Origin of the sequence: Bradyrhizobium sp. WSM1417 (assembly GCF_000515415.1) — a bacterium.
Lineage (GTDB): Bacteria > Pseudomonadota > Alphaproteobacteria > Rhizobiales > Xanthobacteraceae > Bradyrhizobium.
Window position 1 is genome coordinate 1003101 of record NZ_KI911783.1, and the last position, 57115, is coordinate 1060215.

Here is a 57115-nt window from a genome sequence, read left to right on the forward strand (position 1 = left end):
CGCCGCGGCATCACTGGCCGCTATATCGGGCTCAATCCAGCCGGCACGTTGATGCTAGTGGCGCTGCTGGTCTCGCTGGCGGTCTCGACGATATCAGGCGCGATGTCGGTGACCGTGACATTTTTCGGCGTCTGGTGGGTCGAGGACACCCACCACTATTCATCCGACGCGGTCATCGTCCTGGTCGTGCTGCACGTCTTGGGCGTGCTGATGATGGGACGTCTGCAGCGCGAGAACCTGATCAGCGCGATGATCACCGGACGCAAGCGCATCCGGCATCATTCCTGAGCAGGCGCGCAGGCACCTGTCACTGCAGCGGCGGATCGCCGCTGGTGCGCTTCTTCGCGAGATCCATCTCGGTCACCGCGATCAAAATTTCGGCGCGGGTCTTCAGGTCGGGCGCTTCCAGCATCGCTTGCTTCTCGGCCACGCCATAGGGCGACATCATCGCCAGCGCGTTGACGAGCGCTTCGTTGGGGGCGGTCTCGACGCCCTCCCAGTCGACCTTGAGGTTGTTGGCCTTCAAAAAATCCGCCAGCACCGTCAGCAGTGCCTCGCGATCGACCTCGTCCTCGCCCATGCGCGGCGTGAAGTCGTCGACGAAGGCAAAGAAATCCACCTTGCACTGCCGGTAGGCGGTGAGCACTTCGAGCTCCTCGAGCACCTTGAAGCGCGAGACACCCGTGAGCTCGAGGATGTAGCGGCCGTCACCGGATTCGGCCAGCTGGGTGATGCGGCCGACACAGCCGACGCTGAACAGCGAAGGCTTGTCGGAGTTCTTGGCCGAATGCGCGATGTCGGGCTGGATCATGCCGATCAGGCGATGGCCGTCGCGGAAGGCATCGTCGATCATCGCGAGGTAGCGCGGCTCGAAGATGTTGAGCGGCATCTGCCCGCGCGGCAGCAGCAGCGCGCCCGGCAACGGAAACACCGGAAGGATCTCCGGAAGGTCGGCGGGCCCGCGATATTCGATGTTGATCGGCATCTGCCCGGTCCCCCTGGCTTTGCCAGCTCGTCTAGGAAAATAGAATGATCGACAAGCGCTTGCGTCCCTCGACTGTTGCCTCGTCCGTGCCGCCCCAGGCCTCGAAGAACTGCACCAGCTGCTTGCGGGCGCCGTCGTCGTTCCATTTGCGGTCCCGCTTGACGATCGCGAGCAGCTGCTCGGTGGCCGCTGCCCGGTTGCCTTGCGCGTTGAGCGCGATCGCGAGGTCGAATCGGGCTTGATGATCGAGGGGGTTTGCGGCGACTTTCTGTTCCAGCTCGGCGACGGGCCCGAGCTGCTCCGCCTGCTCGGCCAGATCGATCGCGGTCTGCACGGCTTTCACAGCCGGGTCGTTGCGCTTGGATTCCGGCACCATGGCGAGCGTCTGCTTGGCCTGCTCCATCGCACCGGAGACGGCGTAGCATTTCGCGAGCCCGGCGAGGGCGGCGATGTTGGTCGATTCGAGCTGCAGCACTTCGGCGTAGATCTGGGCGGCCGCGGCGGCATCGCCCTCGGCGAGCACGGCCTCGGCCTCCTGGAGGATTTCCGCGATATTCGGCTCACCCGGCGCGGTCACGCCCTTGGTCAGCTTCTCGATGAAGGCGTTGAGCTGGCTCTCCGGGACCGCGCCCATGAAGCCGTCGGCCGGCTGGCCGTTGACGAAGGCGATCACCGCCGGAATCGACTGGATGCCCATCTGGCCCGGGATCGCCGGGTGCTGGTCGATGTTCATTTTGACCAGCTTGACCTTGCCCTTGGCGGCCTTGACCGCTTTTTCCAGCAAAGGCGTGAGCTGTTTGCAGGGGCCGCACCACTCCGCCCAGAAGTCGATCAGCACCGGCTGGCGCTTCGATTCCTCGATGACGTCCTTCACGAAGGTCTGGGTGGTCGTGTCCTTGATCAGATCGGCGGCAGCCGGGCCCGCTGCTCCGTTACCCTGGTCGATGATCGTCACGGGATCCCCTCGTCTGATGTCTGGAATTGGCGGGTCTTTAGCACGTCGCCAATTCATATGCTTCGCTGTTGGCCCTAAATTGGGCCGGGACGGCCGAATTTCAATCCATGCGGGCCGATTCGCCGGTTCCGGGGCCGTTTTGGGTCATTTGGCCGCGTTCGGGTCGATATCGGGCCTCCGATCGCGAATCTATGCCGCCGGTAGCTGTTGCATTCCCCTCCCGCTTTTGGCATACGACAGCCGTTGCCGGCGCAGTCATGCGACCGACACAGGATGCGGGTGTAGCTCAGTGGTAGAGCACGACCTTGCCAAGGTCGGGGTCGAGGGTTCGAGCCCCTTCGCCCGCTCCAACTTTCCAAAGCATTCATAGTGACTTAGGCACCCCCAACTGGGGTAATCTGCGGCGAATTTTCTGGCGCGGGTAAAGCCAGGGTAAGGCTCGGGGTCATAGGCGCGCCGCTATAGGTTCGGCGCGCGCACCTTCTGCGAGCCCGGTGGCAATCAAACGGGACGACTCTGTAAGTTGCTATATGTTGACGTATGCCCAAAATCGAGCGTACGCCGCTCCGGTCAATGTAGGCGGCTAAGATTGTCGCAGCCGTCCGAATCACGATCTCGGAGCCGCGGCCGCGGGCTGATAGCGTGAGCTTATACGATGCCTGTCACGAGGACCTTAAATCCACTTCCTTTCAACGACCTTGATCCCCGCCGCTTCGAAGACCTTGTACGCCAGCTTGTCTACGATTTCCGTCCGTGGTTGCGCCTAGAAGCGACGGGGCGTGCAGGCGGAGACGATGGCTTTGACGTTCGCGGAATTGAGGCGGGCGATATTGTCGTCGAAGCTCCGGACGGAGCCGACGACGGTAACGAAGATGGCCATTCCACTGCGGAGCCCGTTAACGAGCGAACGTGGCTAGTCCAGTGCAAACGCGAAAAAGAAATCGGGCCCACCAAGCTTAGTAAGTATCTCGATGAGATCGACGTCGAGGAGCGCAAGAAGCTGTACGGCATAATATTCGTCGCGTCGGCCGACTTCTCGAAGGCGTCTCGTGATGTGATGGCCACCTGGGTTCGGGAAAATGGTCTTCTTGAATTTCAAATTTGGAGCGGCAGCGATATCGAAACTATGCTGATGCAACCGAAGAACGACCACCTACTCTTTGCATTCTTCGGAATCTCGCTTCAGGTGCGTAAGCGGTCGGTCGCTTCAGCGCTTCGGTCGAGTATTGCGATGAAGCGCAAAGTGCTGAAGGTCTTCGAGAAGCACCAATATGGCGAATTTCTGATTCGAGACCCTGACGCATCAGGCTTTCCCCATGCCACCAAAGGGAAGCGACTCAAATGGATCATTCGAAAACATCGTGGATGCGACTATAGGGGGATAGGCTTTCAATTAAGAGAGTTCACTGCCTACGCTAACGAGGCGGGCGAATGGGACGTCGCTAACGCACACGACGAGGCCATTCCTCGTTACGACAATCCTTGGTTGGAATACGAGCCGCGCACGTTGTCGAGTGAGGATCGCGCCGAGCTTTTTCGCTGGACCTCCGAAATGGATGCCGCCGTCCGAGCAGAACTTTCCGTGATCGCTTACATACCGTTCGATCAAGTGATAGCCGTAGACGAGATGGGCGACAATTATTTGGAGACCAGCAGGGATCGGCCCACTTTTTACATCCCGATTACAGACGAGGGCGTCATCAACCTTCACAATGAAGAAGACATAAGCTTCAGATTTCTGCAGAGCCGCACGGAAATAGAGTTTGACGAGGCTAAGCGTGTAAAGTTCTTCCCCGACAAATTTCGCCGGATGAGGCTCGACTAGCGACCCGCACATCAAGTCGTTGTTACCTTTGCGAGGCTCGTTCCGCGAAGCCTCGCAAAGATAGCGTCCGGCTGCCACTCGGCTCGCTCGGACACAGCTTGCATCTCTGGAATACGCTGAAGTGGAGTGAGCCTTTGAAGGGCATAGAGCATTTGAACAAGCTCATCATAAACCGTACGAAACGGAGCCAAGTTAGCGAGCCACATGTCATTCGAAGGAGCAGATTCCTGCGATCGCTTTTGACACATGCAGACAAATATCAGACCCAGGATCGCTTCGCCCGAGTGAGCATTGGCCGACCATTCAAGGTGATTGAAGCCTTGTCCAACTTCATCGATGTTTAGAGACCCGTCAGGTTTCTTCTTCGTCTTGAGCTCCAACAGTATAGATTGCTTCGTGAATTCATTTCTCCACAAGACGTCAAGCGTGCTTCCATTGTCCTGTTCCTGCTCGGGGCGAGACGCTATGAACCCCAAAGCGTCCCCGAGCGCGCGCATGGCTTCTTCATGTTGCGGGACAGACGCTGTGTTATCAAAGAGCGAAGCGACCGATCTTTCAACCTTTGCAATCTGATCGTTCTGATGACGGATGTCGTTTGCAAATATCTCTAAAAGCTTAGAGTGGAGCCTATTTGCGGGAACTACACGGGCTGAAACAGAGCCGGTCGTCGCCGGAAAGGGTAGAGCCAAAATGCTATGAATACGCGATCGTGCTTGCGAATATTGCTTCGCCGCTGACTCGATGTCGCCTTGCAGTTCGAACGTGTGGCCCAGCTGTATATTGTACCAGCCTGAAAGGCGCCGATCTGCCACGACCACCCGATCGACAATACCCGCGAGAGCATCGCGCGCGGACGATGCATTTCCATCCCACATATGCGCAGCGAAGTCTGCTTCTGCCATTGCCGCTTCGGTTAGAAGACTATCATTTTCGGCGGCCAGCGCTTTCTGCTCCGCGCTGATATCCAGGCCAGATACCGAATCTTGGTAATATCTAAGCCAGCCTGCGTCCCGTCCTACCACTTGATCGATAAGGCCGGGAAATTGTTGCAAGTCGTGAATTTTGAACTGTTCCACTAGCGACTTGCCTAGCAGCAACTGCTTTCGAAGCAACTCAGGCAGCAGCGCGACATTGCGAGGGGTTGAAAGCCAGTCAACCAACCGCTGATCTGCGGCGAAAATGGTCGAGTAATCATTTCGACCGCGGTTGGTTCGCCCAAACATTTGCGTGATGCGGTTAGCGAGCTTCGCTGCGTATGAGTTTCGCATCTCCAGGGTATCATAAAGATAACTCTCGATTAGAGAGAAGCCTGTCGGCAAACCGTCAGCCAGCATGACTCGGCAAGTGTTATGTGGAAGGTCAATGCCGTCAACTCTTCCGACCAGAATGAATACACTTGGGACTGAACTCCGCCGAAACTGATCGAGCTTGATGCTGAACTCTGAAACAGAGGGAGGAGTCGCCAATGACCTATACTTGGTCGCCGCAGGATATGACGGCGTAGAAATCAAAAGCTTGTTTCGGGCAGACAAACAATGAGCCAAGTCATTATCGTTGACACCCTTGACCCCATTACTAGTGAGCTTGCTTCTCTCCGTCAGAATGATGAGCCGCTCGCCCATCCCAGCATCGCTTTCGGGTTCGATTTTATTGGCAGGGCGTCGTCCGAACGCCCTGCAGAAATCGACCTCGCTCGTGAGCGTTGCAGATAAATAGATCCTTCTGATTTCAGGATCAGCAAGATATGAAAGACGCTTCGAAGGCAGGAATGCCGGACAAATTTCAATTGAACCCTGAGAAAACAATACCGAGCAGGTATTAAGATGGTCCGCGAGGTGTCCGAGAGGAAATCGGATTTCGGAGATCTGCGCCTCGGCTTCCTGAAGTAACGCCAATAGCGTCGAGTCTCTCGTCAATGCAACTACCGCTCCCGGTGGGAGAAGCGCGACTCTGTATGCGGAGTCACCCTTCAGTATTCCTTGAAAATAGTCCCTCCTCTGAACAGCCTCGAAGTGAGGCGTGGAGAGAGAGACAATCCGATCAAAAATGGCCGGGAGGGCACTGCGTTCGATCCGAATGGTAAAACTGTCCCGGATGATCTTTTCGGCTACATGAGCATCGTCAAATATGATCGCTGCCGGACGATGATCCCTCGCGAATACCGTTCTGCTATTGAACAGGGCTTGATAATTCGTAAGGCAGAAGCCCGCCCCGGTAGAGTAGCTGTCGTTGGAAAATTTTCCGGCCACTCGGGTAGAATGAACGAATCCCAGCTTAGTAGCTACTTCGCGTGAGGTCTGCGCCACAAGGTCATTAGTTGCACAGACATACAGGACCTTTGAAACGCCTTCGTGGATCAGACTCTGAGCGATCAGCAGACCAACGATCGATTTGCCTGCACCGGTATGGAGAGAGATGAGCGTATCCCGCTTCTCTCGCCCGGAATGCCACATCTCCAACGCTTTGGATTGGCCTTGCCAAAGGTCATTCGGTGTTTCGGCGAGCGCCGGTGCGCTGCGGAAAATCTCGATTGGGTTGGTAGGACGCTTTGGCGCGGCCGGTCGATTTAGGCTATTGAAGTCGAACGTGGCCATATCCGGTTGCTCTTTCGAAAAGTAGCGGGTCGGAGCCCGTTGCCTGCGTTACTTCTAGTTGTCTTGACTCGCTCTGACAAGCGAGAGGGGATGCAAGCATCGCATTCCGCCCGGATTTGTTTGTGAGAATCTTACCAGCCCGTTCTCGCGCTTAGCGGCACATTAGGCAAACGCCTGCTTGCACACCCTTACCGAAGTCGTTCACCAGTTTCGCGTTTCATGGACTTCTCAATACGGGCTGAAGAAAATTCGGAGGGTTCAGTATCACTCCAACCGAATCCGCAGCGGGTCACTTGAACATGCTTTGCGCTGCGCGGATGCTTCTAACCCGGCAGAAGCTGGTCTTGAGCTTGGAGCGGAGCGCGTTTGTGCCCCTATGCTAAATCAATTGTTGGATCGAGTTGGGCGGCCGCAGGCCTAGTACCCATAACTCGCCCAGGTCACGGACTTCATCGGGATTGCCATCGTGCCAACTGGTCGGAGACCCTTGACTGATCATGAGTCTCGCCCGCGACGACAACGTGCATACTAGCAATCGTAACCTATTTGAATGGAGCATCGGGCGAGATCGGCTATCCCGCGGCGGCAGTGAGCTTAAGCGTTTTCAGTTCTATTAGATTTGCGCGCCGCCGTCGCACATTCATTCAACAGTTCATGTAACTCAGCGTCGATGATCGGCCATTCTTTGCTTAAGTCAACAGTGGCAATCAACACGGGGATGCCCAGCAATCGATAACGCAATCGAAGCGATCGACCGACGTCGGGATAGATCAGCATGCCTGAAAGCCCCATCCCAAGCTGCCGAGCGCGTTCGTGTTGGAGATAGGTAATCAACTGGTATAAATGCTGCGATCGTACTCGTTCACCATAGGGGCTTTGCAACAAAGCATTCTTATAGAACTTGGCGTCCACTATAATGGTATGGTCTATCTGCCGCAGAGTTATGTCCGTAATCATGCGAGGCAAAAACGCGAGATCATTTGCAGTTACTTCGCTTACGTTCCATGCCGGCGATTCTGCTCGTACGCGATACTCACTGCGATGCATCTTAAAGAAATTACGCAGAAATTCTTCAAAAACCGCAGACATTCGCATTTCGTCGTCATCAACAGTTTGGAATCGCGTCTTCGCGCCGCGCTCATCCGGCATGAGAGATCTGAAGACAAATTCACACAGCCTTATCAAAAAGCCGTATTCGCGGCTATTGCGCGAAAGAGACGTGCGACGAAAATGGCTAGCCGACAGAGATATTTCTTCGACATCATGGAACAGTCGTGCCAATGCGTGAAGATCGTGCCTATTACAAACCTCCACATCTCGACAAGCAGCGAGACTATTTAGCGTGGCTTTCAAAATCTGATTGTGAAGAACATCGTGAGAAAGTTCATCAATGTCACAGACGGCCGCGCCTCGAAGCTGCGTTGCTTCCTTGATCATACGGTCCATGCGCAGGCGTCCGCGAAGGCCCTGTAACTCCCATGTGTATACGTTGTATCCACGATCGAGACCGCGTCTAAAAAGACTTCGCGTTCCGACAACCAATAATCTCGCGAATAGATTCGGTAGATCTGGACTGTTGTCGAATCCGACCTCTGTGGCTGAGCCGCCGGGAAATCGACCCCAAGCATAGAGGAATAAATAATAAAGATTTCGGATCGGGATCGTCATGGAGCACTTTGAAGGAGCTTTTCGCGCCAACTGTCGGCTTTGTCCGGGTCGTCGAACCAATACTCTTCCAACAACGGGTGCACCTCCGTCTCGATAACTCGCCTATACCATGTTGAGTCGTACTCGAAATCCTGAGGAGGAACAAAGAAGCTGTGTCCGATACGATAGCCGGGCCCAAGATTGGATCGGTCTTCGCCAATAGCTTGGTTTAGTGCCGTCATTCGCGTCACGATCAATTCGACGAGTAGCTCCGGAACGCCTCGGTCAACGAGAAACTGTTTGAATCGCTTGCTTCCAAACATAGGCTCGAGCCAGACGAACGAAAATCGACGGCGGAGCGCGTAATCCACCATTGATAGCGACCGATCGGCAGTGTTCATCATACCCAGCATGTAGACATTTTCTGGAACAAAGAACCTGGGTTGATCAGGTTGAGCGTAGGTTAAGCTCGTGGCCCATGCAGGACCTCTCTTATCAAACTCGACGAGAAGCATAAGCTCGCCCAAAATCTTGGAAAGGTTTCCGCGATTGATTTCGTCAATGATGAAAACGTGTTTTCGACTGGGCGACAGTCGCGCCTTCTCGCAGAATCGATGGAAGACGCCATCACGCAATGCAAATCCTCCCTTTCCATCTGGACGATAGCCCTGGACAAAGTCCTCATAACTATATGATTGATGAAACTGAACCGTTTCAATGCGCCCCGAATCTTTCTGTCCGATCAGCAGATGAGCGAGTCGCTTTGCAACAAAGCTTTTACCCACTCCCGGGGCACCCTGTAAGATAAGGTTCTTCTTTCCGGTCCAAATTGCTAGAAGCCTTTCGAGCATTGGCTGCTCGAGAAAAAGCTCAGAGATCGCGTCCTCCAAGCTATAGGATTCTATCATTGAAATGGCGGGGGTTGGGGGCTCTCCTGAAGCGGCCTTCTCACCAGTGGGCTCGTCTACTGCACGGTCATAGGCGTTAAGTACAGCCTCAAGCAGCTCATTTAGTCTCTCATCACTTGGAAATGCGTCGGTCGGCAATTCTACATGAGCGATCGTTCCGGCTTCATAATTCTTCGCAAGCCAACCGCCACCGCCAAGATCAATTTCATTATTTAGTAAGAATCCTGCGTCCGCGAGCTCCGGGATGAGCGTTCTTGTTTTTCCGGCGACATCAAGCATTTGCTTCTGTGCCTCGCGTTGCCCTAACTCCCGGACTAAGGTTGTTGTACCTTGATTGAGAGTAAGAAAAATACGATCCAACTTGGTTGTAATCAGAAAAACAACGTAGATGCCCTCCTGAGTCGATCTCGTAATCTTTGTATTCAACAGCGCGATCCAAGGGACCGTCGCCCAGTTGCCCTGACCTACGCTGATATTGACCAACAAGTTTGGACGGCTCTGAACTGCCGGAAACTGCTCGAGACGGCTTTTCACTTCAGACATTGCGTTCCAAAGTGGCTCTGTTTTCTGGAATGGTCCATTTTGCGCAGAAATCAGCTCGCGCAGAAACGTACGGAGCAAATCGCTCAGAGTTAACAACCCAGCTTTAGGTACTTGCGAAATCATGATTCGAGTTTCATGAGGCGCGGCCGCGCTGGGTGGAGCATCGGCTATCATCCGCTCCATAAGCGGACGAAAAAGGAGAGCCAAATCTCGGACGCCCTCCGCTAAATCAACAGAATCAACTTCCTCCGCTAGGACGTAACGTGTAATTGCGCCACCAGCATTTCGAATGCCGTCATCGGACCGCAGGAACGAAAGCCATTCATCGAGGGATTGAAACTCAGAGTGGTTTGGCTCCAGGCGTTGCTTCCGCCGCAAATTCCATTTGCCCGATTTTGACAATCGATTTCCCAGATCCTTAGCTTCTGGGGAGCCGGGTATGGGTAACTGTTCAAGGACTAGACTAGCTACCTCCCTCGTCCGACGCTTGATATCCTGGTTCGAGAAATCATCTGGATGAGTCAGGGGTGCAAATCCCCACTCAACCCCTCTGGTAGAAACGATCATGAACAGTTGTGGATTCCCGAGGAATTTCTCATCGTTAGCTTTACGATAGACCCCAAACCAGAGGTCCTTCGGTTTTCTTCCTCGGATACCTGAAACCGGATGAAAGCCTGAAGTTAGCTTCAATGCATAATCGCGCTCGCCCCCGAGCTCTTTGAGCGCTATTTCGCCCAGTCTACGAAGTGCGTCGTGAACTCTCTTGTGCGCTGTACGCTCGTCGGTAGTGAAATCAGTGTATTTTTCGCGAGACCGGCTCTGCCGAAACAGCTCAATGTCGCGCCCGGAAATCTTAGCCTCCTGCCATCGCTCAACAATGGGCGACCGGTAGAAGTGAAAGCCCTCTCCTTCTTGATCGGCTAGTTGGCCACGAATTTCCAACAGATCGGCGTCAATATTATCGGTGGGGCCTCCTCTAAGGCGATCGTAGAAGGCTTCGCGAATCCGCCGTTTATCCTTTCTCGACGAAATGTTTTCGAATCTGTCGGGAAACACGATGTAAAGCCAAGCTTCCTGCATTGGCTGGTAGGCTCCATGGGATGATTCCACACTGCGAACGTCGGCCGCGAAGCGCCAAGGATCGGCAAGCAAAGCAGATCGATCCGCTTCCGGCAGTGCTTGCCAATGTATTAGAAATTCATCTAACCATGCCAAATGGAATGGTCGATGCTGGTTGAAGCTTTGGTCACCCGCAAGTCCATTCTTCACACCAACGACTGCCCATTCTGGAATCAGTGGCGGATTCGCGCTCCAACTGAGTACCGCTTCTACGTTTTCGAGTTTCTTTTCGGGGCCGGAGAGGCTTGTAAAGAATTGTTGGGTATATAGAAGCTCTGCGGCTAGCTGAAAAATGTCGTCACTAGCATCCTCGAGCTGCTTTTTGAATTTCTCTAGAAAAGATCCGTCACCCTCGTCAAATCGGTCCACGAACATATTGTGAAATTGCTGAAGGTTTGCGAGCGACCATAGCTTCCTACCGGGCGAGAACAGGCTATCGAATCGAACCAAGGCAGTGTCCCGGACACGTTGCATCGCATTGAACGTTTCCTCAGGTAAGCCCGCGAGTTTAGCCATTTCATCCCCGCCCCAAACTGTAAACTATTGCCGGGCAAGCATAGACCTAAAATTGCACTCTTGGTCTACTAGCAATTGGATGTTTGTCCCAAAATTGAGTGGTCTAGCTAGTCGCGAACGGGTCCGGTACTGTGACAGTAAGCCAGATAGCGGGAGTTGATTGATGGCGACCGGCCGAAAGATACCTGGGGATCGATTGGTGCTAGGCATGCTTTCCGTTCTTCGGACATTGGTGCTTGAGCTCGATCGGAAGGGCGTTTTAGATGCAAACGAATTTGTGCAGACTGTACAAGAGACCGCGATCGCACATCGAGAAGCGGGAGACCCAAACGATCTCGCTGACGCCATTCATGCCATCAGTATGCAGTTGCACGATTCAATCGGGAAGGACACACCGGGCACCAATTGAAAGGCGAGGGATGCTGCAGAAGCAATGACGCTGTTGCCTGTTTACCCGTCGCGTTCAGCTACTTGAACATAAATACGAGACGTAAGCGATCCAGATGCCCAAACCCGAAATCGGCCCACCTTGTATGGAGTGACTACGGGCGACGGAGTTCTCGCTCGGTTCGATTCGTTCGTTGTCCGTCGTGGTAGATCAAGCCAACGCTTTAGCGCTGGATGCGCCCTGATATGGATCGAGCAGATGTCATGGTCGGCACCTGCTTCGACATTGAAGTTTACACGACGCGATCCTCTGGCCCCTCGTAACCTTGAGCGGGGGCCGAACCGAGCCAAGCACGCTGAACCAACTCAACCGACACAAAGAGGGGCTCGGGTAAAAGACTCCTACTAGTGTGGTGAGATTTCTAGGTTTTCGAGCGGATGGTCAGTTAATGATGGCGCGGCAGGGGCCGGGCAAAGCAGACTTTCTAGCTTCATGAATACTTAATCGAGAAATTCACGATGTGGGTGCAATATGTCGAAAGGACCAGATGAGCGCCAAGCCGCGGAAGATTACCGGCGGCAGCGACAAGCCGCCAATGCGGCGAGACAGGGAGGAGGACGGACCGCCGAGGCGACTATGCAATGGCTTCGGGACAATCGGCCCACACTCCTAGAGATATGCAAACGTAGCGGAGTGGCAGACGATAAACTTGAGTCTATGGCTGACGAGTTTATACGTGCGCTAGCAGAGCGTCCGCCCGGCTCGGCCCTTGACGACCCTGGCGCAACTCGCATCCTGCAAGGGATAATTGACAGGATCGAAGCCGCATGCGGAAAAATTGCTTTTCCGCTCAGAGGCGGAGTGGTGTTCGGCAATTCCGTTGGTGCCGGGTTGATAGCGAGGCAGTTGCCCGTCTTGGCGACTGACGTAAGCATTATCGAAACAACGCTGCCGTTTCTGATTTTCTGCGACTTGGTAAGTAAGGTTATTGTTCATTCGCTTCCCGAGCCGCGATGCGATAAAGGCGGCTCCCACTTCGAATTTAACGCTGCGGAAGTCAGAACGCGCCTGCAATCCGAGAGATGGATCCTTAGCCAATGGGTGAGCATCTTGGTGAGATATGCAGTTTTCGGTACTCCTCCGAAAGACTTGGGGGTCGCTCCTCAAGCAGCGCGCCAATACTTGCGCGGTAAGCTTCTTGACGCGATGGAAGTGTTCGCGATTGCTCACGAATACGGCCATCATTCTCTTAGCCACGGGCTTACAACTTCGATGGGCGAGGAATGTGATCTTTTGGCGGATGAACATGAAGCTGATATGTTTGCGAGAGGCATGTCACTTGTAATCGGACAGAGCGAGGGGGAGTTTTTCCTGTTTTCAGGAGCGGGCGGCGCACTGATTCTGGGGGCGATCGAACTCGTCAGTCGCACGCGAGCTGTTTTATCCACCGGTACAGACGATCTCCCCCTTAGCCGAACGCATCCATCAGTGACGGACCGCATTAAGCTAATGGATCGTCAGGACTTAGAGCATCTGCCAAACGAAACAGCTGAGGAATACATCGGCATCAGGCAAGCGTTCTCAGACGTCCTTAAGGCTGTTTGGGCCGAGGCAAAGCCGGCGGTGCAATCGTTTCACACAGAGGGGTTGCGACCGATTGACAACGTGAAAAGTCCGACTGATTGGCTTCCTTTTATTTCCGAATGAGCAACGGGGCGCTGGAACGAATCTCGGCAGTTACGCTTGAATCGGCCGTATGCGTAAGAGTCCACCAATCGGCGTAAAAGCCCATTTTCCGGGCTTTGTCGAACCCGCGTTAGCGTCCCAGATGGCTCGGGTACCGCGCGGAGATAGATGGATTCACGAAATCAAATTCGACGGCTACCGCGTTCAACTGCACATCGCCAACTCGGACGCCAAGGCCTTCACGCGTCGTGGTCATGACTGGACGCACCGTTTCCGCAAGATTGCGCATGACGCTTTCCAGGTCAAAGCTGAAACCGCGATAATCGACGGCGAGGTCGTCGCTCCTGCCGAGGATGGCACGACCGACTTCTCTGTTCTTCAAAATGAACTGAAAGGCCGGTCCACCAAGATCGTGGTGGTGGCGTTCGATCTTCTGTACCTTAATGGTCGCGATTTACGCAGGGCGCCGCTCTTCGAGCGAAAATCCCTGTTGCGCAAGATCATCAGCGGCACAGCGATTCAGTTCAGCGATAGCTTTGAACTCGACGGCCAGGATATGTTCAAGCACGCCTGCAAGACTGGCCTGGAAGGTGTGGTTTCGAAGGTGCGTGACGGTCGATATGAAAGCGGCCGTGGCAATGGATGGGTGAAGGTTACGTGCGCCCAGCGCGAAACGTTGGCTATTGCAGGCTACGCTTTAGACGGTACCAAATGGGATGGCATGTACATCGGTCGGCGCAAGGGCGCTGACTTCTTGTACGCCGGTAAAGTCGATCACGGATTTTCCCCTGAAGATGCCAAAGAACTACAGCGAAGACTAAAGCCGCTGGTACGAAGAACGCAACCTTACACGAAGCGCATTGCGCATCGCGGCATCTGGGTTGAACCCGAGTTACTGGCAGAAATCGAATACCGTGCAAAGAGTACCGAAGGGAAATTGCGGCATCCGTTCTTCAAGGGTTTGAGGGAGGATATGGGATGAACGACGCGCTCGACCAATGGACAAGCGGGCGGAAAAGCCTCCGGGTGACCGACGCACGATCCCAGCTTATGTTTACTACTCCATGATGAGACTTTCACCGGAGGATCAGTTCGATCGTGAGAAGGTCAACGCTGCGGCGCAACAACGACAGGAGTGGGTTTGGATTTACGAGGACGGTCACAAGCATATCGGCAATGCGGATTGGATAAAGGTCTTTGCCACCGAGGAGGCCGCAAGCGCATGGTTTGCCGAGAACGATCCTGAAGGTGTCGTATGGTCGTATCCGATTGAAACGGAGACTTAGCCATGGCAAGTGTCTGGCTATATGTCAGCGTCGCGAACGAATGCGTAAAAGTGTTCGCTTCCTGCGATTCTGCCGTCGAGTGGCTTCGCGATAACGATCCAGAAGGCGCGGCAGTGGAATATCCAATTGAAGAGGAGCACGCGCCCTCAATCGTACCGAAGCGATCAGATATTCAAACGTTGATATCGGCGTTCTTGAAAGCCCGTTCGCTGTTGAGCAACTATTTGATTCCCGGGGTCCCGCGCAATGCAGAGTCCACAGTCGAAAAGCTGATGGACGCACTCACGAACGACGAAGTGGTGGCCGCAATCAGCCGGATCGAAGGACGGCAACGCTTCGGCATAGTTGAGGTTGAGTAACGCGGGCAAAGCTCAACCATTATTGCTTTCGTTACTGACGTATAGTCGATTAGTCTTGCGCGATCACGGCAAAGAGCGCTCAGGCCGGACAAACAATCGATCTAGTTGACGCACGCGACGTTATTCGAGCGAGGTGAGCACCGAGAAGCACCAGCTGAAAGCGATTTTAGCGAGCTAGAACTTGGTACATTAACGTTCAGCCAACGTTCCAAGTTTGACCAAGTGCGGTCTGTTATTGGGATGCATCTATGGCCGCGACGGCCACCGATCATTCGCAGGTTGAATGAGGCCGGCAGAACGGCGACTTCCGGGCCAAAGTACCAGGTCGGCGACAGAACGAGAGCATTCTCCCCATTTACATCCCGAGCAAAGTCTTGAGGCCCATGAGTCGTATTGCTCACTTGCTTCAATTCGCCAGTTCGGGTTGGTCGGTAGATGTTGTCCGGCTTCGGGGATTTACCAGGCTTCTTCCCTTCGAAGCGCTTGTCGGTCCAATAGTCTTCCAAGGAGACGACCTCCGTCACTAGTCCTGCCCAGCGGACCGAGTGAGGTTCGTCGGGATTCAGTTTGCTGCTGTTGAAGGCAAGAACTAGATCGCCTCGCTCGGCCGCCTTTCTAATGCGCGGCTTACACACTGTAAGGGTCGTCAGCCCATGCTCAAAATTAGGGGCGGCCCCGGCATCAACAGTGATAACGTAGGTCCAGACCTTCAAGGCTGCCCTCCGAACAAAGATAATAGCCAATCTCGCGCATCAGGTCGGATGCCCGCGTCGGACACAAATTCTTGTCCTCGTGCGGCGACCGTCACTCGACCGTTGCCAAGCCATCTACTCGGTGGGTTGTAGGTCATGCCTACTCCGCCAGACTGTGGATCAAGCCAAGGCGGAACGGACCACGTGGAGGGCGTCGCTCCTTCTTCTGTCAAAAATATTGGTCGGCGGAACACCCCATATCCCGGGATATCGCCCTCGCCGATCGTTAGGGTCTCCCGTGCCAGATAGATTGCGTTCTTGTTGTTCCATCCCGGGCGAACATGTGGATGTCTGGCCAACCATGGATGCTGAGCGAGCGCGTGGGATCCATCGCAGCCCAAATCGATCACCGTATCGATCTGTAGCCAACCGAATATTGCGTGACGCTTTGGACCTGCGTAGCGCCAACCCTTTGTGGCTTGCACGCATTCTCGAAAAAGGCCCCAGAAAAGGAAGACGTCGCCTGGACCAACGTCGTTGTTTCGCAGGTGCGACAGAGAGCTAGAAACTTGGCCTAGCGCTCCTCGCCAGCCGTGCGGTCTTTGAGTATTGAGCGCCTCTCGATCGATGTCAGGATCGAGATGACATGGTTGTGTTGGGTCAAGCCTGCCTTTCGTTAAATCGAACGCGATCGTCGATGTCGTCAGGTCGCCGTAACGAGTGGCCGTTGGCATCCTAGTTGGTATCGGCAAGCTGATTGGTCGTCCGTTGATTAGCGGACTGCAGCAACGACCGGCAGCGCTGTCAACGCCTTTCCTACTAAAGATGATCTTCATTCGCTGGCCATTAACGGCAATCAAAGTGGGGGTTGTTCAAGCGAGGTAAGCGCGCCGCTGACTGTGCCTGCATGAGCGCACAAGATGATGACGAGCCCCTGAATACAGATGGACATTTGCTGCCTCATTGATGTTCGAGCAACGGAGTAACAATGACTCGTTTCAGCTGGATTAGTATATCTGGTGTACAATGCCTTGAATCGGATTGACAAAAATCCATCCCATTTGATGAAATACTTCGTAGGCCGACAAGGCACCTTGGCCTTCGCCGTTCGCGACCGCGCCTATGACTGGTTCTGGTGCGCTAAGCGTTCCTTCAGCGTCTGCCGACTACGCCGGCCCGTATATGCTCAGGGTCACCAGCGACAGCGCCTCCGCCGCGAGGTCGGCGGCGATGTTGAAGGTGTTGGAGGCGACGAGCTTGCGACGAGCGCCAGCACCGCCCAGCGCGGCGCGATCTGCATGACGTTGGCGGCCAGCCCGTTGCCGGTGCTATTTGTGGAGGCCAGGTGAGGCTCCTCGGCGCGCCCACCAAGCCGGAAATCGATACGCCAAGATGACAGCCGTTTTCATCGGGAAGAGCGCAGAAATAAGGCGGAAGCCGATCCCAACTCGCTGAAGCTGTCAACGCGCGTAGTCGGCGAACAGCGTTACCGTCCTGCTAAGCGCCCCTTGTGAAGCGCTCAACGGCTTTTAGACCACGAGCGCCCGAATTGGCATCGTCCACTTGTGATGAAAGACCTTCAGAGGTGTTACGGATCTGCAGCCATAAGAAAGAATTCTGCCAATTGCATTTCGCAGACATTTTTTTCAACTCCCAATATCTCACGGGTCGTGCCCCCCGTGTCTTCCCTCGTAAGGTTTCTGCGTCCGGAAGGAACCGGGAAAAAACATTCTAGCCGCGCTCGGAATGCCGCGACCCAAGCAAGCAAAAAGTTGTTTTGATTATTGTGCTGCCCTGCACGCGACCCGTGATGGCGGTCGAAGTGTGCTTGGCCTGCTTTTCAGTAGAGCGTTAGCGCCATGGGCTGAAACCGAATTGCTTTCAGCGAAAAAGGTGTTAGCGCAATGCCTTCACACTCTATGCTGTGCAATGGGCTGCAGGGGGGGACAGGGCCATCAGCCCGCAAAAAAAGTCGAGCACATGTAACGAAACGCCGCCTAGCCGGGGCCGTGTGCATCAGGGCAATATAGTCACGCTCAATCTTGTCCAAAATCCTAAGCTGATTCCCACTGTCCCGCTCTTAGGAGCGGGGACAGCTGGGGAATTGGGAATCGGCTCCTGAATCCCAAGGGATTCCCATGTGGGAATCGCGCAAACGCTATAACGGAAGATAATTCGTGTGATTCTCGCAGCCGGGATTCCCAACTGGGACTCGAGCCCAATTGGGGGGGGGCGATTCCCACGCCTAATCACTTTCGCCTTTGGCACATTCGACAATCGCATTTCTATTCGCTGCCGCTGGAGTACAGTTATGCAACCGAAAGAAAGGTGGAAGAATGAATCAAGGAGAGTTTTGGGGCACCATCCCGCAATGGTTTGCAGCGCTCATTGCTTTAGGCGCTGCGATAATCGCTTTTCACTCAATTAGTGTTCAGCGGCAGCTAGCTCGCAAGCGCGCAACAATCGATTTCTTTCTTAAGGCCTCGATGGATAAAGAGTGCCTGGATACGTACGATGTTTTCAAAGTTCAGGTTCGGCAATTCAAACCCAAGGGCTTCGATTTTGAGAAGTACATCACAACTGAGGAATACAAAAAGGTTCGTGTTTGGCTGAACATATGTGAACTCATTGCAGTCGGGATCAATCGTCGAGTTTTCGACGACCGCGTGGCATTCGACTGCTGGGGCGATTTGTTGCCATGGTGCTATGATGAAGCTGAGCCCCTCATTTCGTGGTTCAGAGAAACCGAGGGTAGCGAGTTGTCGTATATCGACCTGGATACATTGAGTGGACGATGGCAAAAGCAAACAATCCGAGAGGCGTACGCAACCAAAGCAAAGAAGCGCAAGGTGGACCGAATCGATACGCCGCCCGCACCTTGAGAACTGCCTGTAGCGGCAACCGCCCCGGTCTATAGCTCGCTGCCCTCGTGCCGTCTCCCTTCTAGGGAAGCGAGAGACGTGCACGGTTGATGGGAAAAACCGGTCCGCGGTTGATGTACGGTCCTTGGGCCGTCGGACTAAGTGTCTAGTTTTGTAGAACAACCGCGCACGAACCGTGCAGCATGACCGTGCGCCGCACCGTGCACGGTGCAAGGCTGCACGGTGAAACGCACGGTTCGTCGGGGGGTGAATCGAATGAATTGGCCTGAGCGCGAAACCTTCCCACGTCGATATATGGAAGGATCGTCTATTGCTGAGGAGAGCCGCATTACGCTGGGCATCCTGTCGGACGTTCAGGCCTCTGCGCAGGTGCTTGCAGAAATGCGTCGGAGGGAAGCAGAAGATGACGCGAGATTTGTGACCCCGGCGACTGGTTTCGTTTGGGATTGCCCTGAGCTTCGAGAGCTTATCGGTGAATTGAACAAACTCGGGCTTCTCTGGGAAGAAGGAGGCGAAAAGTCCGGCGGTCTGGTGCCGATATATGTGGTCAAAAAAGTCACCCCTATTGTCAGGGGATATGTCGAACATATCCGTGTCGTTCCACTACGGCACGATCCCTCGCTAGTTCTCTATCTGAAAATCTCGGGGCTTTCAGACGTCCTGGACCGAGACTATGACGGGGTCGTAGGTTGGCACTACCACTATTGCGATAGAGACGGCAGACGGTCAGACACATTGCTGTCTTTTGATACTCGACAACCATTGAAGCAGGAAAATGGAAGAATCCTGCCACTCAGACTCAACTCGCCCCTGTTCTGGGAGCGCCACTCCGAGGGAAAAGCGAAGTTCAATGCGCGCGCTGAACGGTGGGGGCAAGATAAGCGCTTAAGCGTTTTCGCCGCTGCGCAGCCCGATCTCGACAAATTCAAACCGAAAGACTTCAGACGGCCTGCGAACGACGCTCTCCCTGTGTGGCCCCAGAACGCCGTTCTCAGTTTGCCGTTCGTCAAGTCACGCTGAAAGCCTGTACTCTGGCCGTCTATGGTCTCCCGACTTAACGATCTCACCGCCTTCAACCAGCTTGCTCAATAGCCGCGTGACGACGCTGGGGTGATGATCTCGCCTAGCCCACGGCGTTTGCGGTCTAGGTTCAGCGCGTCAAACAGTGCCGCCGTCTCCACTATCACGGTATGATTGAACGCCCTTATTACTGCTCGTCGAGCGCTTCGCGGCGATCATTCGAGACCAATTGCCGAAGACTGATTTCGGTTATCACCAGGTAGACTTCCAACACCGGTCCGATTCCGAGTGTGGCTCCCCCGTTCCCGCAGATCGCTCTCGTATGTCTTTCGCGGCTCTTTGGTGTCGATGCGACCGGTCCTGTCGCACCGTACGTCCCGCCCCGGAACCCACGTTCATGTTGAAGGATGTTGCCGGCATAACGATTGGTCGCCATCCCTCGCGAAGGGGATGGATAGTTGCCGATAAGGCGCTCTTTGATGTTGGTGGAATTTGAAATTAGAATGCTGGATTGTGCCAGCTTCGCGCCTTGTGAGTCATCATGTCTCCGTTCTGTGCGAACGGGCTGCAGCGTTGACCTGCAGACAGAGATATTTAGAAAAAGCCGGCGTGTATGGCCTGTCGAGTTTGGACCGATTTAGCATTCCTATTTTCTTGGAAGCAGACAGCTCGATTGAGCCTTGCTCAACTCCACTCGTTTTCGGGGAGCGATCCTGCAGGTGGTTTCAACTGTTCCAAGCCTGCCTCGATGACTTCGATGTCACTCAGAACCAAGTCTATCGAACTAGCGGCATTGATTCCTGACACGGCTTGCAGTTGGTTCAGCGTCCTGCGCCGGTGCGTCAACAGCTCGGCAAGAGCACGGATATCTCTTAATTCAACGTAGCCCGAAACGATTGATTTGATTGCTTGCGACATCTGCATCCCTCGATGGGGCTGACGCCCGCTTACTTCACCAGTGTCTCACCACGTCGAGCCCGTTTCGATGCTCGCCCGCGGTTGATGAAATGCACCCCAACGAACTCGCCGTTCACCCACGAAAGCTCGCAATGACGATAGGCTAAGCCAGTAGGTGACAGCAGAAGGAAGAACTCCTTCTGACCGATATCGGTCACCGCTCCGTCAATCACCAGTTTGGCGCTCGTTTCCGCCACGTCATGTATCTTGCAGGGCCGCTGCCAAGTACCATCGATCGCCATCAATCGGGCTTCGATCGGTCGTTCAAAGACGACGCGCTTGTCCTGCTCCTGAGTTCCACTCATAGACCACCCGCTTGGCTTCCGAGCAGCGGCGCAGGTTAAAGATAAAATGTTGATGACTGGTGAAGTCGCCGCCGACCGCCTCTCACACGTCATTTCGGGAAACCGACAACTTTTCTTGCGCCGTCGGGCGAAACGGTGGTTCATAGGATGCTGGTAGCCGACATTAGGAGCCAGCCTCCATGACCGACGACACGTCTTCAGAACTGTCGAAGATTGCCAAACTCAATGGCGAGTTCAGGAGGAACTATGGAGCGCTGCTCGGTGCGTTCCTGGGTCTGCGCTCAATCAGCGCCCCTCGTGGTCGTCCTGGGTTTCGGACCAGGCTGATTTCCATCGCCTGCACGGCGGCGATGCCTTGGCTCGGCAAGCTTCCGGGCTAACCGTTCTTGCAAATGGACCGCCCTGGGCCTCCAGAGAGATAAATGAAAATGGCCGTGCAACTTCGATCTATGTGGGAACTGCCACCTTTTCCCGGCGTTGGTCGGCCGATCGATGCGGCAAAGCAAAGCCTTTTATGCAGAACTTCGCCAATGCGGCTTTTTCGCCGGACGTGATAGCGGCGATGACCTCCGCCCTTGAGGCCGCCGTCGCGAGCCTGCCCGAGCCGGTGCATTCGTCTCACGTCAACCTTCTTGCAGAGTCAATCCTGCGTACAGCAGGAGCAGGGGAACGCGACCCCGCGGCCTTGCAGAGGCTGGCGCTCATAGAGCTACAACTGGTGCGCAGAGATTAGCTTGATCAGGGCCTGACGCTCGGCGTGCCTCTGGAAAGGGCCGAGGAAATCAAGGATGTCCACTTTGCGACCGCGGAGCCGCCGGATCTCTACCTGGGGGCTCACCGATGCAGGTGGAAGCGGCGAGCGAGGCACCGTTCGACGAGCTGCTGAGGAGTTTCAGGGCCCTGTTTGATACACAATGCCGCCGGCCAAGATATTCGGCTACGCGACATTGTGCTTTTGGCAATGGTCACTTTGAAGGCGGACCGACTGAGGCTGGTGAGGACGCTTATGCCATCACTTGGGCAGAAAGCTTGAAGTGATCGGCTTGAAGGCTTCCTGCGCAAACGTCCTGTAGAGCTCGCCGATCTTGGTCGCTTCGGCGAAGAACGTCTCTTGTGCAGACTTGGCGTATTCGGCTGTCAACTCCGTGAACTTGTCGGGCGACTTCACAGCTGCAAGCTTTTCGAAATACGCCTTGCTGGCCTCGAACGACGACTTTGCGAAATCGCTCTGGGCGGTTGTAATGGCGGTAAGATGTTGCTGAATGCTGGAGAAATCGGTCATGTTAAATTGCCCTTTGATCCATCAGTCCCGGAGGAGATCTCCGATCCATTTGATCTCGACGCCTTATGACGGTTTGCCTGCCTAAAACGCAAGCATATCTTGTGCGCTGCAGCAATGAGGTTTCGGGTAGTTCTGCGGGCAGGTGGACCATCCTTCTTGGGGGTGCTGAAGTTTGCACGGACTATTCGGCCCGCAAGATTGCCTGCGTACCGCTGTGAGCACCCACGAATGCTGCCGTGGGGCTCACGGTTGGGCGGTATGAACTAACGACCGTTGGCAAGGCAGCTTTGCGAGCACAATCCCAAATCAGAAATTGAGAAGGATGAGATGCGAAACGCACTCGTCACCTCGGTGAGGCTCACCTGAGCCGGGCCAACACCGTGATACTTGCGGATAGGATTGCGAACGACATGAGAAGGGCGAGCAAGAGCCACCAAACGTAAGCGCCACCTCTAAGCCAGTTATCGAGCACGAGCGAAAGAAGCATTCCGAGGCTTATCGACATCAGAATTAAACCGGCGAATAGAAAACGCATCGGTAATTCCTCCCTTCGTCTAGCTAGCGAAGCCAACAAGCTGGTGAGAGGGCGACATGCCGACCTGGCGCTATCGCCCTCGTGGTGAGCGGTGCGCCTATTCGTGACCGTAGTAGCGTCGATTGCACTGGTGGCGGCCTTGCTCAAAGCTAGCCTCCCGGTACACGGCGCCTCGCACGATGCTACTGACGTCGGCAAGCATCCGTGCCTGCTTAATACATTCGACGTAAGGTTTGTTCGAAAGCCAGTCCAGTCCTAGGCCGCCAGCGTTGGCCGTTTGCGCAGAGCTAGCAAAGAGGCTCATTGCGAAAATTCCGGCAGCGGTGAAAAGCGAGGTGCGAGAGGTTTTCATGGCAGACAATCCTTCAAGAGGGTTAGGCGTAGAATAGGTCTACCCGGCTGCACATCTGGGGGATGTGCGCTCCGTCACTATCACTGGGGGCGGCTTAGCTTCGTGGCTTCGAAAGCACTTCAAGCGGACGGCGAATAGGAGAGTGTTTGAGATCAAGGGGACATTGCACTGCAGCGTTTCCGCTCGAGTTGCAGCCGAGCTCGCTCGGCCCGAACGAAGGCGCTTTACACTTCCGAGCGCCGGTATAGGATTTTGGCAGTTGTCGGCAGCGAACTCGCACGCTCTGCTTAGGGGATCAGTATGCTTCCGTTCACTCGTACGCTGGGCGCGTTGGCCCTCGTTGGCTCGATAGTTGCGCTTCATCCAGTTCTTGCCCAAGAGGCGACAGTCAGTCCTGAAGAGGCCGGTTTCAGCAAGCCTGGGCTCGAACGCTTGGACGCTTACATAAAAGGCGAAATCGAAGGAAAGAAGATTCCCGGCGCTGTCGTGATAATTCAGCGCAACGGAAAGACAGCCTATTTTGGTACCTTCGGAGTGCGGGACCCTGCCTCGAATGAAAGGATGACGGCCAACACCATCTTCCGCATCTATTCGATGTCGAAGCCGATCACGACCGTCGCAGCAATGATGCTTGTTGAAGAGGGGAAGCTTCAGCTGGAGGACCCGCTTTCGAAGTACATTCCCGCATTCGCCAACGTGAAGGTCGGGGTCGAGAAGAAAGGCGAGGAAGGCGTCGCCGGGCTCGATCTCGTCGCCCCAAAGAAGCCAATAACCATTCAAGACCTGATGCGGCACACGTCTGGTCTCACCTATGGTTTCTTTGGCGAAGGAGCGGTTAAGAAGGCGTATGTGGAGTCTCAGCTTACGGCTGGAGACTTCGACAATGCAGAGTTTGCCGAGCGGTTAGCAAAGCTGCCCCTTGCCTATCAGCCGGGTACGACGTGGGACTACAGCCAGTCTACCGACATCCTCGGCCGGGTGATCGAAGTAACTTCCGGTAAGTCGCTGTACGAGTTCGAGAAGGAGCGCATCCTCGATCCGCTGGGCATGAAAGACACAGCTTTTTACGTGCCTGATCCTTCGAAGGCGTCACTCGTCGCCGAGCCATTTCCAAACGATAGGACTATCGGAGCTGGAGCGACTATGAGCGACCCACGTGTCGTTCGGAAGTGGGAATCCGGCGGTGGAGGAATGGTCTCGACGATCACCGACTACGCCCGATTTACTCAGATGATCCTCAATGGAGGAGCGTTGGATGGCCGCCGCTACCTTAGTCCTAAGACGGTGGCTTACATGGGCTCCAATCACATTGGACCCGCTGCTGGCGTACAGCCGGGTCCGTACTATCTACCTGGGCCGGGATTTGGATTCGGGCTCGGGTTTGCAGTTCGAACCGAGCCGGGTGTCAGCTTTACCGAGGGCAGCGTTGGCGAAATGACGTGGTCCGGGGCCGGCGGCACCACGTTCTGGATTGATCCGAAGGAAAACATGTTTGTGGTATTCATGGCGCAGACGGTCACCCACCGGACAAGAATCAGAACAGCGCTGAAGAACATCGTGTATGGAGCATTTGAAAAATAGAACTCCTTCTAGTTTCACCCGCGCGTCCGACAGCGGGCGCCCGTCCGCCGTAAGCGCTAACGGTTAGGCGCTACAATACCAGTATTGGTATTCCCCAAATCCTGCACTGCCTTGTTCATCGTAGGATCTGTGACGTAGCCGCTAGCGGGGGAAGACGAGCCGTTATTCTCATTCCGATCGGGAGTGCCCAGCCGATTTCCCGCGGTTTGGTGGTTAAGAGCGTTGCTCGTGTTCGGTCCAGGCGAACCACCCGTACCGTTCACGGTGCCACTGCTCGACATAGAGCCGGCCGCTGTGCTGCCCGAGCCTGTTCCTCCTCCCGAAGCCCCACCTGAACCACCTCCGCCAGCTTGCGCCAGAACAGAGGTGCTGGTCAAAACGAAGGCCGCCAGAAAGAGAAATCTGGAAGATCGCATTGTGGACTCCTATGCTGCAAGGGAGCAAACGCCTCAGTTCGATCGCGTTCCAAATAGAACGCGCCGCTTAAGCAGATTACTTGAACGGGATTAGCCACGGGTCCGGTCGTGCAACCAGCGCAGGCGCCATGCGCTCCCGCCGAGTAGCTAGGTAGAGCCGAATGCTCGTCGTATAGCTGCACTGTTGATCCGCAACTGGGAGAAGACCAATGCCTCTGATGCGTCATCTCATTGTTGAAGGTTCAAGCTCCAGCGTCGATAACGGCGGAGCCAGGACGATATCGTATCATACCCTCTACCTCCCAAACGCTATCCATGAGACTAGTCAGCAGTGCTTTGCGACGGACGGTGCTCTCCTTGCTGATATGCTCCGCCGACAGGCTTCAGTGATCGCCGCTTTCAAAGATGTCCCGAACATCCTGTTCGTTCAAGCGGGACAAAACGATCTTCGTTCGACCGAGGCTTCAGCGTGGCTTGCCGCGTTTACTGACTACTTGGCTAGATTCCAGGATGCAATTAAGTCTTCAGGGAAGATCGTCCAGCTCGGAATCAGCACTCACAATCCGCGCAACGAAAGTCTCTTTAATGCAAATCGGGCCGTCGCCGATGGGGCTCTGCGCCGCTTCCCCAGTGAAGGAAAGTGCGACTTCGTCGTAGATTGGGCAGCCGATCCCACCTGGGGCCCTGACTCCGCTGCCGCAAACGCAGCGTTATACCCTGACGGCACTCATCCTTCGCAGGGTGGACAAAGCAATATGGAGGCAAATTACTTTCGCCCTGCGGTTAATTCCCTCTTTGCCCATCTAACCTAATTGGTGTCGGGACTTTGTCTGTGGATCCGGCAATGCAAATCGAGAATGATGGGCGATCCAGCATCTCTGTTACACTTCGCTAGTTCTGCAGACCCTATTCACCGGCATAGAGACCGTATTTCATCCGGACGAGAACACGGGCTAAACTCGGCTTACGACGCGGAGGACCCATTCGCCGCGATACTATTTCGACTTCCACGACGATGACAACGACGCCCTTTCGGCGGATGATCTTCTGAACTTCATGAGGAGTCGGCTTGCGGAGACTGACGGAACGTCGAAGTGTCCGTTCCTGTTTGGTGAAGTGTTCATTGAGCGCCGCCAGCGTTGCCTTTGAAACAAATTGCGTGATCGCGATAGAATTCGCCCCGACTATCTGGGACCTAGCCGGCGCCAGCCGAATGAACAGGTGGAGGCGAATCCCCCGTTCGATATCAAGACACCCAAACTTCGCTAAGATTCGGAGTGCACCAGGCGCAGCCTTGGTAGGATTGCCCCATGCTCAAATGGATTATTGCAGTTGTGATGGTCATTGCCGGTCTGATTACGCTGGACCGCCACTATTCGTACGGCGTTTACACAGATCGAGCGCGAGCGATGTTACGTGAAATGCAGCATTTTTTCAGGTGGTAGTTTCTCGCTACGATGCGCTAGGTCTCGGCATCGATAGCTCATATGCCTGGGCTCGCTTCGCTGCCAACGTTCGATAGGATTGAGCGAGCGCAACAATTGGTCCTTGAAGGTAGAATCGGATTCGTCGGCAGCCAAGCGTTCAAATTTAACCGCAGATATTCGACCAGTAGTTTCATACGGCGTCAGTCGTGCTTTGGGGCAAGCAGTTTGCTAGTTGCGGTTAGCGGAGGTTAATCATCCAAACCCCTCTTCCGCGTCGTCCACGTCCAGCGTTTCAGCATGTTTGAGGCCCTGCTTTGTTGGCTTCAGGGTGCCTTTCTCCAGCCAGCTGTTCATTACACAAAGGGCGACGGTGCGGGATAACCGCGACCGCTTCCACTTGCCGTTCTCTAGCGCCTTCTGTGTCGCTGGTGTTTCCGTGACGATGCGAATCAAGAGTTCCTCTTCGTCGGTCAGTTCGCCGCCGAAGTCCTTGGCTGCGGAAGGCACTTCGATCTTGGACAGGTACGGCGACACCACGTCCGGCAACGTCACTTCGCTGTCGTCGTTCGGGTCGTCCCAGTCATAAGTGACGCCGCCGACTTCGACCACGGCGGGGACTAGTTCGAAGGCGTCCGGCTTTTCAGGCACCTTGCCATCACGAAGGAACATGACTTGCCACACGCGCGTTTTTTTATCCTTGCCGATGAAGAACCGGACCCGGCCGTCAATGGCGGCGGCGAGCGCGGACGAACCTTGCGAGCGTTCCGTATTCGAGTGGCCGGGATGATGCAGCAACAGCATGGTTGCGCGCAGCCGAGTCCGCACGAAATCGATTCCCTTGACGAAACGACTCATGTCCTGCGAACCATTGGGGTCCCCTTCCATGTTGCGGAAGAGCGTATCGATAACCATCATTGACCAACGGCCGGGGTTCGCCTCTACCAACGCTTTGGCGTCCTTCTCGCGGTTCATGTAAACTGGGATAGGGACCATGCGGAAGTTTTGGTCGATGGCCGCGCGCAGTTCTGCGGCGCGCTCCGCGTTGTTGCCCGCCTGCCCCTTAATCCACGCAAGGACTCGATTTGCGAACAGGCGGCGGTTGCCTTCGGCGATGATGTAGAGGACACGGCCCGGCGCGACTGCCCGCCCGAAGCAATCGTTGTCCGTCGCCACGCACAGCGCCAAATGCAAGGCCCAAAACGTCTTGCCTGCCTTCTCGCGTCCGAAGATTTCGAAGAACGACCCTTTCGGAATAATGCCTTCAAGTGTCCACTTCGGCGGCTTCGTCGCGAGAATGGCAGCGAGCGAAACGCCCGCGTAAGGATTCGCCTTCGTCGTTTTCTTCGGCTTCAGCCTCACGACTGTTTTGGCATCGTCATCGTCGAGCAGGTCCAAGTCGTCGGCAAAATCATCCTTCCTGCCTTCCGCAATGTAAGCTTGCGCCTTGGCGTATTCGTCACGAATACGCTTGCGCACCGCAGCCCTGCTGCCGTGCTTCTCATGCAACGCATCGACAAGGTCGCCGTTCGCCCGCTCATCGAAGAGTCCGACAATCTGTTCTTGCGTGATGCCAGCGGCGGCCATCAGGTTGATTGCCTTCATGCGCCAACCGGAATTCGAGTCGTCGTCGGGCGCGTCGCAGTTCTCCGACCGGCCGTCGCGGATGATTTCCTTCAACGTGTCGCTAATCGGCAGGTCGTCAAGTGCCACGTCGGGCACATCGCCGAGCCCCGGCGCGTCATGGACTTCGGCGACCTGCCCCTTCGGCAGTTCGTCGGGCGTGTAGCGCCGCGCCGCGTCGCCTTCCAAGCCACCCGCGACAGTCGTCTTGCGGCCCTTGGCGCGCTTCTTCTCATTGGGAATGTTAGTCGTGTGTGGCGCGCGGTACAGATGGTCAATCGACTGACACGAATCAAAGCCTTCCGTCTGGCCGCCGAGCGCTCGCGCGAGTCCGATGTTGATCGCCCTTGCCTGTTCAAGGTCCGTGATGGGCTTGGCATGCCGCCACAAAGCGACTACGCCGCCGCCCGACGAATAGACGAACGTCGGTTCGGGCACGTCGCCCGACGCTAGCCGTTCGCGGAGTCGCTCTTGTGCTGCGGCCGGGTCTTCGCCGTTCTTCGGATCGCAATCGACGTAGGCATATTCGACGGCGGCGATATCCGATTCCTTTGACCGCTTGTCAGCGTGGGCGCGCGGCGGGTTCGGTTCAAGGTACAAGTTCTCTTTGCCGTCGCGCGCAGCAATCCAGCGGCGTAGCGAATCGCGATCTTCCGGCAACTTGAAGCACTTCGTGCCGCGCATCACGTCCTTCGAGCCGATCGGGTCGATGGCTGTCAACTTCACAAGACCCTTCGGCCTGATGCGCAGGATGGCGGCGGCCGCCCTGGCGGGATCGCCCAATGTTACTTGGGCAGTTTTCGAACTCTGGGGCATTAACCCAACCCTTCATGTCTGGTACCGACTGCCCGCCGTGTTAGTGACTCAACACGGCGGGGGGATATTTTCTTAAAGCCGATAGAAGCCGCGCATCTTTCGCATCGCTTCATCCATTGGGCGGTCGTCGTACCTGACCAAATTCCAACCGTCACTTACGCAAACGATGACGCCGTAATGCGGCGCGAACGGCCATTCTTGCTCTGCCTGTCCGACAAAGGATCGGATATCCCACTCCCACCGGTTGAGCTCTTCCGCAGTGGCGGAATACATCGCAGCGTCACGCAGCGCGAGCGCGCGGCGACACAGAGCGCAAAGATATTCAATGCTGATGCGGTCACGGCTGGCCATGGGTACACCTTTTCGAAGCTGTCTTTGACCGCTTTAGCGGCGTCGATTTGAGCATGCGCCGACGCGCATTGATGGCGGCACGGACACACGCTTCTATTTCGCGTTTTTGCCATCGCACCGTATGCGGCGCTACCCGCACGGGCTGCGGATATCGCCTGGCGGCGATTCCTTGATAGAAAGTGCTTCGCGAAATGGGCTTAGATCCGCCAATGATCGCGCACGCTTGGCGGAGGTCGATTAGGTTGATGCGTTCGCGCTTCATGACCGCACCAACTTTCGCGGCCGTTGCGGCTCGCGCTTCAGCGTAGCGACGTCCCACGCGTCCAACTCTTCCACGGACCAAAAGCGGTCGGCCCCGTCGATGTAGTAGGGCGAAGGGAATGCGGCTTCGCGCGTCTTACGGCGAATCCATTCGTCGGATGTGTCGCCGTATCTGGCGCGGACGCCGGCGACTCTAAGGTAGCGCTTCAGCTTGGGTAGTTCGGATGGTTCAATGACGTTGCCAGGCATAGGCATAGCTAGTCTCCCACGCATCGCTTGCGCGACGGCGTCAGAGGTTCTAGCCCCGCTCGCTAGTCTATGTGCCCAAACCTAAACGCGTTATCGCGCAAGGACGGATTACAGGGCTAATGCATCGCCGTTGCGGAACGGCAGGCATTATTGCCTTCCCCAGCTAAGAGGCCGACTTTGCGTCGGAGGCTTCTGAGGAGTGCCCCGAACTGGATTGCGCGTCCAGATTTGTACGGGGCCATTGCCTGGTATTTATCCTGCCGCCTGAAAAAGTCAAAGGAACGTTAGCGGCGCAGCGGCACGACTTTGGAATCCTGTTCACCGTTGACAATCCGCGCCACTTCAGCGGCAAGCGCTTCGAAGGCTTGGCGCTTTTCGTTGGAGTAGTCGTGCCGATTGTAAACGCCGGCGACACCCTTGATCGTGTGGTTGCAACAGGCTTCGCGAACTTCGAACGGAATCCCTAACCGCTGCATGACGCTTGTCCCCGTACGCCGCAGGTCGTGCAGCGTCCATGGTGCGACCGCGTCGCCGGTCAGCGCGTCAAGCTTCTGCTTTAGGTCACTGAAGCCGCCGATGGGACGGTTATGATGGCGGCCTTCGAACACGAACGCCGTGTCGTCGCCGCGCTTCACGGACGCCAGCACGTCGTTAAGCAAAGGGGTTCTTGCGATTTCGTTCGGGCGGCCGTTCTTTGTGCGAGTTCCGTCAAGGGACCACATCGACTTCGACAGTTCGCAAATTGGCATGTCGGACACTTCGGACCGGCGGGCGAGCGTCAAAATCATGGTCTTAACCATCGCGCCGAAATTCGCTAACGAACCGCACGCTAGCCACACGGCGCGCAACTCGGCGTCAGTCAAGGCGCGCTCTCGGCTCGGTGCGATCTCGCCGGTCTGCACGCCTGCTGCCGGATTGACGGTCACAGTCGCGTTGCGGTCCATCGTCCAGCCGAAGAAATGCGACAGGCGTGTCTTCCCCTTGCGCCGGGCGTCCTTGTAGCCCTTCAGGTCGTCCAGCAAGACGACCACGTCTTGCCGGGTGATGGAACCGACCGGGCGACGGCCCCACAGGGGCAGCACGCGACGCAGGAAGAACGACCGGGTCGCGGCGGCAGTTTCTTCGCCGATGGCCGGCTCAACCGCCTTGGCGCGGCTGCGCTCGCCGGTTTCGTGGTCGATGTACTCGCGGCCCCATGAAAGGTGGCCCAGGTCATAGGCTTTGAATGCGGCCAAGACCGTGTTTGCCGGTGCCGTCTTACGGGTTTCGGCCTTCAGCCCGGCTGGGTCGCCGCCCTTGGCGACCTCGCCCCGCGCCATCGCCGCGTCGGCGCGGGCCATGTCGAGCGTCAGTGCAGGATACTGGCCCAGGGTCAGCTTCCGGGTAGCCCCCGCGATCACATAACGGAACGCCCATGACTTCGCGCCGGACGGCTGCACGACAAGGTGTAGGCCTGGACAAGCCGCGTCCCTGACCTCATAGCGGGTGCCAGAGGGCTTCGCACCTTCGACCCTGTCGCGGGTCAGCTTCAAGACAGGCATGACGGTCTCAGGGTAAAGCAGGGTAAAGAATGCTCGCATTTTGTTCTGTGATAGTATGCCAACCACAAAACGGCGCGAAGCGCAAAATGTCAATTGAATCAGGGTTAAGCCGGGTTTTTACGTTGGCAACATATGCCCACATTTCCCATCCCTGACGACCTTGCCAAGGTCGGGGTCGAGGGTTCGAGCCCCTTCGCCCGCTCCAATTTTTCCCAAGCATCCAGCCGAACCGGACGGGCACGTGGTCTTCCACGCGGCTGGCGGCTGTATTGGGTCACGAATGACGATTCTGGTTACCGGCAGCGCGGGCCATCTCGGTGAAGCCCTTCTCCGCACGCTCCGCGGGCGCGGTTCGCCTGCGCGTGGGATCGACCTGAAGGCGTCGCCCTTCACCGATGCCGTCGGCTCGATCGTCGATCCCAATTTCGTGCGGGGCCAGATGGACGGCGTCACCGCCGTGATCCACACCGCGACGTTGCACAAGCCGCATGTGGCGACCCACAGCAAGCAAGCCTTCATCGACACCAACGTCATCGGCACGCTCAACCTGCTCGAAGCGGCTGTGGTCGCCGGCGTGCGCAGCTTTGTCTTAACCAGCACCACCAGCGCGTTCGGCTCGCAGCTTCGCTCCGAGGCGGGACAGGCCGCGGTGTGGGTCACCGAGGACCTGCGGCCGATCTCGAAGAACATCTACGGCACGACCAAGCTCATGGCAGAGACTCTCTGCGAGCTGTTCCGTCGCGAGCGCGGCCTGCCTGTCGTGGTCTTGAGGACCTCGCGCTTCTTCCCGGAAGACGATGACGATCCGGCGATGCGGTCGGCTTACGCGCCGGAGAATGCGCAGGCCAACGAGCTGCTCTATCGCCGGCTGGATATCGCGGACGCGGTGAGCGCCCATCTGCTCGCCGCCGAGCGCGCGCCGGACATCGGGTTTACCCGCTACATCCTGTCGGCCACGAGCCCGTTCGAGCAGCGCCATCTCGCTGCGCTGGCGCGCGACGCGACCGGTCTCGTGCGCGAGCTCTATCCGGATTGTGAGGAGCTCTATGCGGCGCGCGGCTGGCGGCTGTTCCCCGCGATCGACCGCGTCTATGTGAACGAGCGCGCGCGGCGCGAGCTGGGCTGGCGGCCCGAATTCGACTTCGCGCATGTCCTGAACTGTCTTCGCGATGATCGCGATTTTCGCAGCATGCTGGCGCGGGATGTCGGCTCGAAAGGCTATCATGAGACGATTTTCAACGACGGTCCCTACCCCGTCGCCCAGTAGTCGCCACCTTTGCTAATTCGCTCGACGCGTCAGATGTCTACCCGGGGTCACCGGCAGCAAGATGGCCAGAGCCATTCTACTGTGCATGGGGTTGTTTTCGCGTTTTTTTGTTCCGGACCTCCTGCTGCCTGCAAATTAGCGGCGCGTGATCTTGATTCCGCGCTGCAGCGAGAGCGGTGTCGTCGCCGGATTCGCCATCGTTGACTTTCCGTCTCAATTTTTAATGAGCGCTATCGCAGCGCACGCGGCGCGCTTCTCACCGCTCGCAGATGTGCTAACCTTTCGCGCCTGTCCTCTCGACAGTCCGAACTTCGCCTCTCGATAGCAAAATAAAATAAATGTGCAGCCCTGATGGCTGCCTTAGGGGAGTGACGCGATGAAATTCCATCGATCCGTCTTTCAATCTATCCTGGCGCTTGCAGCGGTTGCCCTTCTCGCGGGGACAAGCGCCGGTCACGCGCAGCAGCAGGACAAGAACAAGCCGCTGAAGAAATACGAATCCGGCACCAAGGAGTTCTGGACCCATCCGCCGGACGACTGGTTCCTCGGCGACGAGACCGAGGCGCAGAAGGGCCTGGCGCCGCCGTCGGGTCCGCCCACCGGCGCGTCCGATTCCGAGCTCGCCAACATCGTCAAGAAGGTCAAGCTGCCGCCGGGCTTCAAGATGGAAGTCTACGCGTCCGGCGTGCTGGCCGCGCGGCAGATGGCCTGGGGTGACAAGGGCACGCTGTTCGTCGGCTCGTTCGGCCTCGGCAACGTCTACGCCATCAAGGACAACAACGGAAAGAAAGAGGTCAAGACCATCCTCAAGGGGCTGAACATGCCCACGGGTCTGGCCGTCAAGGACGGTGCGCTCTACGTCATCGCGGTCGACAAGTTGATCCGCTACGACGACATCGAGAACAAGCTCGACAATCCCGGCGAGGGCAAGGTCGTCTATGACGACATGCCGTCCTATGCCGCGCATGGCTGGAAGTACATCGCGGTCGACAAGGAAGGCTGGTTCTACATTCCGTTCGGACCGCCCTTCAACATCGGCGTGCCCCCGACCAGCGTCTCGCAGATCCGCCGCGTCGATCCCAAGACCGGCAATGCGGAAATCTACGCGCTCGGCGTTCGCAATTCGGTCGGCGGCGACGTCGATCCGCGCACCGGCAAGTTCTGGTTCACCGAGAATGCGCGCGACTGGATCAGCGACGATCTGCCCTCGGACAAGCTGAACATGATCAGCAAGATCGGCGAGCACTTCGGCTATCCCTACTGCCACCAGGGTGACCTGCCGGACACCAAGTTCGCGATGGGCCACAAATGCTCCGAGTTCACGCCGCCCGTGCTGAACCTCGGCGCTCACGTCGCTCCGCTCGGCATGAAGTTCTATACCGGCGACCAATTTCCGGCCGAGTACAAGAACAACATCCTGATCGCCGAGCACGGCTCCTGGAATCGTCACAAGTACCAGGGCGGCCGCATCATGCGCGTGATCGTCGGTCCCGACGGCAAGAACGCCAAGCAGGAGGTGTTCGCCTCCGGCTGGATCGAGGGCGACCAGGGCTATCTCGGCCGTCCCGACGACATCATCCTCGCCAAGGACGGCTCGATCCTCGTCGCCGACGATTGGGCCGGCGCGATCTACCGCATCAGCTACAGCAAGAAGTAGCCTAAGACGACACGAGGCTGCGGTGCCGAGGGGCGCCGCAGCCTTTCTCATTTCAATTTCGCACGCTGTCGTTCCTGCTTACGTAGAAGTCCGGAACCCATAGTGACGAACGGGGGTTATCGAACTCCGGGCACGCGCTTCGCCGCCCCGGAATGAGCGTTCGACAGATCGGAAATTCCAATCATGCGCCGGCAATTCATCTCGCACGCAATCAGCGCGGCTGCGCTTCTCGCGCTCGGTTCTCTCGCCGCAAGCGCCGCTGACAATGCCGCGGTCAAGGAGAAGGCCGCCGTCTGCACCGGCTGTCACGGCGAGAACGGCATCTCGCAGACCGAGAACATCCCTTCGCTCGCCGGCCAACCCGATCAATTCCTGCAATGGCAGCTGGTGTTTTTTCGCGCCGGCTCGCGCAAGAACGACCAGATGCAGCCGATCGCCGAGGAGATCACCAATGAGGACGTTCGCAATCTCGGCGCCTATTTCGCCGCGCTGACGCCGCCGATAGCGGCGGAAGACAAGGATCCGGACCTGTCGAAAAAGGGCGCCCAAGTGGCCGTCGGCCGCCGCTGCGCCTCATGCCATACGGATAATTTTGCCGGCACCAAGGCCGTCGCGCGGCTCGCGGGCCAGCGCGAGGAATACCTGATCAAGGCGCTGCACGACTACAAGAGCAGCCAGCGCGTCGGCGGTGGAGGCGCTGCGATGGCCGATGTCGCCTATCACATGAGTGATGAGGAAATCACCACCGTCTCGCACTATCTCGCGTATTTCAAATAGCGGAAGGTGCGGTCAGCTAGCCCGCTGCTTCTCATACGCCTTCAAATGTGTGTACGCGATGCGCAGCTTCGGCACCGGCACCTTGGCGGCGTCGGCGCGCGCGATGAGGTCGCCGATGACGTGATCGGCCTCGACCGGCAGACCCGCCTTGACGTCGCGGAACATCGAGGCCGTCATCGGTGAACCCTCGGTAGTGAGGTTGCCCTTCACGCGCTCGAAGAACGGCCCGCCCGGCGTATAGCCTGACGCGGCGGCGATCGCGCTGGTCTCGTCCAGCATGCCGAGCAGGAAATCCCTGCCGCCGGGAGCAGCGAGGATGTTGCCGACAGAGGTGCGCATCAGGCTGGTGGACGCCGCCAGCGAGGAGAGGAACACCCACTTCTCCCACATGTCCTGCATGATGTTCTGGCTGGCGGTGGCACCAGCGATGCCGCTCTTGAAGGCTTCGTCGATCGCCTTGACGCGATCCGACAGCTTGCCGTCGCGCTCGCCGTAATTGATCGACTGCATCGGCTGGAGCTGCACCACCTCGCGCTTCTCGTTGAGCGTTGCGGCGATGGCGCAGAGGCCACCGAGCACGCGCTCCTTGCCGAACTTGTCGTCGAGGATGTCGAGATGCTTGATGCCGTTGAGCATCGGGATGATCGCGGTATTCGGCCCGACTGCTGCCGCGAACGACTTGATGGCGTCGTCGAGGTCGAAGGCCTTGCAGCTGAGCAGCACGACGTCGAACTTGTCCTTGAGCGCGTCGGCCTGAACGGTCGGCGGATTCTTCAAGGTCACGTCGCCGTTCGGGCTCTTGATGACAAGACCCGCGCTCGCGAGCTCGGTGGCGCGCCGTGGCCGGACCAGGAAGGTGACGTCGCGGCCGGCCTGCAGCAGCCTTCCACCAAAATAGCCGCCGATGGCGCCAGCGCCGACCACGAGGATACGCATGGGATCGTCCTTGTTGTTGGTTCTTTTCGTCGTCCTGGCGAAAGCCAGGACCCATTACCCCGACTGCCTCTTGTCGGACAAGTCGGAGCCCCAGCCTATCGCCAAACGCGATTCGGTGGTTATGGGTCCTGGCTTTCGCCAGGACGACCTCGAGGAGATTGTTCGGTTTCCCTACTTCGAGAAAATCACTTCCCCGAGACCATCTCCTCGACCTCGCGCAACTGTTCCTTGCCGAAGAACATCTCGTCGCCGACGAAGAAGGTCGGCGAGCCGAACGCGCCGCGCGCGACGGCCTCCTCGGTGTTCTTGATCAGTCTGCCCTTCACCTCGGGTTCCCCGGCACGGGTGAACAGCTTTTGCGCGTCGAGGCCGGAGGACGCCAGCGCCTTCGCCGCGATTTCCGGATCGTCCATCTTCTTCGGCTCGCGCCACATGTGATGGAAGGTGGCCTCGACGTATGTTTCGAACACGCCTTCGAGCTGCGCCGCGATTGCCGCGCGCATCAGGTTCAGCGTGTTGACCGGGAAGAAGGGATTCCAGACATAGGGCTGCACCTTGAAGCGCTTGACGAAGCGCTCGGTCTCGACCGCCTGGAATTCCCGCTTGTTCTTGACACCGGCAAGCGTCTCGGCCGGCGACTTGTTGTTGGTCGACTTGAAGATGCCGCCGAGCAGGATCGGCACGTACTCGAACTTGACGCCGATGCGCTGCTCGATCGCCGGAATCGCGAGATGACTGAGATAGGCGTTCGGGCTGCCGAAATCGAACAGGAATTGCGGGGCTGTGCGGGTCAAAATCATCCTCCCTGACGTCGCTTTTTCGCATTGTGGCGCAGCGCACGCCGCGGGTCCACCTTTTAATGACGGTCATAATCTCTTGATGTTCGTCAGGACAGACGCCGGATCGTCCGCTTGCGCCACACCAGAAGGTAATAGCCCATCTGCAACAGGAACATGGCGCAGAATACGATCGGATAGGCAGCCCACACACCCTCAAGGCCGATCGTGCGGCTCAGGATCACCGCGGACGGCAGCTCGATTGCTCCGATGGCGAAGATCGCGAGCAGCATTGGCGTCAGTGCCACGCCGGCAGCGCGCATCGCACCGGAAAACACCGTCGCCAGGCCGAACGGCACCGAGCTCCACAGCGCGATGTTGAGCAAGCGCTTCGCCAGATCGAGCACGGTGTCGTCAGTGATGAAGATGCCGAGCACGGCCCGAGGCGTGAGATAGATCAGTGCCACCAGCCCGCCCGTCAGGACGATGTTGAACGCAAGTCCGGTGCGTACGATGCCGTCGAGCCCCGCTCTGTCGCCGCGGCCGACCGCCTGGGCGCCGAGGATCGAGACCGCGATTGAAATCGACATCGCCGTGAACTGCGTGTAGCCCATTACCTGGTTGACCGCGCCATAAGCCGCGGTTGCGTTCGAGCCGAAGCCGTTGACGAGGCCGAGCAGCACCAGCTCGGCGATCGCCATCACCACCATGCCGATCGCGCTCGGCAGTCCAATGCCGAGGATCTGTCCCAGCACCACACGATTGAGCCGCAGATGGCGCAGCAGTGCAGCGTCCGGTGCCAGCGCATGGTTTCTTCGCAGCAGATAGGCCGCCAGCGCGATCAGCGTCAGAGCGTTGGCGATCGCCGCGGCCCAGGCCGGGCTGGTGATGCCGGCCGCCGGCAATCCGAACGACCCCCGGATCAGCACCGGCGTCAGGATCAAGCCGATCGCGGTCGACAAGGCCAGCGCCAGCAGCGGCGTCAGCGCATCGCCGACGCCGCGGATCATCGCCGTCATCAGCAGGAAGACGAAGCCGAGCGGCATGGTGAGCAGCATGATGCGGGCATAGGCGCTGGCCTGGTCGAGAATGTCCGGGGGCGTGGCGAGCATCGTCATCAATTGGCGGCTGAAGATGCCGCCGATCAGTGCAATTGCAATCGAGAGCATCAGGCCGATCGCGAGCGTCGTGCCGACGATGAGCTTGATCCGGCCCTGCTCGCCCGCACCATAGGCCTGGCCGATCAGCACCGTGGCGCCGGTGCTCAGGCCCATGACGAAGGCGAACAGGAAGAACATCACCGGAAAGAACACCGAGACCGATGCGAGCGCGTCGATCCCGATCATCTGGCCGAGATAGACGTTGCTGACGGTGCCGAACAGCGATTGCAGCGCGTTGCTCAGCATCAGCGGTGCGAGGAAGCGCAGAAAAGTCTTCCAGAGCGGCTTGGCGGCGGACATGGATTGGCCTTTCATCAGGCGTGCGAAAGCGTTGCCACGCGAAGTGCGCGTGGCCTGGCCGTCGATGGGGTTGGGAGAAGGCGCGCGCCTAAGCGCGATCGCTGTAGGCGAGCTTGACGATGTGGTCGCGGATGTCGGCGGGCCAATCTACGATCAGTCCGATGAATCGCCGCCGGTCATCCGCAAACAACGCGCGCGATGCTTCCTCGAACTGCGGCAGATCGCCGGCCATGGTCGACATGAAGTGATAAGCCGCATCGCGCGCCTGCCGCTCGCGGTCCTTGTCGCCACTGGCGCGCCGCGCCTCTTCGACAAGTTTCCGCAGCGCAACCGAGGCGCCGCCGGCTTGCGCGCTGAGCCACTCCCAGTGCCGTGGCAGCAGCGTCACCTCGCGCGCGACCACGCCGAGCTTCGGCCGGCCGCGGCCGCGCGGTTCGCTCGGCGACGGGGTCTCCTCAACCGGGGGCGGCACAAGCTTCGCCAGCCGCGCCAGCACCTCGCGGTCTCCGCCGCGCAGATCGAAGTCGATCGTTCGGCCCGTGGCATCCTCGAAGATGATGATGGGCTCGTCCGGCCGCTCCGCCATCCGCTTGATGACCAGCGCGACCTCTCCGGCAGGCCCAGAGACCAGACGGCGATGCCCTTGGAAAGCGGTGAAAGTCTTCTGCATTGGAATCATTGCCATATTGGTCACGGTGGCGACTTTAATATCCGGGTGAATTACCGAGGTCAATATACCCGGATGAAAATATCTGACCGGATGGCTCGACATTGTGTTCCCAGGCTGGCACGAACGCGCGGCCGATCGACCATGCCTAGCCCCGGGGACCACGCGATGCTGACCGTTCATCACCTCAACAATTCCCGCTCGCAGCGCGTGCTGTGGCTGCTCGAGGAGTTGGGCGTGCCCTACGAGATCGTGCGCTACGAGCGCCAGCCTGACATGCGCGCGCCGAAGGAGCTCCGCGCCATCCATCCGCTCGGCAAGTCGCCCGTCATCACCGACAACGGCACCACCATCGCCGAGTCAGGCGCGATCATCGAATATCTCATCGCCACCTACGGCAACGGCCGGCTGGTCCCGCCGCCGAACACGCCGGAGCGGCTGCGCTTCACCTATTGGTTGCACTATGCGGAGGGCTCGGCGATGCAGCCGCTGCTGCTCAAGCTGCTGTTCACGCTGATGCCGAAGCGCGCGCCGGCGTTGCTCCGCCCGCTGGTGCGCAAGGTTTCGAACCAGGCGCTCACTGCGCTGGTCAATCCGCAGCTCAAGCAGCACATGGATTATTGGGAAGGTGAGCTCGGCAAGAGCGAGTGGTTCGCCGGCAACGAGTTCACCGCCGCCGACATCCAGATGAGCTTTCCGCTCGAGGCAGCCCAGGCGCGCGGCGGGCTCGAGCTTGGCCACCCCAAGGCGATGGCGTTCCTGGAGCGCATTCACGCGCGGCCGGCTTACAACCGCGCCCTCGAAAAGGGCGGGCCGTATCAGGTCGGACGATAGCTAGCCTGCATCAGTCCGCGTGCAGCACGCGCCCGCGCGTCTCCGGCAGCGCGAAGGCGGCGATGAAGAACAGCGCATAGGCCACCACCGCGAAGATCGCGATCGCATTCGCAAGCGACGTCGTCGCCGACAGCGCTCCGACCAGGAACGGAAACAGCGCGCCGATGCCGCGGCCGAAATTGTAGCAGAATCCCTGGCCCGAGCCGCGCAGTCGCGTTGGATAAAGCTCGGTCAGGAACGCGCCGACGCCGGAGAAATAGCCCGAGGCGAAAAAGCCGAGCGGGAAGCCGAGCACCCACAGGATTTCGTTGGTGAGCGGCAGCTGGGTGTAGAGCAGCACAACCGCCATCGCGCCGATCGAGAAGATCAGGAACAGATTGCGCCGTCCGATCCGGTCGGCGAGCCAGGCGCCGGTGAGATAGCCGATGAACGAGCCGATGATCAGGGTCGAGAGATAGCCGGTCGAGCCGACGATCGACAGATGCCGCTCCTTCGTCAAAAACTGCGGCACCCAGAAGGTGACGGCGTAGTAGCCGCCCTGGCAGCCCGTCGCCATCAGCGACGCCAGGATCGTAGTCTTCAGAATCGGACCGGAAAAGATTTCCCAGAGCGCCGGGCGATTGCCGCTCGCGGCGTGCTTGGCACGGGCCTCAGCCGCGATCTCCGGCTCGGTCACGGAGCGGCGAATGTAGAACACCAGCAGCGCCGGCAGCGCGCCGACCACGAACATCCAGCGCCATGCCGTCTCTGGCGGCAAAGCCGAGAACAGGATCGCCTGCGACAGCACTGCGAGGCCCCAGCCGACGGCCCAGCCCGACTGCACCGAGCCGACCGCACGCCCGCGATATTGCGGCCGGATCGCTTCACCCATCAGCACGGCGCCCGCCGCCCACTCTCCGCCGAAGCCGAGGCCCAGCACCGCGCGTGCGATCAGGAGCTGTTCGAAATTCTGCACGACCGCGCAGACCAGCGAGAAGAACGAGAACCAGATGATGGTGATCTGGAGCGTTCTGACCCGGCCGATATGGTCGGAGAGATAGCCGCCGAGCCAGCCGCCGATGGCGGAGGCCAGCAGCGTCACGGTGCCGGCGAGCCCGGCCGATCCCGCATCGACCTTCCACAACGCGATGATGGTGCCGATCACCAGCGGATAGATCATGAAGTCCATACCGTCGAGTGCCCAACCTGCGGCGCAGGCCCAGAACGTCCGCCGCTCCGGCGCGTTCATGTCGCGATAGAAGGCAAGAAGGCTGGTGTCCTCGATCTCGGCGCGTTCGATGCGCTGGTTCGGATCAACTGTGGTCATGTGCGTTTCCCGACCGTGTTTTCTTTGGCAGTTTCTTCTGGCCTCGCGGTGGTAGCACGCGCGGCGGCGCGTGCAAGCGGGCCGCCGGACTTCGCGCCATGCAAGGACAGAGTTACTGCCCCGCTGCTTCCGCACCCCGGCTACGCGGATCGGGCGCGCCGAGCGGCCCGTTGGCGGTCACCGCGATCGAATTGGCGGAGGTCTGTCCCATCGGCGCGACGATGAGATGATCCATCGCCTTCAGCTCGAGCAGCACATCATCCGGGAAGCCGCTCTCGACCCGGACCTCGTCGGGCAACCATTGGTGATGCAGCCGCGGCGCGGCCACGGCAGCCGCGACGTCCATTTTGTAATCGAGGACGTTGACGATCACCTGGAGCACGGTCGAGATGATGCGGCTGCCGCCGGGCGAGCCCGTCACCAGCACCGGCTTGCCGTCCTTCAGGACGATGGTCGGCGACATCGAGGACAGCGGCCGCTTGCCCGGCCCGGGCAAATTGGCCTCGAAGCCGACGAGGCCATAGGCATTGGAAGCGCCGACCGCCGCTGTGAAATCGTCGAGCTCGTTGTTGAGCAGCACGCCGGTGCCGTCGGCGACGAGGCCGACGCCGTAGCTGAAGTTCAGCGTATAGGTGTTGCTGACGGCGTTGCCGCTGCCGTCGACGACGGAAAAATGCGTGGTATTGCTGCCCTCATGCGGTGAGGTCGCGGTGGAAACGAGCTGTTTCGACGGCGTGGCGCGATCGGCGGAGATGGTTGCCCGCAGCTTCGCGGCATAGTCTTTGGCGGTGAGTGTCGCAATCGGTGCGTTGACGAAGGCGGGATCGCCGAGATAGCGCGCCCGGTCCGCATAAGCGCGCTTCATGGCCTCGATCAGCAGATGCAGCGAGGCCGGCGATCCCTGCTTCAGATCGGCGAGCTGAAAACCTTCGAGAATATTGAGCGTCTCCACCAGCACCACGCCGCCCGACGACGGCAACGGCATCGACACGATGTCATAGCCGCGATAGGTGCCGCGAACCGGCGCGCGGATGACCGCCCGATAGGATTTCAAATCGGCCGGCGTCATGATGCCGCCCGCGTCAGCCACGGCTTTGGCGAGCTTCTCTGCGACCGGCCCCTCGTAAAAACCGCGCGCGCCCTGTGCGGCGACAGCCGACAGCGTTTCGGCGAGGTCGCTCTGCACCAGCCTGTCGCCTTCGCCGAGCGGCGTGCCATCGGGCCGCGAGAAGATCCTGGCCGAGGAAGGCCAGCGCACCAGCCGCTTGTGCCAACCCGGCAGCGTGTCGGCAATGTCGTCGTCGACGAGGAAGCCATCGCGGGCGAGCGCGATCGCGGGCTCGAGCAGTTGCGCCAGCGTGAACCGGCCCGAGCCATATTTTTCCAGGGCCAGCGCAAGACCCGCGACGGTGCCGGGCACGCCGACGCCGAGCGCGGAATCCCGCGACTTCGCCGCGTCGGGCTTGCCGTCGGCGCCGAGGAAAATCTGCGGCGTGGTCGCAGCCGGCGCGGTCTCGCGATAGTCGATCGTGATGTCTTCGTTGCGCTCAGTGGAATGAATCACCATGAAGCCGCCGCCACCGATATTGCCGGCACGCGGATAGGTCACGGCCATCGCAAAGCCGGTCGCGACCGCGGCGTCGACGGCATTGCCGCCGCGCCGCAGGATGTCGGCGCCGACCTGCGCGGAGATTTTCTCCTGCGCCACGACCATACCGTGCTCGGCGGGAACGGCATGCACCGTGTCGAGCGCGGGCGGCACATAGGCCCGCCGCGCATCCTGCGCGGTCGCGGCCGGAAGTCCGAACGCCAGAGTGGCAAGGAAGGCGAAAAATGTCCGCCGTGTCGAGAAAGACGACATCATCAAACTTCCGCAATGGCCATGGGCAGTTCACATGCAGCGCTGCAATGCTATACGGTTTGCCCCGACAGAGGCAAAACTGTTCGTGATGAGGATTATGTAGTGACGACGATCGCCCCGGATGCGCGCATCGCCGGCGCGCAGCGGACCTATCCGCCGCGCAGCGCCGTCGTCAGCTGGATCTTCTTCGATTGGGCCGCGCAGCCTTATTTCACGCTGATCACGACCTTCGTGTTCGCGCCCTATTTCGCCACCGGCATTGCGCCGAATCCCGCCACCGGGCAATCGCTATGGGGCTTTGCGATGGCTGCCGCGGGCCTCGCGATCGCGCTGATGTCGCCGGTGTTGGGGGCTATCGCCGATGCTTCGGGCCGCAGGAAGCCATGGATCGCCGGATTCGGCGCAGTGCTGGTGCTGGCATCCTGCACGCTGTGGATCGGCAAGCCCGGCGACCCTTCGATCATTCCGCCGCTGCTCATCGCGGTCGCGCTCGCCAGCGTCGGCGCGGAATTCGCCACGCTGTTCAACAATGCGATGATGCCGACATTGGTGCCGCCGGAGCGTATCGGGCGGCTTTCCGGCACCGGCTGGGCGACGGGTTATGTCGGCGGCATCGTCAGCCTGATCATCGTGCTCGGCCTGCTCGCAGCCAATCCCGAGACCGGCCGCACGTTGCTCGGTCTCACGCCTCTGTTCGGGCTCGACCCCATCAGCCATCAGGGCGACCGGGCCGCCGGACCGTTGACCGGGCTTTGGTTCATCATTTTCGTGACGCCGATGTTCCTGTTCACGCCGGACTATCCGGCGAAGCGTCCGGTGCGCGAGGCGCTGCGCGAAGGCTTGTCTGAGCTGAAGCAATCGATCAAGGGTCTGCCGCACCAGAAATCGCTTGCGGCATTTCTGCTCGCCAACATGATCTACACCGACGGTCTGGTGTCGCTGTTTGCCTTCGGCGGCATTTATGCGGCGGGCACGTTCGGCTGGCACACGATCCAGAACGGCACCTTTGGCATCATGCTCGCGATCGCCGGCGCGTTCGGCGCGTGGTTTGGCGGCAAGCTGGACGATCGCTTCGGGCCGAAGCGCGTGATCGCGGGCAGCATGCTGATCCTGCTGCTGGCGCTGGCGGCGATCCTGCTGGTCGACAAGGATTCGATCTTCTTCATCAAGGTCGCGCCGCCCGCGCCCGGCGGTGCATTGTTCGCCGCTGCGTCAGAGCGCGCATATCTGGTGCTTGGCTGCCTGATCGGTGCAGCCGGTGGTCCGCTGCAAGCCGCCTCTCGCACGCTCCTGATCCGTCTCGCACCGAAGGACCGCATCGCGCAGTATTTCGGTCTGTTCGCACTGACGGGGAAAGTGACATCCTTCATCGGCCCGCTCCTGATCGGCGTGATCACCGCGGTGACGGCGAGCCAGAAAGCCGGCATGGCCGTGCTGGTGGTGTTCTTCGTCGCGGGGCTGGCGCTGTTGATGCGGGTGCGGGAAAATTAGTGTCGTCCCGGCGAAGGCCGGGACCCATACTGCGTGATTTCTCGTTGCCGCGACGCGGCGAGTACCGCACACCAAACTACTTCCTGGGGCTATGGGTCCCGGCCTTCGCCGGGACGACCTGTTGAGAGTTTGGTACACGACAGATCTAGTGCCTGAAGTGCCGCGTGCCCGTGAACACCATGGCGATGCCATGCTCGTCGGCAGCCTTGATGACCTCATCGTCGCGCATGGAGCCGCCGGGCTGCACCACGGCGGTTGCGCCGGCCTCGATGCAGGCGAGCATGCCGTCGGCGAACGGGAAGAACGCATCCGACGCCACGACCGAGCCCTTGGTGAGCGGTTCGGCGAGCTTCAGCTCGGCCGCCGCATCCTGGGCCTTGCGTGCCGCGATCCGCGCTGAATCGACCCGGCTCATCTGGCCGGCGCCGATGCCGACGGTGGCGAGATCCTTGGCGTAGATGATGGTGTTGGACTTGACGTGTTTTGCGACACGGAAAGCAAACTTCAGATCGCGCATCTCGGCATCAGTGGGCGCGCGCTTCGTGACAACCCTGAAGCTCATGTCGTCGACCACGGCGTTGTCGCGGCTCTGCACCAGGAGACCGCCCGCCACCGTCTTGGCGGTGAGGCCGGGCGCGCGCGGATCGGGCAGGCTGCCGGCGAGCAGAAGCCGAAGGTTCTTGCGCGCGCCGATGATGGCGACCGCCTCTTCGCTTGCGTCGGGTGCGATGATCACCTCGGTAAAGATTTTCGTGATCTCGCGCGCGGTGTCGGCATCGAGTGCCCGGTTCATCGCGATGATGCCGCCGAAGGCCGAGGTGGAATCGCAGGCCAGCGCCTTGCGGTAGGCGCTGACGAGGTCGGAGCCCTCCGCGACGCCGCAGGGATTGGCATGCTTGACGATGACGCAGGCCGCGGTGCGCTTGGCGTCGAACTCGCCGATGCATTCATAGGCCGCATCGGTGTCGTTGATGTTGTTGTAGGAGAGCTCCTTGCCCTGGAGCTGCCGCGCGGTCGAGACGCCCGGCCGCTTGTCGGGGGTCGCATAGAACGCCGCGGTCTGGTGCGGATTCTCGCCATAACGCAGCGACTGGATCAGCCGGCCGCCGAACGCGCGGAAATCGGGCGCGCCGATCTCGAGCTGGCGGTTGAACCAGTTCGAGATCGCGGCGTCATAGGCGGCAGTGCGCGCGTAAGCCTTGGCGGCAAGGCGCCGGCGCAACTTCAGCGTGGTCGCACCTTTGTTGGCGGCGAGCTCGTCGAGCACGGCCTGATAGTCCTGCGCCTCGACCACGACGGCGACGTCGTCATGGTTCTTCGCGGCGGCGCGGATCATTGCGGGGCCGCCGATATCGATGTTCTCGATGCAATCCTCGAAGCCCGCGCCTTTGTCGACGGTCGCCTCGAACGGATAGAGATTGACGACGAGCAGATCGATCGGCGCGATGCCATGCGCCGTCATCGCGTCCGCATGGTCCTTGTTGTCGCGGATCGCGAGCAGGCCGCCATGCACCTTCGGATGCAGCGTCTTGACGCGGCCATCCATCATTTCCGGGAAGCCGGTCAGTTCGGAGACGTCCTTCACCTCGAAGCCGGCCGCGGCGATCGCCTTCGCGGTGCCGCCGGTCGAGACCAGCTCGACATCGTGCGCGGCAAGCGCCTTCGCGAAGTCGATCAGGCCGGTCTTGTCGGAAACGGAGAGAAGTGCGCGGGTGACGCGGCGGGGATGGTCAGTCATGAGCAAGATCCTCTGTCTGAAGGAGTGTCTATGCCCAGGCGCGCGGCTTCTCAGTCTCGCGCTTCCCGATGGTGCTCCATCCAAGGTCGCCAGTCGCGCGAGCGAGGGCTCGATAGCAGTTTTTGGTCGCTTTCACAACGATCAGATGGGGCCGAATCGCATGCGTCTACAGCGGAAGTTCCGGCTCCCGCCGCGCATTTCTGCGGGCATTCGTGATCGCCGGCGAGGCGGTGGAGCGGACAAAACTCCAGCGGATCGAGGGCGCCTGCCGCGCATCCTGACGGATCACGATCTGCGCGGTGCGGCGCGGGCCGTCATTGCCGGCCAGGGATACGCTGTCCTCCAGCTCGACCTTGTCGTCGAGCGCCTCGAAGGTCCAGACGTCGCGGTTCGGCAGCACCAGCATGACGCCGCGGGCATCGGACAGCCGGCTCGCCTTCACTGCAGGGTGCAGATGGAATCGCAGTGCGAAATCGGCATCCGGGCCCTTGAAGCGTCCGCCTTGCGGCGGCGACAGCGTGTCCTCTCCGTCGATGCGCGCGCCGTCATTGGCGATCATCAGCACGCGGCGGTGGATCGCGCCGAATTTTGTCAGGTAACCGTCATGCGACGTCGTGAGCAGCGTGCCGTTCTGCACGATTTCCCGATAGCTCTCGACCTCGACGGGGCCGCTGGTGACCGGTGCGCCGTGCAAGAGCCGCTTCATCGCCGACATCTCCACGAACTGGCATGACGAGGTGTCGTGATAGGTCAGCGTCGAATGCGCCGCCGTCCCGCGTGCGAACGGCCGCCAATTGTCGCGGCCCGTGGTCGGCATGCCGCAATTGGTGACGATGCGGCTGATGCCGGAGGATAGTTCGAACGACAGGCAGCCGGCATGGGCGTCGTGGCTGACACTGGCCGCCGGCGGCGGGCCGGTGTCGATGATCAGCGTGGTCTGGCCGGCATCGAGGCGCTGGAAACCGGTATGCGGCATGTTCGACATCGGCGCGCCGTGGGTGTCGTCATAGGCAAGCAGCGTCGCGAGCAGGTCCGAGGGCGTCGCGCTCATGCCGTTGAACAGCGCGAAATTGCCGTCGCCGTGGCGGAAGAAGCGCAGCATCGGCATCATGCGGTCGATCGCGTTGAGCAGCGCGGGCGGCGGCGCGATGTTGCGCGCGGCAAAGGTCTGCCGCAGCGGCAACAGGTCGATCAACAGCTCGATCAGCGCGCCCGGGTTGCGCGAGACATGCCCGCCGTCGGGCAAGATCTGCCGCTGCAATTCATCCGAGAGCTTTTTCGAGGTGCTGCGGATGTGACTTGCCTGGTTGGCGAGGCACAGCGCCGCATAGCACAGCGCGATCAGCACCTGGAGCTTCGGCACGCCGTCGGGAATGTTGACCATGGTGTAGCGCAGCAAGCGGATTTCGCGTGCCAGCGCGCGCAGATAGCGGCGGTAGAATTTGTTGTCGGTGTCGTTGAGCACCAGCGGCGCCTGCGACAGCAGGGAGATCACGCGTCGCGCCAGCACGTCGGCGCGTCGCGCGACGGGGCGGCGCTTGCTGGCAGGATTGCCGATCCAGTCCTCGATCAGCGAGCGCGCATTCGCGCGCGTCAGCGCGGTGTCGGCGGCGCGCAAATGGCGCAGCCAGCCGAAGCCGAGCAGCGCAACCTCCCAATCCTCCGACGGCGGCTCGAGATCGAAGATCGAGCGGCCGTGGCAATTGACAATCTTGCCGGCGAAGACGAAGCGGCCGGCATAGATCTCGGCGGCGCGGGTCGCATCCGCGGTGCGCAGATCATGGGGCGCGATGATCAGCCGGTCGGCGCGGCCGGGCCAGACCCGCGATAGGGCGACGGAACCGCCGCTCGCGCGCGCGAGCATGTTCCGCGCGAAGCGGTTCATCACCAGCGTCGAGATACGTCTGCGTTGAGCGACCGACACGCCTTGCCTTGATGGGGGAGAGGATTCCGACGAATCCTTATTAATCCCAAAATCGGACGGCCGACACCACCTTGAACGACGCGAATCAGCGCCGTGGTTGCAAAATCCAGTGCAAAATCAGGATTTAACGAGCCGGGCAGCGAAAAATCCGTCGAGCCCGCAGAGCTTGGGATCAGCGTTCGGCAGATGGCTGGGCAGAGTGCGCAGATCGCCCTCGGCGGTGACGATCTCGCTGAGTCCCGACACCTCGGACGCATCGATCGGAACCCGGCGAAGCCCAGGCTCTGCGGCCAGCAGCGCGGCGACCGCATGCTCGCCCTCTTCGGGCTCCAGCGAGCAGGTACAGTAGACCAGCGTTCCGCCGGGCTTGAGCAGCGAGACCGATTTTTGCAGCAGCCGCCGCTGGAGCGCGGTCATTGCGGCGATGTCGGATTCCTGCCGAAGCCAGGATACGTCGGGATGGCGGCGGATCGTCCCGGTCGATGTGCAAGGCGCATCGATCAGGATGCCGTCGAAGCCATCGGCAGGGCCGGACCATTCCGCGGCGTCGGCGACGACGGTCTCGGCCTGGAGCGACAACCGCGTCAGATTCTCGCGCAGCCGCGCCACCCGGGCAGGCGAACGGTCGATGGCGGTGACATGGGCGCCAGCCTGCGCCAGCTGCGCGGTCTTGCCGCCGGGAGCGGCGCAGAGATCGGCGATGGATTTGCCCTTGATGTCGCCGAACAGCCGGGCCGGCAACGCAGCGGCGGCGTCCTGCACCCACCATTGTCCTTCGGCGAAGCCGGGAAGCATGGTCACTGCGCCGTGCAGCACTGTACGCACCGATCCGGTCGGCAGGACTTCGCCATGGAGCCGGCTCGCCCATTGCGCGGCGTCCGACTTCACGGTCAGATCCAGCGAAGGATCGTGGCTGAGCGCGAGCGCCATGTCTCTTGCGACTGTTTCGCCGTAATGCGCGCTCCAGCGTGCGACCATCCAGGGCGGCAGATCCAGCGATTGCGCGGCAACCTCGTCCACCAGCGCCTTGCCCTCGCGGGCGCAGCGGCGCAGCACGGCGTTGACGAGGCCGGCATAGCGCGCGGCGCGCCGGTCGGATTGCACGAGGCGAACGGAGAGATCGACGGCTGCGTGATCGGGCACGTCCATCCAGAGGATCTGGGCAGCGCCGATCAACAGCGCGCTCTGCGCGCGCGGCGCGTCGGAGGGAATGCCCTTGTCGAGCAGGCGGGACAGCACATGGCCGAGCGTGCCTAGCCGGCGCAGCACGGTGGCGACCAGGCGGCGCATCAGCGCGCGGTCGCGGTCGGGGAGCGTCTTCAGTCCGGGATGGGCGCCGCTGCCGTCGAGCTGCTCGTCAAGTGTGCGGTGCTTTTGCAGCACGCCGTCGACGATGTCGGCGGCAATCCGCCGCGCCGCGAGACCGGGCACTTCGGATGGAGGAGCGAAACGTTGAGATGGCATGCGGAAACAAGGTTCTGAGCGAGCGGCAGTTCGCCTTAATGGGCGCATGCCTTGAGAAGGCGATCTCTGGCACGCGAATATGCCAAATGTAAGAATCGCTTCCGGGTTTTTCAGCCCTCCGGACCCGATTTCAGGAATGCGTTATTGGGCGTCGCGCCGCGGGCCGTCCCGCGCTAGAAAGCCGACAATGAGTGACCAGTCTCCCGTTCCCGACCGCAAGCAGCTCACGCCGGCCGCCCAGCGTGCGCTGGCCGAGGCTGAAGCGCGCCGGCAGGCCGCGGCGGTCCGAGCCAAAAACGACGCCCAGGCGGCGCCAAAGGAGTTGCAGGGGCCAAAAGGACCCGAGCCGACCCGCTACGGCGATTGGGAGCGCAAGGGCATCGCTTCCGACTTCTGAAGCCCGTCTTGTGAGGCTCGCTTGCCGGACTGCCCGACTCAGCCCTAGCGTGCGCGGATGTCGCGTTTCGATCCAAGCCATCCGTATCGGCCTTCGTACAGCGGCTCGCCGTTTGGTCGCCGGTTCTCAGGCCTGTTGCCGTGGATGTTCGTGGTCGGAATCGTGGTGGCCGTGGTGTTCACGTTCCGGCACGGGATGAACGGGCCTTTCCATCGTGCGACTGACGGCCAATCGCGGGACGCCGAAATCATCTTACAGCAGGGCAATCCCGACATTCGTCAGACGGTCGACGTCATCCGCACCATCGACGGCGACACCTTTCTTGCGCGCGTGCATCAGCAGGGCGGCCGCGACCTCGTCGCGCGCGTTCGCCTGCGCGGCATCGATGCACCCGAGATGAAAGCCTCCTGCCAGGAGGAACTGGACAAGGCCGAAGCCGCGGCCCGCGCATTGCGCGACCTGCTCGGCCAAGGTGGCGTGACGATTACCCATCTTGGACCTGACAAATACGGCCGCGTTCTCGCTGACGTCGCGACCAAACGCACGGCCAATGTCTCGGCGGCGTTGCTCGCGGGCGGCTACGCCCGGAGCTACAATGGCGGCCATCGCGACGGCTGGTGCGCGCGGAGCTGGCGCTTCTGGTAACAAAAAAGCCGCGTCGAAAGACGCGGCTCTTGCCGTCTCGCCCTGATGCCGGCGATCAGCGCGTCACGACCACCGTCGTGCCGACCGAGACGCGGCTGTAGAGATCCGTGATGTCGTCGTTGAGCATGCGGATGCAGCCATAGGAGACGAAGCCGCCGATCGAGCCCGGCACGTTGGTGCCGTGGATGGCATATTCGCCGCCGGACAGGGTCATGGCCGCGACGCCCATCGGATTGCGCGGCGAGCCGCCCGGGATGACGTCCGGGATGCTCGGCTTGTCGCGCTTCACCTCGGCGGGCGGCGCCCAGGCCGGATTGCGGTACTTGCCGTCGATGCGGGTGGTGCCGGCCCACTGCTTCCCGGACTTGCCGACGCCGACCGGATAGCGCACGGCGTGGCCGCTATCGAGAACGAGATAGAGCCGACGCTCGTTGGTTTTGACCACAATGGTGCCCGGCGAATAGTCGGCCAGGTGCGTTCCCACCATTTCCGGCCGCGCCTGCGCCGCCGTCGACATCAAGACCCCAGCCCCGATGGTGGCGGCCAGCGCCACAGCAATCCTCATCGACATCGATTTTCCCCTTGCCCCGAACGGACCGTCCAAAATTACGCAAAACCGGCAATCGCTGGCCCGCCAAGCCCTTGTTAGAAGTCCTTGTCAGGGGACATTCTTAACCGCGCTTGTTAACCGCATGGTTTCCACGCACGGCCGCCAAGGGCCAGGCAGCAGGGGGAACAAAGGAAATGTTCGAAACAAAGTAAATGACCTGAAAACAACACTCAGCGGGAAACATGCCCGGGCGCCCGGGCGCGGCCTGACAAGTGCGTGAGGGTATGAACGGCCGTTGTTCGGGGGAGCGCTAACGTGGAGATGCGGTCTCGTGTTCCGGACACGGCGCAGCGCGAAGCAGTGCGACGCTGAGCCGGGAGCCAGAAAGCCACAGAGTCTGCGGTTGCATAGGCCCCGGCTCAACAGCGCACCGCCAAAGAGCGTTGCGCTGCGTCCGGGGGCACGAGACTGCCTTACGCCGACTTCTTGTTCTGCCGGTTCTTGACGAGGTCGTCGACCACGCCGGGATCGGCCAGGGTCGAGGTGTCGCCCAGGCTGCCCGGCTCGTCCTCGGCGATCTTGCGCAGGATGCGGCGCATGATCTTGCCCGAGCGGGTTTTTGGCAGGCCGGGCGAGAACTGGATTTGGTCGGGCGCAGCGATCGGGCCGATCTCCTTACGGACCCAGGTGACGAGCTCCTTGCGCAGATCCTCGGTTGGCTCGATGCCGGCCATCAGGGTCACATAGGCGTAGATGCCCTGGCCCTTGATGTCGTGCGGGTAACCGACCACGGCGGCTTCAGAGACCTTCTCGTGTGCGACCAGTGCACTCTCGACTTCCGCCGTGCCCATGCGGTGGCCGGAGACGTTGATGACGTCGTCGACGCGGCCAGTGATCCAGTAATAACCGTCGGCATCGCGTCGGCAGCCGTCGCCCGTGAAATACTTGCCCTTGTAGGTCGAGAAGTAAGTCTGCTCGAAGCGGGCGTGGTCGCCATAGACCGTGCGCATCTGGCCCGGCCATGACCGCGTCAGGCACAGATTGCCGGATGTCTCGCCGTCCAGCACGTTGCCGTCGGCGTCGACGATCTCGGGCACCACGCCGAAGAACGGCTGCGTCGCCGAGCCCGGCTTGAGCTTCGTGGCGCCGGGTAGCGGCGTGATCAAAATGCCGCCGGTCTCGGTTTGCCACCAGGTGTCGACGATCGGGCAGCGGTCGTCGCCGACAACGCGGTGATACCACTCCCACGCTTCCGGATTGATCGGCTCGCCGACCGAGCCGAGCAGGCGCAGGCTGGCGCGCGAGGTCTTCTTCACGGGCGCGTCGCCGCTCTGCATCAGCGCGCGGATCGCCGTCGGCGCGGTATAGAAGATGTTGACCTTGTGCTTGTCGATGACGTTCCAGAATCGCGAATTATCCGGATAATTCGGCACCCCTTCGAACATCAGCGTGGTCGCGCCGTTGGCGAGCGGTCCGTAGAGAATGTAGCTGTGGCCGGTGACCCAGCCGACGTCGGCGGTGCACCAGTAGATGTCGCCGTCGTGATAGTCAAAGACGTATTGATGCGTCATCGCGGCGAACACGAGGTAGCCGGCGGAGGTGTGCAGCACGCCCTTGGGTTGGCCGGTCGAGCCCGAGGTGTAGAGGATGAACAGCGGATCCTCGGCGTGCATGTGCTCGACCGGGCATTCCGTCGTCACCATTTTGGCGGCGTCGTGGTACCAGAGGTCGCGCGAGGGATTCATTTCGACCGCGCCGCCGGTGCGCTTGACCACGATGACCCAGTCGACGCCGTCTGCCTTGGCGAGCGCCGCGTCGACATTGGCTTTCAGCGGCACCTTCTTGCCGCCGCGCAGGCCCTCATCCGCGGTGATGATCACCTTGGACTGGCAGTCGTTGATGCGCTGGGCGAGGCTGTCGGGCGAGAAGCCGGCGAACACCACGGAGTGAATCGCGCCGATCCGCGCGCAGGCCAGCATCGCGTAGGCCGCCTCCGGAATCATCGGCAGGTAGATGGTGACGCGGTCGCCCTTCTTGACGTTCCGGGTGCGCAGGATGTTGGCCATCCGGCAGACCTCGTCGTGCAGCTCCTTGTAGGTGATGTGCCGGGATTGTGAGGGATCGTCGCCTTCCCAGATGATCGCGGTCTGGTTGGCGCGGCTGTGGAGATGGCGGTCGATGCAATTATGGGCGACGTTGAGGATGCCGTCCTCGAACCATTTGATCGAGATGTTGCCGGGCGCGAAGGAGACGTTCTCGATCTTGGTCGGCGCGTGCATCCAGTCGATGCGCTTGGCCTGCTCCGCCCAGAAACCGTTCGGGTCCGAGATCGAGCGGGCGTACATGTCCTTGTACTTGGCCTGGTCGACCCAGGCGCGCTTCGCCCATTCCGCGGGGACGTCGTAGATCTTCTCGGACATGCTTCCCTCCACATACGGCAAGCCGAGCACAGACCACGGGCGAGCCGACTATCGTTGAACCGATTATGCGTCGGGCTAACCGGACCCGACAAGGTGCACAAGCTGGACCTTCGGCGAGCAGCCTGCCATGCGGAGGATCAAGCCGCTCCGTGCGACTGTCGCAGTTTTGAAACAGGGCGACGGGGGCTTTCGGGTCTTTACCGAGATCCTCGGAATGGGCCGGCGCAGAGCGCCATGCTCCCGGCAGCGGTATTTAGAAACCGCCCTCCCTGATTCGGGACTCGCAATGCGGTTCGGAACACCCTAAATGGCCAACCCGGGTCCAACGAGACCCCTTGGAACAAAAATCAGAACAGCGGCATTGACCGATAACAAACAGGGCTAAGGCATAAGACTATGATGGATCAGCAGAATCTCGGGACTTTGCGGCCCGCTTCAGCCGATCCTGCAGCCATTGCGCTGGCCAAAGCCCTCGGACAATGGCCGAAACCGGCCGGCTCCGGCCGTCCCAGTCCGAAAAAAGCGTTCGACACGGCGCCTGCGGCGACGGTCGAGGCCCTCGCCAAGGAACTGGGCCTGCGGCTCGGCGACCAGAACGAGCTGACCATTCGCCGCATCAGGCGCGGCAAGGGCTATTCCTTCGTGCGGCCCAACGGCGTCCACATCCGCGATGCCCGCACCATTCGGCGGCTGCATTCGATGGCAGTGCCGCCGGCCTATCGCGAGGTGCGCTACTCGGCCGATCCGAGCACGCATCTTCAGGCGGTGGGACGCGATGCCGCGGGCCGGCTGCAATATCGCTATCACGCCGATTGGGAGAAGGTCCGCGAGCAACGCAAGGCGCATCGCCTGGAGAAGCTCGTCGGCGCGCTGCCCAAGATCCGGCGCAAGGTCTCGGCGTTCCTGTCGGGCGACGAGCCGACCCGCGAGTTCGCGCTCTCGGCCGTCATCGAACTGATTGCGCGCACCGCGATCCGCCCCGGCAACGAATCCTATGCCCGTCTCAACGGCACCCGCGGCGCCACCACGCTGCTGAAGTCCAACGTCTCGCTGGAAGACGACAGCTTCGTGCTGACCTTCAAGGCGAAGGGCGGCAAGGCCGTGCGCAAGGAGTGCGACGCGGCCAAGCTCGTGCGCGCCATCGGCATTTTGCAGGGCGTTCCCGGCAAGCGCATGTTCCAGTATCGCGATCCCTATGGCATCGTGCGTGCGGTTAGCACCACCCAGGTGAACGCGTTTCTGCGCGAGATCGCCGGCATCAAGATCTCGCTGAAGGATTTCCGCACGCTGATGGCTTCCGCCGTCGTCGTGGAATCGCTGTCGCGGATCACGCCGGCGACCAGCCAGCGCGGCCGCAAGAAGCAGGTGCTGGAGGCGATCCGCGGCGCTGCCGATCAGCTCTCCAACACGCCGGCGATCTGCCGCAAGAGCTATGTTCACGACACCATCGTCACCGCGTTCGAGGACGGCATCCTCGAACGCTTCGCTGCGACCATGAAGGGCCAGCGCTCGCAGGCCAGGCGCGAGCAACTTTTGCAGCAGGTGGTGGCGACCGCGGCGGTCTAACCTCGGCGTCGTTACGCCTTGTTGGAAACGCCGTTGTCGGGACCGGGATCGCCGCCCGCGGCGGCCGTCGTGAGCCGTCCCAGATAATGCGCCCATCCCGTCGTGTGTGCGGCAGCCTGTTCCTCGGTCGGCAGCCCGCTATGGGTCATGCGCAGCAATGTGCCGCCGTCGCGTTCAATCAGGTCGATCTCAATCAGGCTCGAGCCGGGCGGCACTTCCTGGCCGCCCTCCCATCCAAACGTGTAGGCGAGACGATGCACCGGCACGACTTCGCGGAACGCGCCGCGGGCGACGCCGCCGCGGGGGCCGATGCCTTTGAGCAGATACAGTCCGCCGGGATGCGGCTCCGTGGTCGCGTCGGAACCCATCCAGCTCAAAATCTTCTCGGGGTCGGTCAGGTAGGCGAAAACGGTGGCACGTGGGGCCGCGATCTGGGTTTCGCGTCGCACTATGAACGGTTCGGTCATCGGCGATCATCCCTGGGCTGACTGTGGGACATGGCGGCGCCCGCGCGGCCCGTCAAGGATTGCCCGTGACAAAGAGGGCCAGGCTTCGTCATGATCGTGCCATGCACCTCTCGCCGACGCTCGCCTGGCTTGTCGATGCCGCCGCCGATAGCGCCGGGGCCGACCGCCTGCTCGCGGACCTCGGCGCACATCTGGTCGCCGACGGCGTGCCGCTTGCGGCAGGCAGCCTGACACTCCAGGTGCCACATCCGCTGATCGCGAAGCGGACATGGTTGTGGCGCGCGGAGAGCGGCCGGGTGATCGAAGCGCTCGGCTTCGCACCAGGCGGCCTCGCGCCCGACCCGCCCAACGATGCCGGCCGCCGCTGGCTGCGCGACATCGCGGAGGGTGAGGTGCACGAAGATTTGGTCGGCCGGCCCGACGGGCCGTTGCTTGGTTGGATTGGGCCGCGTCCATTCACCGCGGACGAGACCGAGCAATTGCGCCAGGCCGCGCGCTTTGCCGCGACGCCTCTTGCGGTGCTTGCCGCGCGTGCAACCTTGCGCGCGACGCTTGATGCCTATCTCGGCAAGCGCAGCGCGGAGCGGGTGCTGGCGGCACCCCTGCGGCGCGATCTCGGCGAGACCATTCAGGCCGCGCTACTCTATGCCGATCTGCGCAACTTCACGCTCCTGTCGGAAACCACGCCACCTGCCGGCGTCATCGCGGCGCTCGATGCCTGGTTCGATCGCATCGCCGGTGCGGTCCACGCTTTCGGCGGCGAGGTGCTGAAATTCATCGGCGACGGCGTGCTCGCGATCTTTCCGGTGGTCGGGGCGTCACCGCGCCAAGCGTGCGATGCAGCTCTGCGTGCCGCGAGCGCAGCCGAAGCCGGGATGGCCTATCTCAACGCGGAGCGCCGTGCCCAGGGTCTGCCGCCGCTCGCGTTCGGCGCGGCGCTGCATCTTGGCGAGATGCTATGGGGCAATATCGGCGCGGCCAACCGGCTCGATTTCACGGCGATCGGTCCCGCCGTCAATCTCGCCAGCCGGCTCGAAGGATTGTGCAAGCCGCTCGGCAGAACCGTGATGGTGTCGGGCGCGCTCGCCGCGGAGACGGACATGCCTCTGATCGCGCTCGGATCGCATGCGCTGCGCGGCATTGCCGCGCCATGCGAGGTGTTTGCGCTGCCGGAGAAGCAAGCTCCGATATCGTAGCGCGCATGAGCGTAGCGACATGCGGGATCCCAGCAGTAGTCCCGGATATCGCTTCGCTCGTCCGGGCAACAGCACCTAAGCCTACATCCCGCCCATCTTGCAGACGAGCTTCCATTCCTCGGCCGTCACCGGCTGCACCGAAAGGCGGGAATATTTCACCAGCGCCATGTCGGCGAGCTTCTTCTCGGCCTTGATCGCGGCCATCGTCACCGGACTCTTCAACGGCTTGTCGGCCTTGATGTCGACGCAGACGAATTTTTCGGTCTTGTCGGTCGGATCGAGGTAGGCTTCCTTGACGATCTCCGCGATGCCAACGATCTCCTTGCCCTCGTTGGAATGATAGAAGAACGCCTTGTCGCCCTTCTTCATCGCGACGAGATTCTGACGCGCGGTGTAATTGCGTACGCCGGTCCAGGCTTCACCCTTGGCGCCTTTCGCCACCTGCTGGTCCCAGGACCACACCGATGGCTCGGATTTCACCAGCCAGTACGCCATGTTCATTCCTCTGCCTTGAAAGGTCGCGTCATGAGCCCCGAGATCGCGGCGTCGATCGTGCTTCTGCCGGTCAGGATCGATGCGACGGCCTCCGATACCGGCATTTCGATGCGTTGTGAAGCC

At 59.9% G+C, this 57115-nt stretch carries 50 protein-coding genes, 1 tRNA gene, 1 pseudogene and 1 riboswitch (2 of these 53 only partly in view); of the genes and pseudogenes, 23 read left to right on the forward strand and 29 right to left on the reverse strand.

Annotated elements, in window-relative coordinates; translation table 11 throughout:
• Positions 1-288: the end of a cytochrome b/b6 domain-containing protein gene (locus tag BRA1417_RS0104885; RefSeq protein ID WP_027514857.1), read on the forward strand. 306 nt of this gene lie to the left of the window's left edge; 288 of the gene's 594 nt are visible here — the last part of the coding sequence; the start codon falls outside the window, past its left edge; the stop codon is at positions 286-288.
• A gap of 19 nt (positions 289-307) precedes the next feature.
• Here BRA1417_RS0104885 and BRA1417_RS0104890 read toward each other — a convergent pair whose 3' ends face one another.
• Both BRA1417_RS0104890 and trxA read right to left on the reverse strand, forming a co-directional pair.
• A complete protein-coding gene (locus BRA1417_RS0104890) occupies positions 308-985 on the reverse strand; it encodes an LON peptidase substrate-binding domain-containing protein (protein WP_027514858.1) in 678 nt (225 codons plus the stop codon).
• A 31-nt stretch (positions 986-1016) separates the two neighbouring features.
• On the reverse strand, positions 1017-1940 hold the full coding sequence (gene trxA, locus BRA1417_RS0104895) for a thioredoxin (RefSeq protein WP_027514859.1): 924 nt from the start codon (positions 1938-1940) through the stop codon (positions 1017-1019).
• Between the two features lie 275 nt (positions 1941-2215).
• Between trxA and BRA1417_RS0104900 the strand changes: the two genes are divergently transcribed.
• Together BRA1417_RS0104900 and BRA1417_RS41620 are read left to right on the forward strand one after the other, a co-directional pair.
• Positions 2216-2290: transfer RNA gene (locus BRA1417_RS0104900), tRNA-Gly, on the forward strand.
• Between the two features lie 305 nt (positions 2291-2595).
• Entirely contained in the window at positions 2596-3765 is a 1170-nt protein-coding gene (locus BRA1417_RS41620; protein ID WP_051448270.1) for a restriction endonuclease, read from the forward strand.
• 11 nt (positions 3766-3776) lie between these two features.
• Here the strand turns inward: BRA1417_RS41620 and BRA1417_RS39510 are convergent, their stop codons facing one another.
• The 3 genes from BRA1417_RS39510 to BRA1417_RS41630 form a co-directional block, all read right to left on the reverse strand.
• Positions 3777-6359, reverse strand: coding sequence for a DEAD/DEAH box helicase family protein (locus BRA1417_RS39510; protein WP_051448271.1), 2583 nt, complete (start codon positions 6357-6359; stop codon positions 3777-3779).
• A 594-nt stretch (positions 6360-6953) separates the two neighbouring features.
• Entirely contained in the window at positions 6954-8027 is a 1074-nt protein-coding gene (locus tag BRA1417_RS42145) for a hypothetical protein (RefSeq protein WP_084462119.1), read from the reverse strand.
• Positions 8024-11092 (reverse strand): MrcB family domain-containing protein, encoded by a 3069-nt coding sequence (locus BRA1417_RS41630; RefSeq protein WP_051448272.1) that lies wholly within the window; start codon positions 11090-11092, stop codon positions 8024-8026. Before BRA1417_RS41630 ends, BRA1417_RS42145 begins: the two co-directional genes overlap by 4 nt.
• A gap of 163 nt (positions 11093-11255) precedes the next feature.
• Between BRA1417_RS41630 and BRA1417_RS0104935 the strand changes: the two genes are divergently transcribed.
• The 5 genes from BRA1417_RS0104935 to BRA1417_RS39525 all read left to right on the forward strand — a co-directional run bounded on the left by BRA1417_RS0104935 (position 11256) and on the right by BRA1417_RS39525 (position 14811).
• On the forward strand, positions 11256-11501 hold the full coding sequence (locus BRA1417_RS0104935; protein WP_156948589.1) for a hypothetical protein: 246 nt from the start codon (positions 11256-11258) through the stop codon (positions 11499-11501).
• Positions 11502-12173: 672 nt separating this feature from the next.
• Entirely contained in the window at positions 12174-13187 is a 1014-nt protein-coding gene (locus BRA1417_RS0104940; RefSeq protein WP_156948590.1) for an ImmA/IrrE family metallo-endopeptidase, read from the forward strand.
• A gap of 49 nt (positions 13188-13236) precedes the next feature.
• Entirely contained in the window at positions 13237-14148 is a 912-nt protein-coding gene (gene ligD / locus BRA1417_RS0104945) for a non-homologous end-joining DNA ligase (protein WP_035968342.1), read from the forward strand.
• Between the two features lie 16 nt (positions 14149-14164).
• Complete coding sequence (locus BRA1417_RS39520) at positions 14165-14452, forward strand: hypothetical protein (protein WP_035968344.1); 288 nt, start codon at positions 14165-14167, stop codon at positions 14450-14452.
• A 2-nt stretch (positions 14453-14454) separates the two neighbouring features.
• Positions 14455-14811 (forward strand): hypothetical protein, encoded by a 357-nt coding sequence (locus BRA1417_RS39525; RefSeq protein WP_035968348.1) that lies wholly within the window; start codon positions 14455-14457, stop codon positions 14809-14811.
• Positions 14812-14912: 101 nt separating this feature from the next.
• Here BRA1417_RS39525 and BRA1417_RS46110 read toward each other — a convergent pair whose 3' ends face one another.
• From BRA1417_RS46110 to BRA1417_RS45280, 3 genes and pseudogenes are all read right to left on the reverse strand, one after another.
• Positions 14913-15554: a hypothetical protein gene (locus BRA1417_RS46110; protein ID WP_371259974.1), complete on the reverse strand. Its 642-nt coding sequence runs from the start codon at positions 15552-15554 to the stop codon at positions 14913-14915.
• Positions 15521-16339, reverse strand: a complete 819-nt coding sequence (locus tag BRA1417_RS46115; protein ID WP_198034788.1) for a hypothetical protein — start codon at positions 16337-16339, stop codon at positions 15521-15523. The genes BRA1417_RS46110 and BRA1417_RS46115 overlap by 34 nt, the downstream gene beginning before the upstream one ends.
• Before the next feature lie 357 nt (positions 16340-16696).
• Positions 16697-16830: pseudogene (locus BRA1417_RS45280) on the reverse strand (divalent metal cation transporter); the annotation flags it as partial.
• Positions 16831-17839: 1009 nt separating this feature from the next.
• On the opposite strand from BRA1417_RS45280, the gene BRA1417_RS0104965 reads away from it, so the two are divergent.
• Together BRA1417_RS0104965 and BRA1417_RS0104970 are read left to right on the forward strand one after the other, a co-directional pair.
• The gene (locus BRA1417_RS0104965) at positions 17840-18385 is read left to right on the forward strand and encodes a DUF4760 domain-containing protein (RefSeq protein ID WP_027514866.1); all 546 of its coding nucleotides are present in this window, start codon (positions 17840-17842) and stop codon (positions 18383-18385) included.
• A gap of 255 nt (positions 18386-18640) precedes the next feature.
• A complete protein-coding gene (locus tag BRA1417_RS0104970) occupies positions 18641-19405 on the forward strand; it encodes a hypothetical protein (RefSeq protein WP_156948591.1) in 765 nt (254 codons plus the stop codon).
• 684 nt (positions 19406-20089) lie between these two features.
• On the opposite strand, the gene BRA1417_RS0104975 is transcribed toward BRA1417_RS0104970, so the two are convergent.
• A complete protein-coding gene (locus BRA1417_RS0104975; RefSeq protein ID WP_027514868.1) occupies positions 20090-20323 on the reverse strand; it encodes a hypothetical protein in 234 nt (77 codons plus the stop codon).
• Positions 20324-20352: 29 nt separating this feature from the next.
• On the reverse strand, positions 20353-20667 hold the full coding sequence (locus BRA1417_RS0104980; protein WP_027514869.1) for a hypothetical protein: 315 nt from the start codon (positions 20665-20667) through the stop codon (positions 20353-20355).
• 179 nt (positions 20668-20846) lie between these two features.
• On the opposite strand from BRA1417_RS0104980, the gene BRA1417_RS0104985 reads away from it, so the two are divergent.
• Together BRA1417_RS0104985 and BRA1417_RS0104990 are read left to right on the forward strand one after the other, a co-directional pair.
• Entirely contained in the window at positions 20847-21047 is a 201-nt protein-coding gene (locus BRA1417_RS0104985) for a hypothetical protein (RefSeq protein ID WP_027514870.1), read from the forward strand.
• A 134-nt stretch (positions 21048-21181) separates the two neighbouring features.
• Positions 21182-21400, forward strand: a complete 219-nt coding sequence (locus BRA1417_RS0104990) for a hypothetical protein (RefSeq protein WP_027514871.1) — start codon at positions 21182-21184, stop codon at positions 21398-21400.
• Positions 21401-21679: 279 nt separating this feature from the next.
• On the opposite strand, the gene BRA1417_RS39530 is transcribed toward BRA1417_RS0104990, so the two are convergent.
• Entirely contained in the window at positions 21680-21949 is a 270-nt protein-coding gene (locus BRA1417_RS39530) for a phasin family protein (RefSeq protein ID WP_051448273.1), read from the reverse strand.
• A gap of 632 nt (positions 21950-22581) precedes the next feature.
• Positions 22582-22836 carry a hypothetical protein gene (locus BRA1417_RS0105005; protein WP_035968352.1) on the reverse strand — a complete coding sequence of 85 codons (255 nt, stop codon included), beginning with the start codon at positions 22834-22836 and terminating at the stop codon, positions 22582-22584.
• Between the two features lie 300 nt (positions 22837-23136).
• On the opposite strand from BRA1417_RS0105005, the gene BRA1417_RS0105010 reads away from it, so the two are divergent.
• Both BRA1417_RS0105010 and BRA1417_RS0105015 read left to right on the forward strand, forming a co-directional pair.
• Positions 23137-24417, forward strand: coding sequence for a serine hydrolase (locus tag BRA1417_RS0105010; RefSeq protein ID WP_027514873.1), 1281 nt, complete (start codon positions 23137-23139; stop codon positions 24415-24417).
• 625 nt (positions 24418-25042) lie between these two features.
• Positions 25043-25645 carry an SGNH/GDSL hydrolase family protein gene (locus BRA1417_RS0105015; protein ID WP_027514874.1) on the forward strand — a complete coding sequence of 201 codons (603 nt, stop codon included), beginning with the start codon at positions 25043-25045 and terminating at the stop codon, positions 25643-25645.
• An 867-nt stretch (positions 25646-26512) separates the two neighbouring features.
• On the opposite strand, the gene BRA1417_RS0105025 is transcribed toward BRA1417_RS0105015, so the two are convergent.
• The 3 genes from BRA1417_RS0105025 to BRA1417_RS0105040 form a co-directional block, all read right to left on the reverse strand.
• Positions 26513-28663 carry an AAA family ATPase gene (locus BRA1417_RS0105025; protein WP_027514875.1) on the reverse strand — a complete coding sequence of 717 codons (2151 nt, stop codon included), beginning with the start codon at positions 28661-28663 and terminating at the stop codon, positions 26513-26515.
• Between the two features lie 105 nt (positions 28664-28768).
• Complete coding sequence (locus tag BRA1417_RS0105030; protein WP_027514876.1) at positions 28769-29047, reverse strand: hypothetical protein; 279 nt, start codon at positions 29045-29047, stop codon at positions 28769-28771.
• Positions 29048-29841: 794 nt separating this feature from the next.
• A complete protein-coding gene (locus BRA1417_RS0105040) occupies positions 29842-31098 on the reverse strand; it encodes an integrase arm-type DNA-binding domain-containing protein (RefSeq protein WP_027514878.1) in 1257 nt (418 codons plus the stop codon).
• A gap of 280 nt (positions 31099-31378) precedes the next feature.
• Here BRA1417_RS0105040 and BRA1417_RS0105045 point away from each other — a divergent pair, with 280 nt between their 5' ends.
• The 3 genes from BRA1417_RS0105045 (at position 31379) to BRA1417_RS0105055 (ending at position 34799) form a co-directional block, all read left to right on the forward strand.
• Positions 31379-32365, forward strand: a complete 987-nt coding sequence (locus tag BRA1417_RS0105045) for an NAD(P)-dependent oxidoreductase (protein WP_027514879.1) — start codon at positions 31379-31381, stop codon at positions 32363-32365.
• A 376-nt stretch (positions 32366-32741) separates the two neighbouring features.
• Positions 32742-34022, forward strand: coding sequence for a sorbosone dehydrogenase family protein (locus tag BRA1417_RS0105050; RefSeq protein ID WP_027514880.1), 1281 nt, complete (start codon positions 32742-32744; stop codon positions 34020-34022).
• Between the two features lie 183 nt (positions 34023-34205).
• The gene (locus BRA1417_RS0105055; RefSeq protein WP_027514881.1) at positions 34206-34799 is read left to right on the forward strand and encodes a c-type cytochrome; all 594 of its coding nucleotides are present in this window, start codon (positions 34206-34208) and stop codon (positions 34797-34799) included.
• A gap of 12 nt (positions 34800-34811) precedes the next feature.
• On the opposite strand, the gene panE is transcribed toward BRA1417_RS0105055, so the two are convergent.
• The 4 genes from panE to BRA1417_RS0105075 form a co-directional block, all read right to left on the reverse strand.
• Positions 34812-35735 carry a 2-dehydropantoate 2-reductase gene (gene panE / locus BRA1417_RS0105060; RefSeq protein ID WP_027514882.1) on the reverse strand — a complete coding sequence of 308 codons (924 nt, stop codon included), beginning with the start codon at positions 35733-35735 and terminating at the stop codon, positions 34812-34814.
• 185 nt (positions 35736-35920) lie between these two features.
• The gene (locus BRA1417_RS0105065; protein ID WP_035968353.1) at positions 35921-36535 is read right to left on the reverse strand and encodes a 2-hydroxychromene-2-carboxylate isomerase; all 615 of its coding nucleotides are present in this window, start codon (positions 36533-36535) and stop codon (positions 35921-35923) included.
• Between the two features lie 86 nt (positions 36536-36621).
• Positions 36622-37971: an MATE family efflux transporter gene (locus tag BRA1417_RS0105070; protein ID WP_027514884.1), complete on the reverse strand. Its 1350-nt coding sequence runs from the start codon at positions 37969-37971 to the stop codon at positions 36622-36624.
• 88 nt (positions 37972-38059) lie between these two features.
• Positions 38060-38656, reverse strand: a complete 597-nt coding sequence (locus BRA1417_RS0105075) for a DUF2239 family protein (protein WP_027514885.1) — start codon at positions 38654-38656, stop codon at positions 38060-38062.
• A gap of 150 nt (positions 38657-38806) precedes the next feature.
• Here BRA1417_RS0105075 and BRA1417_RS0105080 point away from each other — a divergent pair, with 150 nt between their 5' ends.
• Positions 38807-39472 (forward strand): glutathione S-transferase family protein, encoded by a 666-nt coding sequence (locus BRA1417_RS0105080; RefSeq protein ID WP_027514886.1) that lies wholly within the window; start codon positions 38807-38809, stop codon positions 39470-39472.
• 10 nt (positions 39473-39482) lie between these two features.
• Here the strand turns inward: BRA1417_RS0105080 and BRA1417_RS0105085 are convergent, their stop codons facing one another.
• Together BRA1417_RS0105085 and ggt are read right to left on the reverse strand one after the other, a co-directional pair.
• Positions 39483-40778 carry an MFS transporter gene (locus tag BRA1417_RS0105085; RefSeq protein WP_027514887.1) on the reverse strand — a complete coding sequence of 432 codons (1296 nt, stop codon included), beginning with the start codon at positions 40776-40778 and terminating at the stop codon, positions 39483-39485.
• A gap of 112 nt (positions 40779-40890) precedes the next feature.
• Positions 40891-42642 (reverse strand): gamma-glutamyltransferase, encoded by a 1752-nt coding sequence (gene ggt / locus BRA1417_RS0105090; protein WP_027514888.1) that lies wholly within the window; start codon positions 42640-42642, stop codon positions 40891-40893.
• A gap of 99 nt (positions 42643-42741) precedes the next feature.
• Here ggt and BRA1417_RS0105095 point away from each other — a divergent pair, with 99 nt between their 5' ends.
• Complete coding sequence (locus tag BRA1417_RS0105095; RefSeq protein ID WP_027514889.1) at positions 42742-44130, forward strand: MFS transporter; 1389 nt, start codon at positions 42742-42744, stop codon at positions 44128-44130.
• A 145-nt stretch (positions 44131-44275) separates the two neighbouring features.
• Here the strand turns inward: BRA1417_RS0105095 and purH are convergent, their stop codons facing one another.
• The 3 genes from purH to BRA1417_RS0105110 all read right to left on the reverse strand — a co-directional run bounded on the left by purH (position 44276) and on the right by BRA1417_RS0105110 (position 49256).
• Positions 44276-45868, reverse strand: a complete 1593-nt coding sequence (gene purH, locus BRA1417_RS0105100) for a bifunctional phosphoribosylaminoimidazolecarboxamide formyltransferase/IMP cyclohydrolase (protein ID WP_027514890.1) — start codon at positions 45866-45868, stop codon at positions 44276-44278.
• Positions 45869-45893: 25 nt separating this feature from the next.
• Positions 45894-45975, reverse strand: a riboswitch (ZMP/ZTP riboswitch).
• A 59-nt stretch (positions 45976-46034) separates the two neighbouring features.
• Positions 46035-47753: a heparinase II/III family protein gene (locus tag BRA1417_RS0105105; protein ID WP_027514891.1), complete on the reverse strand. Its 1719-nt coding sequence runs from the start codon at positions 47751-47753 to the stop codon at positions 46035-46037.
• Positions 47754-47909: 156 nt separating this feature from the next.
• Complete coding sequence (locus BRA1417_RS0105110; protein WP_027514892.1) at positions 47910-49256, reverse strand: RsmB/NOP family class I SAM-dependent RNA methyltransferase; 1347 nt, start codon at positions 49254-49256, stop codon at positions 47910-47912.
• A 187-nt stretch (positions 49257-49443) separates the two neighbouring features.
• Here BRA1417_RS0105110 and BRA1417_RS0105115 point away from each other — a divergent pair, with 187 nt between their 5' ends.
• Positions 49444-49653 carry a DUF1674 domain-containing protein gene (locus BRA1417_RS0105115; RefSeq protein ID WP_027514893.1) on the forward strand — a complete coding sequence of 70 codons (210 nt, stop codon included), beginning with the start codon at positions 49444-49446 and terminating at the stop codon, positions 49651-49653.
• Positions 49654-49710: 57 nt separating this feature from the next.
• Positions 49711-50298, forward strand: coding sequence for a thermonuclease family protein (locus tag BRA1417_RS0105120; protein ID WP_027514894.1), 588 nt, complete (start codon positions 49711-49713; stop codon positions 50296-50298).
• A gap of 55 nt (positions 50299-50353) precedes the next feature.
• Here the strand turns inward: BRA1417_RS0105120 and BRA1417_RS0105125 are convergent, their stop codons facing one another.
• The gene (locus BRA1417_RS0105125) at positions 50354-50869 is read right to left on the reverse strand and encodes a L,D-transpeptidase (RefSeq protein ID WP_027514895.1); all 516 of its coding nucleotides are present in this window, start codon (positions 50867-50869) and stop codon (positions 50354-50356) included.
• Positions 50870-51321: 452 nt separating this feature from the next.
• Complete coding sequence (gene acs, locus BRA1417_RS0105130; RefSeq protein ID WP_027514896.1) at positions 51322-53268, reverse strand: acetate--CoA ligase; 1947 nt, start codon at positions 53266-53268, stop codon at positions 51322-51324.
• Between the two features lie 396 nt (positions 53269-53664).
• Here acs and BRA1417_RS0105135 point away from each other — a divergent pair, with 396 nt between their 5' ends.
• The gene (locus BRA1417_RS0105135) at positions 53665-54834 is read left to right on the forward strand and encodes a DNA topoisomerase IB (RefSeq protein ID WP_027514897.1); all 1170 of its coding nucleotides are present in this window, start codon (positions 53665-53667) and stop codon (positions 54832-54834) included.
• Positions 54835-54845: 11 nt separating this feature from the next.
• On the opposite strand, the gene BRA1417_RS0105140 is transcribed toward BRA1417_RS0105135, so the two are convergent.
• Positions 54846-55301 (reverse strand): SRPBCC domain-containing protein, encoded by a 456-nt coding sequence (locus BRA1417_RS0105140; protein WP_027514898.1) that lies wholly within the window; start codon positions 55299-55301, stop codon positions 54846-54848.
• 101 nt (positions 55302-55402) lie between these two features.
• Here BRA1417_RS0105140 and BRA1417_RS0105145 point away from each other — a divergent pair, with 101 nt between their 5' ends.
• The gene (locus BRA1417_RS0105145; RefSeq protein WP_027514899.1) at positions 55403-56497 is read left to right on the forward strand and encodes an adenylate/guanylate cyclase domain-containing protein; all 1095 of its coding nucleotides are present in this window, start codon (positions 55403-55405) and stop codon (positions 56495-56497) included.
• An 81-nt stretch (positions 56498-56578) separates the two neighbouring features.
• On the opposite strand, the gene BRA1417_RS0105150 is transcribed toward BRA1417_RS0105145, so the two are convergent.
• Complete coding sequence (locus BRA1417_RS0105150; protein ID WP_027514900.1) at positions 56579-56992, reverse strand: EVE domain-containing protein; 414 nt, start codon at positions 56990-56992, stop codon at positions 56579-56581.
• Between the two features lie 2 nt (positions 56993-56994).
• On the reverse strand, positions 56995-57115 hold the end of the coding sequence (locus BRA1417_RS0105155; RefSeq protein ID WP_027514901.1) for an NAD(P)H-dependent glycerol-3-phosphate dehydrogenase. It continues 860 nt past the right edge of the window; the window shows 121 of its 981 coding nt (coding positions 861-981); the start codon falls outside the window, past its right edge; the stop codon is at positions 56995-56997.

Coding starts and splice junctions, on each gene's coding strand:
- BRA1417_RS0104890 (WP_027514858.1), bottom strand. CDS start 985: ATGCCGATCAACATCGAATATCGCGGGCCCGCCGACCTTCCGGAGATC.
- BRA1417_RS41620 (WP_051448270.1), top strand. CDS start 2,596: ATGCCTGTCACGAGGACCTTAAATCCACTTCCTTTCAACGACCTTGAT.
- BRA1417_RS39510 (WP_051448271.1), bottom strand. CDS start 6,359: ATGGCCACGTTCGACTTCAATAGCCTAAATCGACCGGCCGCGCCAAAG.
- BRA1417_RS42145 (WP_084462119.1), bottom strand. CDS start 8,027: ATGACGATCCCGATCCGAAATCTTTATTATTTATTCCTCTATGCTTGG.
- BRA1417_RS41630 (WP_051448272.1), bottom strand. CDS start 11,092: ATGGCTAAACTCGCGGGCTTACCTGAGGAAACGTTCAATGCGATGCAA.
- BRA1417_RS0104935 (WP_156948589.1), top strand. CDS start 11,256: ATGGCGACCGGCCGAAAGATACCTGGGGATCGATTGGTGCTAGGCATG.
- ligD (WP_035968342.1), top strand. CDS start 13,237: ATGCGTAAGAGTCCACCAATCGGCGTAAAAGCCCATTTTCCGGGCTTT.
- BRA1417_RS39520 (WP_035968344.1), top strand. CDS start 14,165: ATGGACAAGCGGGCGGAAAAGCCTCCGGGTGACCGACGCACGATCCCA.
- BRA1417_RS39525 (WP_035968348.1), top strand. CDS start 14,455: ATGGCAAGTGTCTGGCTATATGTCAGCGTCGCGAACGAATGCGTAAAA.
- BRA1417_RS46115 (WP_198034788.1), bottom strand. CDS start 16,339: ATGAAGATCATCTTTAGTAGGAAAGGCGTTGACAGCGCTGCCGGTCGT.
- BRA1417_RS0104965 (WP_027514866.1), top strand. CDS start 17,840: ATGAATCAAGGAGAGTTTTGGGGCACCATCCCGCAATGGTTTGCAGCG.
- BRA1417_RS0104970 (WP_156948591.1), top strand. CDS start 18,641: ATGAATTGGCCTGAGCGCGAAACCTTCCCACGTCGATATATGGAAGGA.
- BRA1417_RS0104975 (WP_027514868.1), bottom strand. CDS start 20,323: ATGTCGCAAGCAATCAAATCAATCGTTTCGGGCTACGTTGAATTAAGA.
- BRA1417_RS0104980 (WP_027514869.1), bottom strand. CDS start 20,667: ATGAGTGGAACTCAGGAGCAGGACAAGCGCGTCGTCTTTGAACGACCG.
- BRA1417_RS0104985 (WP_027514870.1), top strand. CDS start 20,847: ATGACCGACGACACGTCTTCAGAACTGTCGAAGATTGCCAAACTCAAT.
- BRA1417_RS0104990 (WP_027514871.1), top strand. CDS start 21,182: ATGCAGAACTTCGCCAATGCGGCTTTTTCGCCGGACGTGATAGCGGCG.
- BRA1417_RS39530 (WP_051448273.1), bottom strand. CDS start 21,949: ATGACCGATTTCTCCAGCATTCAGCAACATCTTACCGCCATTACAACC.
- BRA1417_RS0105005 (WP_035968352.1), bottom strand. CDS start 22,836: ATGAAAACCTCTCGCACCTCGCTTTTCACCGCTGCCGGAATTTTCGCA.
- BRA1417_RS0105010 (WP_027514873.1), top strand. CDS start 23,137: ATGCTTCCGTTCACTCGTACGCTGGGCGCGTTGGCCCTCGTTGGCTCG.
- BRA1417_RS0105015 (WP_027514874.1), top strand. CDS start 25,043: ATGCCTCTGATGCGTCATCTCATTGTTGAAGGTTCAAGCTCCAGCGTC.
- BRA1417_RS0105030 (WP_027514876.1), bottom strand. CDS start 29,047: ATGGCCAGCCGTGACCGCATCAGCATTGAATATCTTTGCGCTCTGTGT.
- BRA1417_RS0105040 (WP_027514878.1), bottom strand. CDS start 31,098: ATGCCTGTCTTGAAGCTGACCCGCGACAGGGTCGAAGGTGCGAAGCCC.
- BRA1417_RS0105045 (WP_027514879.1), top strand. CDS start 31,379: ATGACGATTCTGGTTACCGGCAGCGCGGGCCATCTCGGTGAAGCCCTT.
- BRA1417_RS0105050 (WP_027514880.1), top strand. CDS start 32,742: ATGAAATTCCATCGATCCGTCTTTCAATCTATCCTGGCGCTTGCAGCG.
- BRA1417_RS0105055 (WP_027514881.1), top strand. CDS start 34,206: ATGCGCCGGCAATTCATCTCGCACGCAATCAGCGCGGCTGCGCTTCTC.
- panE (WP_027514882.1), bottom strand. CDS start 35,735: ATGCGTATCCTCGTGGTCGGCGCTGGCGCCATCGGCGGCTATTTTGGT.
- BRA1417_RS0105065 (WP_035968353.1), bottom strand. CDS start 36,535: ATGATTTTGACCCGCACAGCCCCGCAATTCCTGTTCGATTTCGGCAGC.
- BRA1417_RS0105070 (WP_027514884.1), bottom strand. CDS start 37,971: ATGTCCGCCGCCAAGCCGCTCTGGAAGACTTTTCTGCGCTTCCTCGCA.
- BRA1417_RS0105075 (WP_027514885.1), bottom strand. CDS start 38,656: ATGGCAATGATTCCAATGCAGAAGACTTTCACCGCTTTCCAAGGGCAT.
- BRA1417_RS0105080 (WP_027514886.1), top strand. CDS start 38,807: ATGCTGACCGTTCATCACCTCAACAATTCCCGCTCGCAGCGCGTGCTG.
- BRA1417_RS0105085 (WP_027514887.1), bottom strand. CDS start 40,778: ATGACCACAGTTGATCCGAACCAGCGCATCGAACGCGCCGAGATCGAG.
- ggt (WP_027514888.1), bottom strand. CDS start 42,642: ATGATGTCGTCTTTCTCGACACGGCGGACATTTTTCGCCTTCCTTGCC.
- purH (WP_027514890.1), bottom strand. CDS start 45,868: ATGACTGACCATCCCCGCCGCGTCACCCGCGCACTTCTCTCCGTTTCC.
- BRA1417_RS0105105 (WP_027514891.1), bottom strand. CDS start 47,753: ATGAACCGCTTCGCGCGGAACATGCTCGCGCGCGCGAGCGGCGGTTCC.
- BRA1417_RS0105110 (WP_027514892.1), bottom strand. CDS start 49,256: ATGCCATCTCAACGTTTCGCTCCTCCATCCGAAGTGCCCGGTCTCGCG.
- BRA1417_RS0105115 (WP_027514893.1), top strand. CDS start 49,444: ATGAGTGACCAGTCTCCCGTTCCCGACCGCAAGCAGCTCACGCCGGCC.
- BRA1417_RS0105120 (WP_027514894.1), top strand. CDS start 49,711: ATGTCGCGTTTCGATCCAAGCCATCCGTATCGGCCTTCGTACAGCGGC.
- BRA1417_RS0105125 (WP_027514895.1), bottom strand. CDS start 50,869: ATGTCGATGAGGATTGCTGTGGCGCTGGCCGCCACCATCGGGGCTGGG.
- acs (WP_027514896.1), bottom strand. CDS start 53,268: ATGTCCGAGAAGATCTACGACGTCCCCGCGGAATGGGCGAAGCGCGCC.
- BRA1417_RS0105135 (WP_027514897.1), top strand. CDS start 53,665: ATGATGGATCAGCAGAATCTCGGGACTTTGCGGCCCGCTTCAGCCGAT.
- BRA1417_RS0105140 (WP_027514898.1), bottom strand. CDS start 55,301: ATGACCGAACCGTTCATAGTGCGACGCGAAACCCAGATCGCGGCCCCA.
- BRA1417_RS0105145 (WP_027514899.1), top strand. CDS start 55,403: ATGCACCTCTCGCCGACGCTCGCCTGGCTTGTCGATGCCGCCGCCGAT.
- BRA1417_RS0105150 (WP_027514900.1), bottom strand. CDS start 56,992: ATGGCGTACTGGCTGGTGAAATCCGAGCCATCGGTGTGGTCCTGGGAC.